Here is a 57,454-nt window from a genome sequence, read left to right on the forward strand (position 1 = left end):
CAAAAAAGTGTCTTGCACGGAAAATCTGAATTTACAGCTGAACGCCAATCGGTGCAGCGACTATGGCAGCAATTGATGTTACTGCCTAAATAGTGGCTTGGTTCTGGTGCGCTTGGCTTTCCTGTCCACTGTGACGCTTTTGAAGATTGTGGCGAGTAAAATGAGGGTTTGTAACAGGATAGCGCTAGCCTTGACGGCGGATGCTTTGCCTTTATATTTCCTTAGTTGATAACGAGCTTAATGACTGAATGGCGTTGGTTTTGCGCTGCAGTCACTCTAGATTAGTTTGAGGTTTCAGATGGCCGCGTTTGGTACAGTTTTCATGCCGCAAATGGCACTTTCTCGCTTTGATGGTTCTCGCTGGAGTGAGGCCGAAATGGTCGCTAGCGATAGCATTTCTTTGCATCCCGGCGCCCATGTCTTGCACTATTCGAGCACCTGTTTTGAAGGTTTAAAGGCCTTTAAGCAGCCTGACGGCTCAATCAAGCTTTTCCGTATGGATAAGAATGTAGAGCGTTTCGCCCAAAGTAGCGAGCTGCTGTCATTGCCGTCAATCGATAAGCAGGCCACGGCAAAGATGATCACGGATATCGTTGCATTGTATGCCGATGAAGTCCCTGCTCCACCGGGCTCTATGTATGTTCGCCCAACGCATTTTGGTATCGATCCTGCGATTGGCAAGGCGGCGGCCCCCTCCGAGACCTCATTGCAATATGTTCTATTGTCACCTGTAGGTGAGTACTTCAGCAGCGATGGTGGCGGTTTGCGCTTGTTACTGGATGAAACCGGTATGCGCTGTGCGCCGCATAATGGCATGATCAAAAGTGGCGGCAACTATGCCAGTGCCTTACGCCCAATCATGCAGGCCCGTGATAAGTACAAGGCCGACCAGGTGCTTTTCTGTCCAGGTGGCTTTGCCCAGGAAACCGGTGCTGCGAACTTCTTGTTGATCGACGATGGTGAGGTGATCACCAAGGCACTCGATGAGAGCTTCTTGCACGGTGTTACTCGTGACTCCATTCTTACTCTGGCCAAAGATATGGGGATGAAAGTCTCTGAGCGTGAGCTGTCAGTAGAAGAAATTCTGGAGCGCGCGGCGAAACCAAGCTGTGAGGCGGCCCTTTCTGGTACTGCTGCCGTACTTGCCCCAGTAGGAACCTTTATTCACAACGATAAAGAGTATCAGGTTGCTGATGGCAATGAGGGCCCAGTAACTAAGCAGCTGCGCCAAGCGATGAATGATCTGCAGTGGGGATTGGCTGAAGATAAGCACGGCTGGTTGTTTGACGTATAAGTGCAAATAAGCGCCCGCTGGCATTCTGATTGGGAGCATCTGGCGTCGTAAACCGCCATTCCAGTACGCTTCTTTATGGCCAGAAAGAGCTTGCCGTATAGACGCCGATCACTTTAGTGGTCGGCGTTTTGCCTTTAGGGCTGTTATAATCCGCGCTTTGATGAAGACAAGGCAAATTATCGTGTGGCCCAACTCGGCTAAAAAGAACAGTGAAGGCTATATTGAGGCCCAATTCCGCCAGCAGTTTCGCCCGGCGCATTTGCTTAATTTCCACGCCCTGTGGGAAATGCAGTTTCTTGATATCCACAAAATCTCCTTTCCAGAGACCGGTCAAAGCCTGATCGACCGCTTTGAACTTGATGGTCTAGGTGCCTTTTACATTAAGCGCCAATTGGATCGCAGTGTACGCACTTGGCGTCGTCCCTTTGGCGAGCCAACCTTTGCCCAAGAGCTGCGTAATATTCGCCTGTGCGAACAGTACCATATTCCTACACTAGAGCCGGTTTATTATGGTGAGCGTCAGATGGAGCCAGGGCCGGCGGCAATTCTTATTGTTAGGGCCCTAGATGGCTATCAGTCGCTGCAAGATATTTTGGCAAAATGGTATGGCCTTGAGCGCCATATTCGAGAGTCTATCTTGCTGACGACTGGCAAGGCTTTGGGGCGTATTCATGGTGCAGGTTTAAGCCACCGCCGCCTGCAGGCCGACGATATCATTATCGATCTTACCCAAATTCCCCAGTGGCGTTTGGCAAGCCCGCAATATATAGCGCCTGCTAAAAGCCGTGATCTATTGCTGGAGCTGCAAGGTTTTCTGGCGAGTATTTCCGTAGTTGGTGAAACTGAATTGGATTTCCTGCTAAAAGCCTATATCGAAACTTGCCCGCAGTGGACTGATGTAGGGGCGCTGAAGCAGGCGCTTTTCCCAAGCCGGCAGGCAAGCTAGCTCAGTATTAATTCGAGAATGGTTTATGACAGATCATAGCGCTTCAGAGTCTGGGCAAAAGGCCAGCGGAGCACAAACTTATCGCCGTTTGTTAAGTTATCTTTTACCCCATAAATTTATGCTGACCATGGGTTTGATTGGCTTCGCCATTTTTGCAGCCTCCCAGCCAGCATTGACTAAATTATTTGGTATCTTGGTGGATTCTATCAACGGCGGAGAAAGTGATTATAAAATCATGATCCCGCTTGCCGTTGTGGGTATCTTTTTTATTCGTGGCGTTGGCACTTTTATTGGTAGCTATGCCTTATCAAAAGTCTCTCTGGGGATTGTGCACAATCTACGTGTGCAACTATTTGATCAGTTAACTTTAGCACCCGGAGAGTACTTCGACAGTAATAATTCTGGGCACTTGGTTTCTCGTATTACCTACAACGTTACCCAAGTAACTGATGCCTGTACGGAAGCGATTAAAGTTCTGATTCGCGAAGGTCTAACGGTTATTGTCTTATTGGGATATTTAATCTGGGAAGACTGGAAGCTCACTTTGGTGTTTGTCGCCATCGCTCCTATTCTTGGTTTTATTGTTTCAAAAGTCGGTAAACGTCTACGTCGCCTGTCCAGCAATATCCAGCTGACCATGGGTGATGTTACCCAATCAGCATCTGAAATGATCAATGGTTACAAAGTCATGCGTAGTTTTGGTGGTGAAGACTATGAGCGTGGCCGTTTTGAAAAAGCCAGTGTTGCCAACTTTAAACAGAATTTAAAAATGGTCACGACGGCGGCTATTAATACACCGGTTTTGCAGTTGATCGTCGCTATTGCTTTGGGGGTGCTAATGTACATCGCCCTAAGTTTTATGGGCTCTTCCACCCCGGGTGATTTTATTGCCTACCTAGGTGCGGCGGCCTTGATCCCTAAACCGGTACGCCAGCTCAGCGAAGTTAACTCGAAAATTCAAAAGGGTATCGCCGCGGCCGAAGATATTTTTGCTCAATTAGATGTTGAGCCAGAGCCTGATTATGGCAGCCATACTAGTGAGCGTGTTGCTGGTAATATCGCTATTAAAGATTTAGATTTTGCCTACAATGCCAGTGAAGGAAATGTTCTTAAAAATATCAATTTGAACATTAATGCCGGGCAAACCGTTGCCCTAGTGGGGCGTTCCGGCAGTGGCAAAACGACCTTGGCCAGTTTGATTCCGCGTTTTTATCATCACGAGCAAGGCAGTATTTGCATTGATGATGTTCCACTGAATGACTATCGGCTAGCAAGCCTGCGACAGCAAATTGCTTTGGTGAATCAAGACGTAACTCTATTCAACGATAGCTTGCGCAATAATATTGCCTACGGTGGCCTAGCCGATGTTGGCGAAGAGAAACTTCGCCAAGCGGCTGAGGCGGCACATTGTTGCGAGTTTATTGATCAGTTTAGTGATGGCTTTGATACCTTGGTGGGTGAAGATGGTACACGCCTAAGCGGTGGTCAGCGTCAGCGAATTGCTTTAGCCAGAGCCTTGCTAAAAGATGCGCCGATTTTAATTCTGGATGAAGCCACCTCGGCTTTAGATACTGAATCGGAGCGCAAGATTCAGTCAGCGCTGGATCGCCTGATGGAAAATCGCACTACCATCGTAATTGCGCATCGCTTATCCACCATCGAAAATGCCGATGTTATCGTGGTGATGGAAAAGGGCGAGATTGTAGAGCAGGGTAGCCACCAAGAGCTGCTGGAAAAAAATGGCGCCTATGCCAAGTTGCATGCCATGCAGTTTGGTGAAGAAAATGTAGTGGATTAGAAAGTGCAGTAGAAAGTACAGTAGAATAGGTTTTATAGAGAGTGCGGCGGAATAAAGCACTTACAGCAGTTTTTAGTGCATTTATTAAAGCGCTAAAAACGGCCAGCAATCTATATTTGAGTTGTTTTTGAGGAGAGAATCATGCAGTTAAGCATGCCCCGTTTTGACCAAGGCAATGTGCTGGTGGTTGGCGATGTAATGCTTGATCGTTACTGGCAAGGTGATACCGCCAGAGTATCTCCTGAAGCCCCGGTACCTGTTGTCAATGTAAAGGCGACAGATGATCGTCCAGGTGGTGCCAGTAATGTTGCCATGAATATTGCCGCGCTGGGTGCCGCTGCAAACCTTGCTGGTTTGGTCGGGCGAGATGAAGCAGCTGATAGTCTGCGTGAATCTTTAACTTCTGTTGGTGTGAATTGTCTTTTTAGTGAGGTCGGTGATAAACCGACTATTACCAAGCTACGCGTAGTGAGTCGTCAGCAGCAGCTTTTGCGAATGGATTTCGAAGAGAACTTTGCGCAACAAGACAGTGAATTATTAAGCAATAGTGTTTCGCTGGAAAATGTTCAGGTGCTGTTATTATCGGACTACGCTAAAGGCAGCTTACAGCACTGCCAAGCATTAATTGCCAAAGCTCGCCAAAAAAATATCCCCGTTTTGGTAGACCCTAAAGGGCATGACTTTAAGCGTTATCGCGGCGCTACTTTATTAACGCCAAACTTATCTGAATTTGAAGCCGTTGTTGGGCATTGTGCTAACGAGGCTGAGCTACTGAGTAAAGGTCAGCAGCTTTTGCAAGATTTAGACTTGCAGGCCTTATTAATTACTCGTGGCGAGCAGGGCATGACCTTGCTACAGGCCAATGTTGAAGGTGAATTTCACCTGCCAGCCAAAGCCCGAGAAGTCTTTGATGTAACCGGTGCAGGCGATACGGTTATCGCTGTATTGGCAGCGAGCCTAGCGGCTGGCAGCGAGTTGCCGATGGCGGTGGCCCTAGCGAATGTTGCCGCCGGCATGGTAGTGGCCAAGTTGGGCACGGCTACAATCTCCGCTCCTGAATTGCGCCAGGCAATCAGCGAAGGCCAAGAGGTGGAATGCGGTGTTGTCAATGAAGAGCAGCTAATATTGGCGTTACGCGAAGCCAAAGCGCGGGGTGAAAAAGTTGTTTTTACCAATGGCTGCTTTGATATTTTGCACGCCGGCCACGTTGGTTACCTAGCCGATGCTCGCGACCTAGGTGATCGTTTAGTTGTGGCTATTAATAGTGATGAATCGGTCTCACGCTTAAAAGGTCCTTCAAGACCAATTAATCCGGTTGATCGTCGCATGGCGGTCTTGGCGGGCTTATCGGCTGTTGATTGGGTGCTGTCGTTTGCTGACGATACTCCAGAGCGTTTACTAGAACTAATCCAGCCCGACGTGCTAGTAAAGGGCGGCGACTACAGTGAAGAGCAAGTCGTAGGCTGGGAAATTGTTAAAGCCAATGGTGGTGAAGTTAAAGTGCTAAGCTTTTTCGACAACTGCTCAACCACAGCCATCGTAGAAAAAGTCATCGCTGACGCCGATAAATAAACAGCCGCTACACAACGGGGTCAGATCCCAAGGGATCTGACCCCGCTCGAAGCCGAGATCTTTAAGGCCCACCTTTCCCATCTTAAAAACCACCAATTCTTAACTCAGCCTTTCTCGTGGTCAATATAAATTTACCGCCAGCAAAGTCGGCTTATAGTAAACAAAATCGCAAACGCCCAAACAGCATGCTTCTACCTAACGAACGGGGTCAGATCCCAAGGGATCTGACCCCAAATCGAAGCCACGTTCCTAACCACTCTAAATCCGCCGCCAAAGCACTTAAACCCATAAACCTCTCACTTAAACGGCTTTTGCTGTGCTCTCATCGCTATATAAACTCGAACTGTTATAGTATAACGTTTTGCTATACCCCTAAAAAACCAATAAGTAGGAACTTGCTATGAACAACACAGGGCTATTGCGCTCTTTGAAGCTCATGCTGCTTGGTACGGCTTGTGCTATTAGCGTCCCGAGTTTTGCTGAAGAGAAAGAGGATCAGGCGCCACTTTCCAGTGCGACCTTTAAAGGCTTAGAACTGCGCAACATTGGGCCGGGCTTTATGTCGGGTCGTATCGCTGATATTGCTATCGATCCAAAAGATACCAGCACCTGGTATGTTGGCGTTGGCTCTGGCGGTGTTTGGAAAACCAAAAACGCGGGCATTAGCTGGAAGCCTATTTTTGATGGGCAGCCGGTTTATTCAATCGGTGCGGTGGTTCTAGATCCAAGCAACAGTAACACTGTGTGGGTAGGCAGTGGTGAGAACGTAGGCGGTCGCCATATCAGTTTCGGTGACGGCGTTTATGTTAGTCACAATGGCGGTGCTAAGTGGACCAATGTGGGGTTGAAAGACTCTGGCCATATCTCCGAAATTATTGTTCACCCGAAAGACCCAAACACCGTATGGGTTGCTGCTCAAGGCCCGCTTTGGAAAAAGGGCGGTCAGCGCGGTTTATTTAAAACCACAGATGGCGGTAAAAACTGGAAGCAGGTTTTGGGTGATAAAGAATGGGTTGGTGTAACCGATCTTGTGATCGATCCTCGAAACCCCGATGTGCTTTATGCAGCTACCTGGCAGCGTCATCGTACCGTAGCGGCCTATTATGGCGGCGGCCCAGGCTCTGGTCTGCACAAATCTAGTGATGGTGGTGAAACTTGGCAAAAGCTCGAACAAGGTTTGCCTAAAGAGGAAATGGGGAAAATTGGTCTAGCTATTTCACCAATTGATCCTGATGTTGTTTATGCGGCTATTGAATTGAAGCAGCGCACTGGCGCCGTATTTCGTTCAGCAGATCGCGGAGCTTCTTGGGTTAAAGGTGCTGATGCGGTAGCGGGTGGTACTGGCCCTCACTATTATCAGGAGCTTTATGCTAGCCCCCATTACTTTGATCATATTTATCTTGCAGGTGTTCGCATGCAGGAGTCAAAAGATGGCGGCAAAACGTTCGCGGCAATGAAAGAAGCCCATAAACACAGTGATAACCACGCCATGGAATTTATCGCCGGCGATAAAGACTACATGATGGTGGGCTCTGATGGTGGCTTATATGAGAGCTTTGATTTAGGCGAGCATTGGCGATTCCATAAAAACCTACCTATTACTCAATACTATAAAGTGGCCTTAGATGATGCTAAGCCGTTTTATAATATTTATGGTGGTACTCAAGATAATAACTCCCAAGGTGGCCCTTCGCGTACCGATAGCGAGCACGGCATTCTAAATTCTGATTGGGAGGTCATTCTATTTGGTGATGGTCATCAGCCGGCGACTGAGCCGGGTAACCCCGATATTGTTTATGCTGAATGGCAGCAGGGCAATTTGACACGCTATGATCGCACTACTGGTGAAATGGTTTATATCCAGCCGCAGCCTGGAAAAGGCGAAGGTCCAGAGCGTTATAATTGGGATGCGCCCATTTTAGTGAGCCCCCATAAGCCAACGCGTTTGTACTTTGCATCGCACCGTGTTTGGAAATCTGAAGATCGCGGTGATACTTGGACAGCGATTTCGGGCGATCTCACTAAAAATCTAAAGCGTATAGAACAGCCAATTATGGGCAGCACTCAAGGTTGGGATGGTGCTTGGGATATTTATGCGATGTCCCAGTACAGCACCATCACTTCTTTAGCGGAATCACCTGTGCAAGAAGGCTTGATCTATGCCGGCACAGACGATGGTCGCATTCAAGTGACCGATAATGGTGGTGAAAATTGGCGTAAGATCGACATCAACAAACTGCCGGGCGTGCCTAAGACGGCCTTTGTTAATGACATCAAGGCCGATATGTTTGATGCCGATACAGTTTATGTAGCCTTAGACAATCATAAGTTTGGTGATTACAAACCTTATCTCTATAAAAGTAGCAACCGCGGTAAATCTTGGAAGTCCATGGCCGGCGATCTGCCTGCTAAGCACCTGGTATGGCGTTTAGTACAAGATCATGTTGATGCGAATTTGTTCTTCTTGGGCACCGAGTTCGGACTGTTCTTCAGCATCGACGCTGGTGAAAAATGGGTTAAATTGCAGGGCAATGTTCCAACAATTTCTTTCCGTGATTTGGCAATTCAACGTCGTGAAAATGATTTGGTAGGCGCAAGCTTTGGTCGCGGCTTCTTTGTGCTGGATGACTATAGCGCTCTGCGTAATCTAACTGAGCAGCAGTTAGAGCAAGAGTCTTTATTATTCCCGGCGCGTGATGCACTTTGGTACATAGAGCGTAGCCCATTAGGGGGTGATGAAATTGGCTCCCAAGGCGAAAATACCTATCGTGCCCCCAACCCTGAGTTTGGTGCGACATTCACCTATTACTTAAAAGACGATATTAAGAGCTTAAAGGAAATTCGTCAGGCCAAAGAAAAGGCCCAGAAGAAAGCGAAGAAAGCCCTTAAAGTACCGTCTTGGGATTCCTTAGCCGCCGAAGAGCGTCAGCAGCAACCTAGCTTGTGGTTCACCATTCGTGATGAGCGGGGCAATGTTGTACGCAAGATGCAAGGCAAGGCGAAAAAAGGTATTCAGCGTGTAACTTGGGATCTTCGTTGGCCTGGCCATCAGGCGGTAGGTTTGCAGGGCGATTATTTTGATCCTGTACCTAGAGGCCCCATGGTCGCGCCAGGTAATTACACCGTGAGCATGAGCAAGGAAGTTGATGGCGTAATTACTGAGCTTCAAGCGGCCCAGTCATTTAAAGTCGTTCAAATGCATAAGCGTGGCGCACTAAAAGATGTCGATGGTGCAAAAGTGGCGGCCTTCTGGAAAGAACTGGCTTCTGTGCAGCGTGTCTCTACCGCCACCGCTAAGGCACTTGCCGATTCGGTGAAACGTTTAGATTTGCTTGAGCAGTCCCTGGATCGCACGGTAGTCGCGCTAGGTGAGCATGATGCTAAGTTCGCCGCCCTGCGTGCCGAATTGTTAGCCTTGGACAGCCGTTTGAATGGCAATCCAGCTAAGAACAAGGTCGGAGCTTGGAATGGCGTGGGCATCAATGACCGTTTATTTCATGCTCAAATCGGCACCTTCCGTTCAACCTATGGCCCAACTCCAGCGATTGAGCAGAGTGTTGCTATTGCTAAGGGAGAGCTGGGTGAGTTGCGTGATGCTTTGGAAGAGCTGCGCAATACTAAGATTCCAGCTTTTGAGCAGCAGCTGCAAGCGCTAGGTGCCCCTTGGGTTCCTGGGCAGCCACTGCCTAAGTTGTAATCACTCGGCTTTAATATCGGGGTCAGAACCCATAGGGTTCTGACCCCATCCTTCCTTCGTATTCAGCCTAATACCAAAAATCACGCCCTTCGACCGAAATTCACTTTTTCTCTCTAATCGAAGCTCAGCCCTTCTAAGATACAAACTCAACAAACACATTGAGTACTGAAGGAGCACCACCATGTTAGAGCGTTTTTCACAGTTTGATAGCACAGCCTTATGGACCGAACACGGGGCTTTCTTGTTGATCTTTATTCCCTTGTTTTTGGCGATCTACTTTTTACCGAGTTTAGTTGCCTTTGTATTGCGGCGCGAAAGCAAGAAAAAGATTTTACTGGCGAATATTCCAGCAGGCTTATCTTGGATTGCCTGGTTTGGCGTCTTAGCTTGGGCAGTGAGTGGTAAGCAGGAAGAGGAAAAATGTTAATTGCCGTTTACCTAGGGGCCTGGGCATTGCTATGCTGCCTAGAAGAAATTAATCAGCAACAATGGTTATCATGGATATGTCACAGCGCCTTAGCGTTTGGCTGGCTGAATGTCGCCAGCCAAGCACTGCCTATAAAATTGCCTGCTTTATTATTGTATTAGTTCATGTCAGCAGTGGCTTTATTCTTATGGAGCTTTTCCTAGAGGACATTGCTAGGGATCGTTTAATGCTGCTGCTTCGTCTTCTGGGCGAGTCTCTAATGATCGTGGTAATCTGCCATGTTTGTATGCGGCCTTTTCTTCGATTAGGAATCCTGCGTTCAGGGCTAAATGGAACTTCATTTGCGGGCCTATTCCTCTATTGTGTTCCAGTTGCGGGTGCTATGTCATTGTTAATGTATGGCATCGCCAGTGTTTCGGATTTTTCGGATTTTGATATCGATAGTATCCAGTTTACTAATAAAGCCGGTGAGACCTCTAGCCACAATCGATCTACTTCAGCCTATGTGATTTATGCGGGGCAGCAATATGCATTTCTTCTCTTTTGGGCTGCGGTATATCTATCTTGGCATTTCTATCGCAAGCGTGTTGAATTATCTCGTGAGCTTGAAATCGCACGTTTACAGCAATTAGCAAACCAGATAAACCCCCATTTTCTATTCAATACGCTCAATAGTATTCGAGCCTTGGTTTACTCTGATCAAGATAAAGCGGCCGAAACCATTACCCAGCTTTCAGAGCTAATGCGAGTTCATATGCACGCCGAGGTTGCAACGCTTAGCCGTTTTGAGCAAGAGTGCGAACTAGCTGAGAGTTACTTAAAAATTGAACTGCTGAGGTTGCAGGAGCGCTTAACCGTTAGATGGGATGTAGCGCCCAATATCGGTACGGTGCAGATACCAAGCTTGGTATTGCTTACCCTATTAGAAAACGCCGTTAAATATGGTATCGCGCCTTCAAGTAAAGCTGGCGTAATCGATATTGAAGCGAAGCTAGTTGACGAAGGTCGCTTCCGTTTAACGGTTAGCAATAGCTTGCCCGAAAAGAGTGCCGAAAAAGGTAATGGTATTGGATTAAAAAATATCGAGAAACGTCTGCAGCTACTCTATGCTGATCAAGCTACACTATCCATCAAACATGCACAGCAGTTTACTGCTGTAGTGGAGATTCCAATACCATGAAGTTATTGATTGTTGATGATGAGCCGCTCGCTCGCCAAGAGCTAGAGCGCCTACTGGGTCGCTATGATGATATAAGCTCGCTTAAACAGGCTGCCAATGGCAAAGAGGCACTGGAGATCCTACAGCAAGAGAGTTTCGATACCGTCTTTGTTGATATACGTATGCCCGAAATGGACGGTATCGAGTTGGTAGCCAGTGCCGGAAACAAAAGCTTGTTTGTGTTCTGTACCGCATACAGTCAACACGCGCTTGAAGCCTTCGACTTAAATGCCTTTGATTATCTGTTAAAGCCTGTTAATCCTAGTCGCTTAGACCAGGTCATTGCTAAGGTACGCTTGGCATTAGCTGACAAGTCTTATCACGGCCAGCAAGAAAAGGCGGCCTCAGTAGAACAGCTACCAGAAAGCCATGGTTTTCTCCTAAAATTTGGGCACGACTACCGAATAGTGCGTTTGCAAGATGTTCAGCGATTTGAAGCGGTTGGCAATCATGTGGCCGTTCACCTGGAAAGTGAAAAATCTTTTATACAAAGCTCTTTAAGTCGTCTAGAAGAAAAGTTAGATAGTAATGTGTTTTTCAAGGCGAGTCGCAGCGACATTGTCCGTGTAGATGCAATTGCTCAGGTGGAAGAAGGTATGAGCACGGGCAGCTTGATGTTGATGCTCAAAAACGGGCAGGAAATAGAGGTGAGTCGAAGACAGGTACAGGCTCTAAAAAAACAATTTAGTCTGTAACTTAATATAAGTCTAATTAACAGCAGCTGAGTCTTTCTCGGTGGATTCGCGGTATCTTTCAAGCGCTGGCTGAATGTGGTTTTCTACCCTTTCTTGTACGATGTGCTGTAACTCTTTAGGGTAGGCATTTAGAATGAAATCCTGTACATATTTCGGGTCCTTTAATAATCTGTAGATTACCCTATTACTATCCTTAATAATTTGCCTACCCAGTTCAGTATTGCTGCACGTAATGTAGCCTATTGGTATTAACTCCTCGAGCTCTTTAATGGGAAGGCTTATCAAGCCTTTGGCCTGAAGGTTGGTTTCCCAACTTCTCTTTGCACTTGGGTAATCAATGGTGAAGTCAATTCGATTCTTTTGAAGTAGTGTCAATAACTCCTTTCCTACTTGTGAGCTACTGCGGGTTAATAGGTTTTCCTCAGTTCCGTGTTCTCGAAAAATCTCATCTAGTATTTTTCCCATTGTGCGCGAGGGAACCCCAAGTCTAGAGTCTCCATCTTTTAAGATTTTATGGAGTGGAACTGGAACACCGTATTTACTGAGCTTTTGGGCATTTTTTTCAAATGTAATAATAACGTCTGAAAAACCAGTGAAATGGGGTATGGATTGAATCGCAATTTTATTGAATGCGTCTGTACGCCGCATCGTTGAATGACAGTAATCACCGGTAGATAACAACCGAAAAAAACGCTGCTGATTTACCAAGGTGGGTGAGCTATGACGGTATTGAGGTAATTCTTTTATGAAACGGTTTCGTATCCGATCTACATACCCTTTGCCTTTGTTGGGGCCATAGGAAATTTCAAACGGTGGAATGTCGAGCGCCACCCAATTAATAACGGGTTTGTCTTCATAGGCATAAGAGTAAGACGAGAGGACTAGGGTGCCAAGTAGTGATAGCTGCACCATCAAATAGATTGATTGTACATCGGAAAAAATACAGTTTTTAATGCGCAAAAGTCTACTCCTGTTTATAGATTCACTGTAGTACGTGATCTATAAACAGGCAAATAATAAGTTCACTGTATCTTAGGTCTAGCTGGAAAAATGTTCTTTAACTACCGGTTAGCGGCAAGAATCATATCCGATGCCTTTTCAGCTATCATCATGGTCGGCGCGTTAGTATTGCCGCTAACTACAGTTGGCATAATCGAGGCGTCGATAACTCGCAAGCCTTCTACGCCATGAACGCAAAGGTTGTCATCAACTACCGCCATTTCATCATTACCCATTTTGCAAGTACCTACAGGGTGGTAGATGTGGCTGGCATTTTCACGAATATAAGCTTCAATCTCTTCATCGCTTTGGCGGGCAGATCCCGGGGTGATTTCAGCACCGCTGACTTTGCGCAAGGCTTCCCCTTGTAATAATTCGCGACCACGTTTTACGGCGGCGACTAGCAAGTTCATATCTTCAGCTTCGCTGAGAAGATTCAAATCGATAACAGGATCATCAGTCGCATTTTTACTGGCCAAGGTAACGCTGCCACGACTCTTCGGGCGCAATACACAGACATGTAAGCTATGACCATAAATACTGTAAAAGCTGGTGTCACGTCCATGGTCGCCCATCGCGGCAGGCGAGAAATGTAACTGAATATCGGGTCGTTCAGCGCTTTCTCCAACTTTGATAAAGCCACCGGCTTCAGCCACAGTAGAAGTTAAATTGCCGCGACGAGCAAAAATAAATTGGAAAAAAGCTTTGGTAGAATTCCATAGTGCTTTAGGGCGAGTGAGCGCCAAGCTAGTACCGGTATTTTCCTTGGTGGTGATCAATACATCGGCATGCTCTTGTAAGTTTTGCCCGACGCCCGGCAATTCATGCACAGTTTCAATGCCATGCTTATCAAGCTCAACTTTGTCGCCAATACCTGATAGCTGCAATAACTGTGGAGAGCCAAAGGCACCCGAGCTAATTAGAACTTCTTTATTGGCCTTTAATATGCGGCGCTGATTCCCTTCAATAATCTCAACACCAACTGCGCATTTCCCCTCAAAGATAATCTTGCTGGCATGTACCTTACTGATCAGTGTTAAATTACTGCGTTCTTTAAGTACTGGGTGAAGATAGGCCGCTGCAGCACTATGGCGCAAGCCGTTTTTCTGAGTAGCTTGAAACCAACCAACACCTTCTTGTTCGGCACCATTAAAATCCTGAGTCGCTTTTTCACCTTGCTCTACGGCAGAATCGATAAAGGCCTGGCTCAAGGCATGCTGACTGCGCGAATCGGCCACATTTAGTGGGCCGCCAGTACCATGCAATTCATTAGCACCACGCTCTTGGTGTTGCGAACGCTTAAAATAGGGCAGTACTTCTTCAAAACTCCAGCCCTTATTCCCAGCGGCCGCCCAGCTATCGTAATCTTCCTTCTGACCGCGCACATAAAGCATGGCATTGATCGAGCTACTACCACCCAGCACCTTACCCCTTGGGCAATAAATCTCTCTGCCATTAAGGGTTTTCTGTGCACTGGAGTTATAACACCAGTTAAACAAGCCGCCCGCTAAACTGGCCAAAACCCCGAGCGGGGTATAAACCAATGGATTGCGATCACTACCGCCGGCTTCAATCAAACAAACGCGATTTTTAGGATCGGCCGATAGGCGATTGGCCAAAACACAGCCCGCCGAACCGGCGCCAACGATAATGTAATCGTACATAGGGGGAGCTCACTCTTTATATTTATCTCATGGGCTATGGTAATGAAAGTGGTTCGCAATTGAATGTATTGTTTTGACACTTGGTGCCAGATTTTGAGTTCTAGTAATGGGTTGACCGGGCCGGTCTCTAAGGTGGTGTAGATTGGTGGCATATTGAAGATTGTTGCGCAGTAGATTTTAGTTCTTGTGGGAGTAGATTTGAAACCGTAGAGAGGTATGACCAATTTTCCCGGAGAAAATTTGGGCTTGGCCGAAGGCTGAGCACCCGGATGGTGCGAATCCACGCCTCGAAGTCGAGCGCCCGCGGATGGTTTAAGCGTGTTTCAAATCTGCTTCCACAAGGACTGAAATCGGGCAGTCTCAGCCATTGTTCATAGTCTGCATATAACTCTCAACATTCCCCACCAAATGCTGCAAATTAATCGTCCCAATAATCGCCGCCGTCGCGCCAGGATGCGAAAAAACAAACTTCATACTTTCCGCAACACCACTAGCTTGATTGTTATGGGCAATGTGCCCACTGGCTAATGCTTTTTTGATAAGAGCTGTTTTATGATTAGCGGCACAAAAATCCAATACCTCAGCCTCAGCTGTTTCATTCAAATTGTAAGTAATCATCACACAGTCTGATTGCTTTGCAGCAGCAATGCCACCGGCAACCGTTTTGGTAGACATGCCCGTGGCACGAATTAGACCAGCTTGTTTTAGCTCAGCGAGTGCTTCCAAACCACCCTGAGAAATAACATCTAAATCATTGCCATCAGAATGTAGCAGAAGCATATCAATATAATCCGTATTCAAACGCCTTAAACTACGCTCAACACTTTTACGAATATGCTCAGGTCGAAAGTCAAAACTGGATTCACCATTATCGAACTCTTCACCTGCCTTACTAACAATCACCCAATCTTCACGTTGCCCCTTTAAAAGCTTACCTAAACGCTCCTCGCTACTGCCATAAGCTGGCGCAGTATCGATAAGATTTATCCCGCAGGATTTTGCAGTGGCTAATAACTCTTTCGCCTCGGCATCACTCGGTAACTCGAAAGCACTTGGATATTTTACCCCCTGATTCCGGCCAAGCTTCACCGTGCCAAGTCCCAGAGGACTGATATTAAAGTCTAAGCCTGGGGCGTTTTTTTGAGGAAGCAGAACATGGCTCATGAGCTAAGGTCTTCTTTGGATGGAAAAAGTTTATCCCAAGGTGCTTTAGAAATTTTAGCTTCGGGTAAATTGGGTAGAGTAGATTGTTGGCTTAGAGTTTGATCCGCCGCTTTAAGTTGCTCGATAGCTTGATCGGCAAAGTTCGGGCTAAGCGCCAGTTTAGTAGGCCAGCCGACGATAACATTATTAATGCCTGCGGCACATTCGGCAAAGGCCTTGTCTGGTCTTACCAAACCCTTCTGCCTAGGCTCAGCGCGATTAATGGGAAGGCTGCACCATTGGGCCTTACTAAAATCCAGCCAAGGGAATAATTCAGCCAGCTCTTGCTTGGCCTGGTCAATGAGTTCTTCAGGGCTTTGCTTAGCGCCAGCTTCTGCCAGGCTGCCGCCCAAATACCATACCTGCTCGCCATCTTCGCAAGAGTGACTAGAGATGGTTAAGCGTGGAGTGCTCTCAGCACCCATACAATGGCCATAAAAACGAAAAGGTAAGTTATGTTTTACGCAGACCTGCTGCAATGGCCTTAGCTGCATGGTGGGTTTTTTCAGGCCTAGGTTTTCCAGTAAAGTGGCATTAGCTTCGCCAGCGCAAAATACAAAATTATTGGCTTGAATAATCTGTTCTTCACCATCTTCATCGGTGAGGCAAAGCTGTGCGTTATCAGCTTCTTTAAGCCAGTGGTGCTTGCTTGGTAGTTTAAAAATTCTCTCCCGATAAGGCTCGCTAAGTGCCTTAAGTAATGAAGGCGTATCTACAACGATATCCAAAAGTTTATAGACTTGTGCACTACTTTGGCCTTGGAAGAGCGCGGGTAAATCCGCGCCTTTCACTTGCTCCACGCGCCCGCGTGTAAGTTTGCTGGCAAAGAAAGTACTGATCTTAGAGCTGCTCAGCTGGCTAGAAAACATATAGAAGTCTTCGCTCAGCAGCTTGGCAGATTGTAAGTTGATTTCGCCCGTGCCAGCAAAGCACTCACCCCAGCGGCGGGGCATATCAGCAATCGCCTCGGAGGCACCGCTAAGTGCGCCAGCTAGGGTGTACTTGATGCCGCCATGAATCATTCCTTGTGAAGCTAAGGTTTGCCCAGCGCCAAGAGCCTCTCGCTCAAATAATGCACAGTGCCTGCCCTGTTGCTGCAGGCGGTTTAGTAGCCATAAGCCAGCAATGCCGCCGCCGATAATGGCGGTATCCAGTTTGATGGGGGCTGATGCCATAGGTCTTTGAGCCTCGAGTGCTGAGCTGCGTGCAGCTACTGTATGGTATTGGCAGATTGCTTTATTATAACGTGAATTAATTAAGAGTCTGCTTTAGCCCGATGCGTTTTTTCTACAGCCTAATCTTTTACCTTGCCCTGCCGGCCGTTTTACTGCGCTTGCTGTGGCGTGCCATCAAGGCGCCGGCCTACGCTAAGCGATGGCAGGAGCGTTTTGGGCTGTTTCCAAAGCTTACAGATTCGCGCCCAGTGATATGTTTGCACTCGGTATCGGTAGGCGAGACGATCGCGGCCAGCCCGCTGATAAAGCGCCTGTTAGAGGACTACCCTGATCATCAGCTAATGGTGACTACAACTACACCGACTGGCTCGGCTTTACTGCAGGATCGTTTTGCAGGCCAACTGGCGCATGTGTACTTGCCTTATGATCTGCCCGATGCTGTCGCACGCTTTTTAAATAAACTAGAGCCAGAGCTTATGTTGGTAATGGAGACCGAGCTGTGGCCTAACTTATTGGCGGCTTGTAAAAAGCGAGGCATACCCAGTTTGCTACTAAATGGGCGTTTATCAGAGCGCTCGGCGAAGGGCTATCAGCGGGTTTCCGCCTTAAGTGCTCCAATGTTCGCTGCCTTAAGCGGGGTGTATGCCCAAAGTGAAGCAGATCGGCAGCGCTTTATTAGTACAGGTGCAAAGGCTGAAAGCACGGTTGTCAGTGGCAATATCAAATTTGATTTGCAATTAAATAATGAGCTGCGTGAGCAGGCCAAAAAACTAAAGCAGCAGTGGCGCGAATGCTCAGCGGGTAAAGAAAAATTCCTCATTGCCGCCGCTTCCACTCATCCGGGCGAAGATGAAATTATCCTTGAAGCGTTTGGCCAGCTGCTACAGCAGGAGCCACAGGCCCGTTTGTTGCTGGTTCCTCGTCACCCCGAGCGTTTTAATGAGGTTGCTCGCTTAATTGAAGAGCAAGGCCTGAACATGCAGCGCCGCAGTGAAACTAAAAGCAGCAAGGCCCTAGAAGATAACTGCCAAGTTATCTTGGGGGACACCATGGGGGAAATGTTGTGTTTCTTTGGCGCTGTTGATGCTGCATTTATTGGTGGCAGTTTGGTGGATCGCGGCGGTCACAATATGATTGAGGCCGCAGCATGGGGCTTACCCATCGTTACCGGTAAAAGCTGTTTTAACTTTGTAGAGGCGAATAGTCTTTTGCAAACAGCTGGTGCATTGCTGCAAGTGGAAAATGCTGCAGAGTTGGCCGATCACTGGAAGCGATTAATGAATGAGCCCGAGCAGGTAAAAACTATGTCGACGGCTGCCCTAGAGGTTGCTGAAAATAATCGCGGAGCTTTAGATAAAATGATGATGGGCATTGCTGCCCATCTAAAATAAGCACTTACTGTGGCGCAGGGCAGTCTATGCCTCCAGCAGATTGAACTCGCTCTTCAGTGCCTGGATGGGTGCTGAGGTAGTTTAAGGCGTCTCTAAGGTCAAACTCTTCGTCCCAGCCCATTTGTTTTTTCAGCTTCTCTTTCCAATCGAGTTCTTTTTCTTCCTTGTTATCTTTTTCTGCCTTGTCGCTGTTAGGTCCTGTCGTGCTGGTATTGTTTTTTGGATCGTCACTTTCCAATTTTTCTAAAAGCTCGGCAGCATCAATTGGCTCTTGCTCTTTCGGTTTTGCATCTTCAATAACGATATCGCCGACATTGTTTGTATCGAGCGTAATATCATGAGCCGCCATAAGATGAGTTAGGCCAGCGCCGAGGCAGCTGCTGGGCACATTGATTTGCTCTAGCATCTCAATGGAGAAATGATCCGCTTCTCGTTCAAGGTCGCGGCTATAAGAGAGTTGCTGGAAAATAACGGGGCCGGAAACAAGCACTGTCTCCGCTAAAACGCTGACATCACCTACAATAACTGAGAGCAATGCGACGGTACCCAAAGATTGAATGATATTGCGGATACCGTGATATTGCTCTACATGGCCGGCTTCATGAGCTAATACCGCCAATATCTCATTTTCATTATTGAGTGCCGTTACCAATTCATCGGTTACCAGTATGTGGCCACCTGGCAAGGCGAAGGCATTAGCACCGATGCCGGGACTGCTTTTGCTTAATAGGGTATAGCGCTGTTGATTGGGTAGGCGCTGCCAAGCGTTTTCTAGCAGGCGCTTGCCATCCTCATCGAGTTTGCTTTCGTTGAAATATCCTTGAAGCTGCTGCAAGGCCTGATTATCTAAAGCCAGCAAGGCCTCTTTGGGTATTTGAGGGGCTAGCACTTTCGCTGCCAGCGGCATGCCCACTTTAATATACAGTAGGGCAATGACGGGGAGCATTACCATAGCGGCCAGTGCAAAGCCGCGGCTTTTTTCCCAATAGTGAACTAGCCGCGAAGCGCTGGGTTTTGCAAAAATTACTTCAATAGCCTGGTGATCTTCACACTCAAAGCAATCACCATTTGGCAATTCAATGCGATAGGGCATGCGGCCAATTGGGGCCGAAAGCTGGCACTGCTCAATAGACAGCTCTTGCAGTATTTCGCCACTGCTCTGAAAGCGTAAACGTTGCCCTTCGTTGAAAAGCTTCGCTGAAACTTGCTCAGAGCTATGGGCTCGATAATATTTCCCGGTTAGGCTCATGTTGTATTAAAACCCGAAGTCAAAATCAAAGGCTTCGCCAACTTCATCGCCTACAGCATTGGTGTGTTGCTGATTGTGGGCAATAAATTGATCGCTATCACCGCAGTATTCAATGGCTTCAATTTGCATTTTTAAGATGCGAATTTTAATCCATGGGTAAGCAAAGCCCAGTGTAATCACCATCAATACCGTATTGATCACCCAGAGCTTGGCATAGGCATAAATGCTGAGGTTTGAGCGAAACTTGATATCGGCCAAGGTGAGAGTGTCAAAGGTGTCATTAAAAATACGACCGCGCCAATAGGCATACGCCGCCATATAAGATGCGATCATCAATCCATAAACAAAGACAATGGCAAGGGTGATCAGTATCGCCATGCTGGCGCCGCCTTCGAACTCGATGCCAAAACCAAAAATAATTGCTGCTGCGATTCCGGCAATAATGCCGCCAATGAGCATAACGGCCATACCCGCGGCAATGGATATACCGAAGGCTATCCAAAAATGCTCAGAAAAACGGCCGCGCTTTAAGTCGACATTGAATGTGCTCTGGCCATACTGACTATGGCGGGTATTAAAGTTGCGAACATCGCAAATAAACAGTGGAAAGATAAAACACATGGCCATTACGATAAGACCATAGAAGCCCATTAAGCGGGTAAAGTCTTCCATGCCTTCAAATGGATCGATGTCTTCACCGCTTTGGGCGTCATCTTGAATATCGTCTGCAGAGAATTCAGGACTTATGCTGCCATCTTCTTCATTATAGTTGTACTCAGTGACGGCTGACTCGCTCTCCTCAAGTAGCTCTTGTTCAGCCTGCTCTTCATAGCGCTGCTCGGCGCGCTGTTCCATATCCTCGCTCCAGGCCAGGATTTCATTACTGATGTGGATAATTCCGGCTGCAGCAATTAATAGGGCAACCAAATAAGGCCAAAGCGCTTTGTAGGCATCACTGATTTTTCCGTTGAACCCAAAGCGAATATTACGCAAGCTGGTGTGGCGTAAACGAAAGCCTAAAGCGCGCACCATAAACATAGGCAACAGGCCAAGAACAATAGCGGCCGATATAAAGGGGATGGCGTTATGGAGTAATGCACCTTGGGACCAGCCGATTAAAAGCACAATAGCAATAATTCGACCTAGCAGAATCTGCAGCGGCTTGCCGTGAAAGTCCAATCGTCCGCCGGCAACTTCGGTATGGCCATAAAAATAGCGGCGCTCACGCACTGTAGCCCAAGCTGAGTAGATGCCGAGGGTCAACAAGGTTAATACTAAATTGACAATCCAAATGCGAAAATACTCGCCGCCATTGCCGTGAAATTTTATCAGTTGCCACTGTGGCTCGGGAGAGCTCGCTGCCGGCGTGCTAATTGGCTCGTCCGTGGAGGGTGATTGGGAATCTGACATGGGCATTCCTTATGTTTACAGTCTATTCCTTGCGCAAAACTGTATCATCTGAGTACTGTTTTCTGCATTTGGTGCCCAAGTGTACGTTAAAAGCGCAGCACCAAGCCATACCGCCAGTGAAAATCAGCGTTTTGCACTATACCCATGAATATGTCCATGGATATATCCATGTAAAGGCCCTTATAAAAGCTCATCCCAGCACCTAAAATCCAGTACAATAAACAACTTATACCGCCTGATTTAGAAGAGAGCCCCATGACGGAAGCATTGTCATCCAATATCGAAGAAAACTTCGACCGATTTATCGTAGAAGCCTTAGAAACTGGCTGCGTTTGGGGCTTGGAAGGCCCAGAAGGCTGGGCTTTATGCCCATCGGAGCAATATGGTGAAACGGACGTTATGCCATTTTGGAGCCAGCCCGAATTTGCCAAGGCCCACTGTGTAGAGGATTGGTCGGCTTATCAGCCCGTCGCAGTATCGGTAGAAGAGTTTATGGATAAATGGCTGCCTGGTATGCATGAAGACGTTTATCTAGTGGGTATCAATTGGGATAGTGAAATGGAAGGCATGGAGATAGAGCCGCTGGACTTATTAGAAGAATTCGAAAACGAAATCAGCTGATATGTATCCTCTAAACTATATCGAGCCGGTTTTTCGGCCCCCTAGCGAGTGGAAGTCCCTTATTCTGCAAGTAGCCAATGGCTGCTCATACAATAAGTGCACCTTTTGCGAAATGTACACCATGGAGCAAAAGCGTTTTAAACCTAAGAAGCCCGATGTGATCGAGGCGGAGTTACGTCAGATCGCCGAGGCTGGCTACCCTGTTCAGCGAATCTTTTTAGCCGATGGTGATGCGATGACCTTATCGGTTCGCCGCCTCAAAGAAATCCTGCTGTTAATTAAGCAGTACTTTCCCCACATCAGCCGAGTGTCTAGTTATTGCTTGCCTCGCAATTTAAAGAATAAATCTGTCGACGACTTACAAGAGCTCAGAGAGTTGGGTCTTAGCCTAATGTACGTCGGCTGCGAATCTGGTGATGACGAGGTTTTGGCTCGGGTTCGTAAAGGCGAGAGCTTTGATAGCTCCCTAGATGCGCTGCATAAAATTAAAGCGGCCGGCATGAAAAGCTCGGTGATGATACTTAATGGTTTGGGTGGCCCGACCTTGAGTGAGCAGCACGCTATTAGCTCTGCAAAATTAATGAACGCCGCCCAGCCCGATTACCTATCAACATTAGTTGTCGAGTTTCCAAGGGGCAGTGAGGACTTTGAAGAGGCCTTTGAGATTCCTTGGCGCAAATTAGAGCAGCTGGAATTATTCCGTGAGATGGAGCTGTTGTTGGATAATCTAGAATTAGACAAAACGATTTTCCGCAGCGACCATGCATCCAATTACCTAGTGTTAAAAGGTGTGCTAGGCAAGGATAAAGGCAAGCTATTAGATACGGTGCGCACCGCTATCAATAAACCTGGAATGATTCCATTGCGACAGGAATGGCAGCGGGGTTTATAAGGATTTTTCATGACTGACATTGAATGGGATTTCCCGAGCCCTCACACGGTTGATATAACAGTTGTTGAAGACGATATTGACGGCCTCAATCACGCCAATAATACTGTCTATGTGAAATGGTGCGAAATGGCCGGCTGGGGACATTCTTGCCATTTGGGTTTAGATATTGAAGCTTATCGTCAGTTAGATAGAGCGATGGCGATTCAAAAAGCCGAATACGAGTATATGCAAGCCGCTTTATTAGGTGATGAATTGCGAATAGCCACCTGGCTAACGGAAAGTGACGGCAAGCTCAGCATGACACGTCGCTTTCAAATCGTGCGCTTAAGTGATGGCGCAACTATGTTACGTGGCCAATGGAAAGTGGTTTGTATTGAAATGAGCAGCGGTCGACCGCGTCGCATGCCGCCAGAGTTCAAGGATGGCTATGGTGCGGCACTGGTAAGCGAAGTAAGTTAATACAGGCAAAGCAATGAGTGACGACGAAGATTTTTTTCGCCAGAGCATGGCCGATGTTCAGCCTATTAAGCAGCCTAAGCGCGTAAATCTAAAGGCCGAGAGCGCCAGCAATCCGGGTTTAGAGCATCGTAAAAAAGCGGCAGTAGAAGAAATGCCCAGCCACCAAGGTGATCCGCTGTCCGATGAGTGCATTGAACCGGTTGATCCGCTAGAGATTATTGGCTACCAGCGTCCAGGTGTGCAGCATGGGGTGTATAAGAACCTACGCTTAGGTAAATACCAAATTGAGGCTCGCTTAGATCTACATCACAAAACGGTAGAACAGGCTCGCCGCTCGGTCTATCAATTTATTAAAGACTGTATTGAGCATGATATCCGCTGCGCCCTGATAACCCACGGCAAAGGTGAAGGCCGTAAAGATTCTGGCTTAATTAAAAGTGCGGTGGCCCATTGGCTGCCCCAGATAGATGCCGTCTTAGCATTTCATTCCGCACAAAAGCACCACGGCGGGGCCGGTGCAACTTATGTTATGCTGAAAAAGAGTGATAAGAAGCGCCAGGAAAATATGGAGCGGTTTTCTAAGCGTTAGTTTTTTGCGGAGCAGAGTTTACGGCTCTGCCTCTACACACGCTGGCTGAAACTTTATTCTTCTGGCAATGTTAACAAGGATTGTTTGTGTTTAATTTAAAGAAAAATAAAGCTATCTCATTGGCAATATTCTTGTTGCTTGCCGCGATAGGCTTGTTCTTTTTTGGTGGCCATGAAAATGCGACTGTAGATGATCTGGCCTCACCGCAATCAAATCAAAAGCCCAATCCTAGCCTGCGCGATACCCTGAAAGTAGAAACGCCTGACGAGCCCGAGAAGGTAGAAAGGAAAAAATCAGACGCTAAGCAAGCAGAAAGAGATTCTGTTAGCACTGCATCCCGTACCTTCGTATACACACAGGAGCACTGGAAAGCTCTACAAGAAAAAGCGAATAATCAATTATCCTTGTTTAGCTCGGAACTTTGGTCTGATGCGGAATTTGATTCCTATGTTCAGCTGCTAGAGAAAGGGGATAGTTCGGCTATTGTTAATTTTCTACATATTCACGCCAATTGCCGTACCAAATTTAGGGAGATGATCGAGGGAAATTGCGCCAAGATCAATCGCTGGCGATTGGATAAGAAACTCGAAGACCCTAATTTTAGCTTATTTGATGAATATGAGAAGTTAGTGCTTTCAGGAGACGAATTAGCCAGCTATTTGTATTACGCAGTTCTCGAAGATGCCATTGAGTCCGAAGATGTAAATATCCGGGCTTTCCCAGAAAAGTGGATTGCTAGGCGTGATCGCGTTAGGGCTCACCTTATGGAGCAAACAATTCAGGGCAGCCCTGGAGCTGGAATGAGTTTAATGTTTGATGCTCTTTTTGGTATAAATGGACCTGTAGATTTGGTGCGGGCTGCGGCCATTGGACGTTATTTGCATGAGCAAAGCCCTGAACTGTTGTTTGAATTTGATAATATCACGGATGATTTTGTTCTAAGGCACGGTATAGATGCGGCAGAGGTAGAGGTGGTTTACGAATATCTATTCGGGCATCTTTAAATGCCAGTGATACGAATTGCCATATAGTTGAAGTGTGTGCGAGGTCAACTTTAAAGCAGGCTAATATGGAAGGTTTATGCTTAGGAAATTAGCATTTGTTGTTATAATCATAATTGTTTCGTACACCACTTATCATTATTTTGTAGGTGCCACACAGTCTGCGGCTCATAAAGGCGTTACGCATGTATCTAATGGCCGCTTAACTAAAACCAACTCGCCTCAACAAAACTCAATGCCCTCCGAGTCGGTTGATGTTGTAAAACTATTTAATGCTTCAAGCAATAACTTTTCATCCCGCTCTTCTATTACCCTTAAAGACAGCGAGCACTCAATTAATAATCAACTAAAGCTGCTGGCTCAAGCATATAAGCCAAATGCGGAAGTGATAGCAAATGTCGAGCGCTTTGAGAATTTTCAATTTGAACTAATAGAAGAAATTGGTGAAATCATCACAATGAAAGAGGGTGATGCTCCCCAAGAAGGAGACCCCGATGAAAACCCTACCTATGCTGAAAATAAGGCCCATAAAAGTGATGATGTGTATGAGTTGGCTTTATTTACACAATTTATAGGTGAATGCTTTAGGAGTGGGTTTAAAGATAAGCCCGCCTGTACAGGAACTTATGGTACAGACATTAATAGGCTATCCATTCGGACGCCAAGAGCAATCGATAAGCTAGACCAATTGGCTTTGCAGGGTGATCTACAAGCGCAGTCTCTCTATCACGCCTCTTTACTAAGTGCCGTTGACAGCTTTGATATGAATACCGCCAGGGATACCGAGTTGTGGTTGCAGCGCCGCCTAAGAATGATTGGCTATAGCTTAAAGTTCGCAAGGGCCGGGTCAGCGCTCGCGACCAAACAGCTAGCGAAGCTATTTGACAGTAGTGATTATATTGAAGCGCAGCCTTTTTGGGCCGCAGTGTTCTACAGTCAGCTGTCGACTTTAGACAATAGTGGTAGCTTTGATATTCAGCGCTTGATTTCGAAAAACGGATTGGATGAAGGTGAAATAGAGCAAGCAAGATATGACTTGTTTGAAGGTGATAACCAATAGGTCTCTATGAGAATCTTAATAGGAAAAGTAAAACTTGCCTTGCTGTGCGCTTGTCTCATAGTTGGAATACTATTGCTTTGGCTGAAGGCTGGTGTCGATTCAGAATCCGCTATTCAGGATGTAAATGAGGTTGGCACCGCAAGTAGTGGCAACAGCAAGGCTCATGGTGGAGGTGAATTAAACCAAGGCCCCCCTCAAAGTGCCCCGACTCAACGAGTCACGGACAGTGATAACTTTGCCGACACAAGAATTCCTTCGAAGCCAAGAATGTTGGAGTTGGCAGTTTCAGCTTCTCAAGATGAAGTGCAGCAATTGGCAATCACTTGGCCTGAATTGAAGGAGCAAATGCAAGAGCTCAGGGATGCATTTGCTATCCGGGCTAATAAAGATGAAGACATAGCCATAGAGGCAGTCACTCATCTTTTAAAAGGTGTAGAAGATAACAATGCATTTGCTGTCGATAAGCTTAGGAATGTAATTTTTCGCTGTGAAGTCGGCTTTGTTGAAAAAATTGATTGTGAGCAAATAAATCGCTGGGTTTCTAAACAAAAAGAAAGTAGAAGCCCATCTCTATTCGAGAGACTAGAAAAGCAGGCTGTAAATGGTGATATATATGCCCAGTATTTATATACACCAAACTTACAATTTGCAGTCGGGAGTCGTGAAGTCAACACGGCTCGAGACGTACAGCTGTGGATGGGGCGCCGGCAGCGCATGCTTGAGTATCTAGTTAAATTTGCTAAGGCGGGTGATGTTGGAATGCAGTTTTATCTGGCGGCTACGTTTGAGGGTAATTATTTAATTAAATCTAACCCATTTTGGTCCGCCGTTTTCTTCAAGCAAGTTAAGCTGCACTATGGGGAATATCACCCATATGAAAATTTGGTCGAACTTCACAAACTAGATGAGGCCTTAATCGAAGAAGCTCGCGAAGATTTTTTCGACGACTGAGTGTGATTTCTTCGCTGCAGAGTAATAGGGTCAGAGCTCATTGAATTTATCTACTCGGTTCTGCCCCTATGTTTAGCATTGAGCGTGCAGCCCTTTAGTTTAACTCGGGGGCGCATGCCCCTCACATTCATGCTCATGCTCTTCATCTAGGTGTTTCTCGCCACACTGCAAACAATACTGATTAAAGCTGATTTGCAATGTCTTACAAGATCCGCATTCGCGTTTAATACACAAGCCACAATACACACAGTACTTATTATCCGGGCTGGCGAATTTACGATCACATGACGGGCAAATACCTTTGTGAATTTTCTCGAAAGAGTTTTCTAGGTTGCGCTCGTTGTTTTGTAAACTATTGCGACGGCTCTCTTCGTCACGCTGCTCCATTTCGCGTTTCTTTTCTAAATAATCCTGCAGTTTGTTAATTAAGAAACGCCCCACCAAGAAACAAGCCACGATACCTACGATGGAGCGTACATAACCGCCGTAGTTAGGGAAGTAAGGCACTAATTCAATAAAGAAGGCGTACAGCGAAAAGTAGCCCCAGCCGTAAACAAATGGCCAGTAGCTGGACTCGCGATAGCGTTTGAATAGAAACACTGCAAGGGCTAGTAGGGGCAACACAAAGGCAAGGCGGATTAAAAATGCCTTTAGGGTATTGCTGCGTTCATCTTCGAGCATCAATTGGCGGGCATCCGATTTTAGCTCTCGGATTTCTTTGCGTAGCTTTTCGCTATCTTGGCGTAATAACAGCAACTGTTTTTCCAGTTGGTTTTCGCTTTGGGTTGCCGTACTAATTGCCACTCGCCCCTGCTCGATCTTTTTACGTATAGCTTCTACTTGTTGGTTGCTTTGGCTGTCTTCTGTGACATAGCGCGAGGCCAGCATTTCTTTATAGTTTTGTTGTTGTATGCCCAATACTTCTTTTAAACCGCTCAGCTCGGTTTGTACGCTCTGGCGCTGAAAACCCAAGGTTTCCTGTTTTAGGCTGATGTCGCCCTGCTGCTGCTCAAATTGCGAGAGTTGCGCCTTGTCCAAATAGTCTTCTAGTTGAATGTTGGTATGCCGGCTTGGCAGGTTTTTAATGATGAGTGAGCCGCCTTGTAGTAGAAAGTAGGTGAATACCAAGGCGATGATATGGAGGAATATATTAACGACTTTACTAAGTTGGCGACTGGATTTCATGATAAGGCTCTAAAGCTCGGGTAGTGGTCGTGGATAGTTGTGCTCATAGTAGAGACTTGAACTATAGGGTCAATAGCTCTGTAAAAAGTATCACATATTGATACCTTGTGGCTTATTGCTGAGTGCTTTTTTCGGGGCGCACACCCGGGGTCAGACCCCGTTTTTAAAAAATAACCGAGCTCAATAACCCGCTATGTTTTCTTAGATGTGGGGTCTGACCCCTTGTCTGTTGAGAAATTCGAGCTTTATGTGGCAAGAACGGGGTCAGACCCCGCTTTTAAAAAATAACTGGGCTCAATAACCCGCTATGTTTTCTTAGGTGTGGGGTCTGACCCCTTCACTTATCTAGATAAAAAAAGGGCCCCTTCGAATAAATCTTAGGAGCCCTACGTACGGAAATCTGACTTACTGCTAAATTCTTTCTTTTTAAAACCGGGGTCAGACCCCGTTCTTAAAAAATAACTGAGCTTAATGAGCTGCAGCGCTTTCTTAAGTATGGGGTCAGACCCCTTACTTACGTGGAAATCTTACTTAAGATGCGCCTTATACATTCATCTCAGGAACGTTATCTGGCACTACTAGCTTGCCACCGGTTTTGCTAACAATCTCTTCTACGCTCACGCCAGGGGCACGCTCTTTTAGAATAAACTGGCCATCTTCGATTTCTAGGTAGGCTAGATCGGTAACTACTTTCTTAATGCAGCCAGCGCCAGTAAGTGGCAGGGTACATTCGTTAAGCAGCTTAGAGTTGCCGTGCTTATCAGCGTGGGTCATGGTTACGATAATATTGTCCGCGCCCGCTACTAAATCCATGGCGCCGCCCATACCTTTAATCAGCTTGCCTGGAATCATCCAAGAAGCGATATTGCCTTGCACATCAACTTCAAAGGCGCCCAGAACGGTAAGGTCTACGTGACCACCGCGAATCATGGCGAATGATTCGGCCGAGCTAAAAATAGAGGCGCCGGTAATGGTGGTGACAGTTTGTTTGCCGGCATTAATCATATCGGCGTCTACTTCCTCTTCGGTAGGGAAGGGGCCCATACCCAGCAAGCCGTTTTCAGATTGCAGCATGACTTCCATACCTTCAGGTACATAGTTGGCCACCAAAGTTGGAATGCCGATACCTAGGTTTACGTAGAAGCCGTCTTGTAATTCTTGCGCTACGCGCATTGCCAGTTGTTCACGTGATAAAGCCATGATCAATCTCCTTATGCGCGTACGGTGCGTTGTTCGATACGTTTTTCGAAAGTGCCTTGAATCAGGCGATCCACATAAATACCTGGGGTGTGGATCTGGGTCGGATCTAGCTCGCCCGGTTCAACAATCTCTTCAACCTCTACAATGGTAATCTTGCCAGCGGTGGCTGCCATTGGGTTAAAGTTCTGGGCGGTGTGGCGGTAGATTACATTGCCGTAGGTATCTGCCTTCCAGCCTTTCACAATGGCAAAGTCACCAGTGATGGCTTCTTCCATAATGTATTTGCGGCCATCGAATTCGCGAACTTCTTTACCATCACCCACTGGGGTGCCGTAACCGGTAGCGGTATAGAAAGCAGGGATGCCCGCGCCGCCAGCGCGCATTTTTTCAGCCAGAGTGCCTTGAGGTGTTAGCTCAACTTCCAGTTCGCCACCTAAAAGCTGATCTTCGAATAGCTTGTTCTCGCCAACATAAGAGGAGACCATCTTCTTAATTTGCTTGTCTTCCAGCAAAATACCTAGGCCAAAGCCATCTACACCACAGTTATTGGAAACAATGGTTAGCTCTTTGGTGCCCATCTTCTTGATTTGAGCAATACAGCCTTCTGGAATGCCGCATAGGCCAAAGCCACCGGCAATTACCGTCATGCCATCTTCTAGGCCGGCCATGGCTTCTTCGTAGCTGCCGACAACCTTATTGAAACCGGACATCATCCACCTCTTTTTTGTTATGTCAGAGTCACGCTCATTAGCGCTTAGGTGGCCTAGCTTGGTGGAATTCGCTATATTTAGCAAATATAAAAAAATTCATAATTGATAAATATTTTAAATATATTGAATGTATTCAATAGACGGAGAATGGCGACTTTATGAGCCAGCGCCCATCATTTACCCATAAGCAGCTGCGAGCCTTTGTAGCGGTAGCAAAACATCGAAGCTTTGCCGAAGCCTGTGGTGAGCTGCACCTTTCTCAGCCAGCCTTAAGTATCACTATCCGCAATCTGGAAGAGCAGTTGGGCGGGCCCTTAATAAATCGCAGCACTCGCAGTGTATCGCTCACCCCAGAGGGCGAGGCCTTTTACCCAATCGCCCAGCGCATATTGCAAGACTGGGAAAGTGCCTTTGACGAAATGCATAACCGCTTCGCGTTGCGCCGTGGTCGCTTGGCGATGGCCTGTATGCCATCGCTAGCGGCTAGCGTATTTCCTGCGTTAATGGCGCGCTTTCACGAGCAGTACCCTGAGATCGATCTAAGCCTAGAGGACATAGTTATGGAGGATGTGCTTTCTGCCGTGCATTCCGGCCGAGTAGAGCTCGGTATTGCTTTTGAGCAAGAAATACCCGAAGACATTGAGCAGCAACAGCTCTTCAGTGATAGGGCTGTGGTAGCACTTCCCCCTAGCCATGTCTTGGCTAAGAAAAAGCAACTCAACTGGCAAGATCTATCGCGCTACCCTTTTATTAGCCTAAACGCCCGCTCGGGCTTTAGGCGCAGTATCGATACTATTATGCAAGAGCAAAACGCCGTGCCTGAGCGTATCTATGAAGCGAACCAGCTAACCACTGCAGGCCGAATGGCCGCCGAAGGTTTAGGCTTGTGCCTGGTACCGGGTTTTTGTCAGGCGCAAATGGAGCAGATGGGTTTGCGGTGTAAGCCGCTCGTGGGGCCGGTGTTTAAAAGGGCGGTAGTTATTCTAAGTAGGCGGCGGCATGGGCTATCAGCTCCCGCTGGCGCTATGACTGAATTGCTCATGTCTAGTTTTGATTTTGTCGATTAAATTGTACAAATGTCCAATTCGGTAAAGAAGGGTTAAACAAGACGCTGATTGACGGGGCTTCAATTAGACTGCAAGTCTATAAAAACTCTGGGCCACCGAGCCTGGAACACAATAAGCCTTTAGGCAGGATTAGCTCATGATCGAATTTCAGCTCAATGGCGAGCCCGTGTCCGTGGATTTGCCAGCCGATACCCCTTTGTTATGGATTATTCGAGAACATTTTCAGCTCACTGGAAGTAAGTTTGGCTGTGGTATGGGCTTGTGTGGCGCCTGCACCATGCATGTGGACGGTGTCGCCAGTCGTACTTGTATCACGCCTATTGCCGCTGTAGCAGGGAAGGCTGTTACAACGATTGAGGGTTTGGGCTCAGACGAGAATTTGCACCCTGTTCAAGAGGCTTGGCTAGAGCATAATGTGCCGCAATGTGGCTACTGTCAGCCAGGGCAGATTATGTCGGCCTCGGCCTTATTGGCCAATAACCCCAAGCCCGATGATGCCGCTATTGATGCTGCCATGAGTGGAAATATTTGTCGCTGTGGCACTTATCCACGAATTAAAAAAGCCATTAAAAGTGTGGCGGCCGTGCAGCATTTTGATCCGGCGACAGTGTCTGAGCCTCAAGTGGCTGGAGGTGAGTCATGAGTCGTTCTGTCAGTTCTTTACCACGTCGTTCATTTCTAAAATTATTGGGTGCTGGCGGCTTAATGTTAAGTATGCCGACTTTGGCCAGTGATATGCCTTTGTTGTACAGCCAAGGTGATGCCTTGATGAGTGATGGCGTGTTGCAAATTACCCCGAGCGGAGAAATAGTTTTTTTAATGCCCCGCGCTGAAATGGGGCAGGGTACCAATACCGGCCTTACTATGCTGATCGCTGAAGAGCTGGATACTCCACCAGAGATGATCACAGTATTGCATGCGGGTGTTGGGGAAGAGTACAAGAATCCATTGTTTGGTATGCAAATGACGGGCGGCAGTACCAGCATTATGGCGCACTTTGAGCCGCTTCGAAAAACCGCCGCGACTGCTCGTGAAATGATACTGCAGGCCGCCTCCGAGCAGCTCAATATGGATCCGGGTAGCTTAAGTATTCGTGATGGTAAATTATGGTTCGCCGAGAAGTCTTACGGTCTAGGTGATTTTGTTACGCGAGCTAGCCAATTACAGCCACCTGAAAATGTTGTGTTAAAAGCCAATGGCAATTTACGTTTTATCGGCAAAAAACAAAAACGTATTGATGCGCTAGCCAAGGTTACTGGCAAGGCCCGCTTTGGTATTGATGTGGGCAGCCCTAGTGGCGACACAGTCATTAATGCCTCTGATCAAAATATTCCTAATTTAAAACGCGCTGCCTTATTACGTTGTCCGGTAATTGGTGGCACGGTAAAAAGTGTGAATGCCGATGCTGTTAAAAATCTAGAAGGTGTACAGCAAGTCGTCCCCATTTTTAATGGCGTGGCCGTCGTTGCCGAGCACTACTGGCAGGCCAAAAAAGCCTTGGCTGAATTGCAGGTAGAGTGGGATCTGCCTGAGCTGGCAAAGCATAGCTCGGCTGATATACGTAAAACCTTTGAAGCGGCTCTAAGCGAAGAAGGTCAAACCGCCTTTGAACAAGGTGATAGCAAGGCGGCCATCGCCAGCGCCAATAAAAAACACAGCGCCGATTATCATGTGCCATATTTGGCCCACGCGACCATGGAACCCATGAACTGTACCGTTTGGTTACAAGATGATGTGGCTGATATTTGGGTGCCGACTCAAGGCCCTGATGCTAGCCAGTCGGTCGCTTCGGAATATTGTGATGTGCCGCGCGATAATATTCGAGTGCACAGCACCTTTTTAGGTGGCGGTTTCGGTCGCCGTGTAAATCAGGATTATGTGGCTGAAGCTGTTGCTATTGCCCATGCTTCTGGATTACCCATTCAGCTGGTTTGGAGTCGTGAAGATGATATGCGTAACGACTTCTATCGCCCTGCGGCCTCGGCACGCATGAGCGCGGCGATTAATGATGCGGGTAAAATTGATGCTTGGGATGTCACCCGAGTAGGCCCGAATATTACCGGTTATACCATTGATGAAATGGCTGGCATGTTTTTACCGGAATTTTTACCCGGTGGTTTTGTCGATTGGATCAGTAAGCGTGGCCATGGCGTTTTTGAAAACTGGACGGTTGATCACAGCAGTATTGAGGGGCTATGGGAAGAATACAGTATTGCCAACAAAACCGTGCGGCAGGTTACGGTTGATCCTGGCTTACGCTTAGGTTTCTGGCGTTCAGTGGGACATTCTTTTAGTGGCTTTTTCAAAGAAGGTTTCTTCGATGAATTGGCGATTGTGGCAGAAGAAGATCCACTGGCCTATCGCCTGAGTCACTGTGATGATATGCCAAGACTGGCTGCGGTTTTGAAAAAAGCTGCGGAAATGTCCAATTGGCAAGACCGTGAAAAATTAGCAGTCAAAGGGCGCTTCCTCGGAATTGCTGGGGTTTTCAGCTTTAACTCTTATGTAGCGCAGGTTGCGGAAGTTTCTGTAGAAGCCGGTCAAATTAAAGTGCATAAAGTGTATTGTGCGGCTGATTGCGGGCGTGTGATTAATCCCGATGGTGTCGCTGCGCAGTTAGAAGGGGGTATTATTTTTGGTTTGTCGGCGGCACTCAGTGGCTCTATTACTTTGAAAGATGGTGCTGTTGAACAGGGTAATTTCCACGATTATCCAGTTGTGCGAATGCCTGAAGCTCCGGAAATTGATTTGCATATTATGCCAAGCACGCAAGCGCCTACCGGCGCAGGTGAACCAGGCGTGCCGCCAATTGCCCCTGCCGTAGCCAATGCTGTATTTGCAGCGACGGGACAGCGTCTGCGCGAACTGCCTTTGCGTTTGGCTTAATTTTTACAGAGGCTTATTGTGCAAGCAGAACACGAAGATATTTTACACAGCGCCTTACTTGCTACTCAGGCGGGAAAGTCGTTGTGTTTGATTTCCGTTATGGAGACCTTTGGTAGCTCGCCTAGGCCGGTAGGGTCTTTGTTAGCTGTTGCGCAAAGTGGTGAGTTTTGGGGTTCAGTTTCTGGTGGTTGCATTGAAGAAGAGCTGTTGGAAAGCCTAAAAGAAAACTGGCCGCAATCGGCCGAAGTTCGCCTGTATGGCGAAAGCGAAGAAGAGCGCGCACGCTTGCAATTGCCCTGCGGTGGTTGCATGCGCTTATACGTGCAGCCAGTGACGGAAAGCTTATTAGGCGATGCTCTGCAGGCTTTAAAGCAGCGCCAAACAGTAGCCTTGCTTAGCCAGCTCGATAGCGGACAATGTGAAATACAAGATTGTGATATCTGGCAAGAGCATCAGTGGGACGGTGAGCGTTGGCTCAATGTTTTAGGGCCGCGTTGGCAGTTGTATATCGTTGGCGCTGGGCCCATTTCGCAATATCTAGTTCAGTTAGCCGAGCTGCTTAATATTCGCTGCGTAGTCATTGATCCACGCCCTGAATATGCCGAGCAGTGGCAAGAATCTTGGGCGCCTATTTATCGCCAATATCCCGATGATGTGTTGGCTGAACTGGGGGTGGACAGCCATAGCTTTATTGCCACAGTAAGCCATGACCCTAAGATCGATGATCTCGCCGTGATGTATGCACTGCGCTCAAAGGCAGCCTATATCGGTGCCATGGGCTCAGTAAGAACCAGCGCCAAACGTCGCGAACGTCTGCAGGAGCACTTTGGTTTTAGCGATCGCGAGCTGAAAAAGCTAAAAGCCCCAATTGGCTTAGATATACACAGCAAAACCCCAGCAGAAATTGCGGTATCAATTCTGGCCGACCTCATCGCCGTAAAAAATGCATAGTTCCATATCCAATTTAAATGAGCGCTTGCAAGTTTGCTTTTTAGCCGCCGGTTTTTCCCGCCGCTTCGGTAGCTCTAAACTACTCGCTCCAATGCCAGATGGCCGCAAACTAATTGAGCACAGTTTGCAACCATACCTAGAGCTGGGTTTATCTCCTACAGTTTTTTTAAGGGCGGATGATCAAGCGCTTATAACAAAGCTAGAGCAATACTCCTTACCGACGATTTTATTAGAAGATGTGAGCGAAGGCCTATCGGTTTCCGTTCGTGCTGCTGCGGGATATGCTCAAAGTAAAGAGCATCCATTTACCTTGTTCGCATTAGCCGATATGCCATATCTTAGGGCCCGAGCTTTGGAAATTTTCTTGAGCGCAATAGATTGGCAAGAAAATTCAATCTTCGCACCGTTCAGTCAAGAGCTAGGCAGGCTAGGTAATCCCGCGATATTCCATCGCAATTTTTTAACTGAATTTAATAACCTGCACGGCGATCAAGGGGCAAGGCCGATACTAAGCGCAAATCCAAATGATATGAGAAAAATAGATTGCCCAGATACTGGCTTCTACAAAGATGTTGATACAAGAGAAGATCTAACAAGTGGCAGCCCAGCGGGGTCAGAACCCTAAAGGTTCTGACCCCACTTCGAAGCCGTAATATCTTTTCATTAATCGCGTTTTTGATTAACAACTGACAGGAATGAAAGCGGCCTAGCACATTACCCTTTGCTTCAGGTGCTAGTTATCAATGAGCATTAGCAACCTGGCCACCATCAAGCACAATCGTATGCCCATTCACAAAAGCCGAAGCTCGCGAGCTTAAATAAATCGCGGTGCCCGCAGCATCTTCCGGAGTGCCCACGCGCCCCGCCGGAACCGAAGCTGCCGCCGCTTGCTCATCGTGATCCAAAATAAAGGCCGTCATCTTGCTTGGGAAAAACCCAGGCGCAATACCATTAACCAACACATTATCTTTAATCAAACGTGCCGCCATATGAGTGGTTAAATGAATCACCGCCGCCTTACTGGCCGAGTAGGAATAGTTTTCCATGTTAGGGTTGGTTAAACCGTTAATGGAAGCGATATTAATAATGCGGCTGCGATCTTCAGCACTCGCGCCCTTTCTCAAAAGAGGTAGCAACTTCTGACTTAAAAAGAAAATAGACTTGGTGTTCAAATCCATCACCCGATCCCAGCCTTGCTCAGTAAACTCATCGATAGGCTGCCCCCAAGTCGCACCAGCGTTGTTAACCAAAATGTCTACTTGTGATTCACGGGCCTGAATCTCAGCGACAAAGTTTTCAATGCCTTCCATTGTGCTCAGGTCAGAGCTAATGGCAATACACTCGCCTTGCTTGCTTAACTCAGCAGCAGTGGCTTCCAGTTCAGCTTGCTTACGAGCCGTGATATAGGTCCGAGCGCCAGCGGCCACAAAGCCTTGGGCAATCATAGCGCCAATACCACGAGAGCCGCCGGTGACGATAGCGACCTTACCTTGTAAATCAAATAGTGCTTGCATGGTTAACTCCTCAAAATGTTTTGTCCCATTGTAAGATTCAAATGTAATAGCGCAAAGGGTGAATATTGACAGGATGTCGCACATAGATTGTGTGCTGGTGCGCGCCCAAAATGTCTACTGGTGCAATGATTGCAAAACTAGGCTCAGCTTTACTTTTGTATCATGCAAACTGCCGATTCATTCACGTTTATATGGCGCAGATGGGCGTAGCATTGCCAGCCATCATTGGGGATAGATTCAAGTCAGCGGCAGCAACGGCCGATAACAACAATAATGAACCATGCATAAAAGGATGATGCATACCATGATTAGTTCACAGCGCGTTAAAAGGGTTGAAATTGAAGAGTATCAAGGGATACTGCCGCATCTTGTAGTTGTCGCCCTTGGGCACTGCTGTCAGCAGCCTGATAGCGCCATTTTGCGCCTTGCGAAGCTGCAGCCCAATGCAGACGAGGGCATTTATGACTTCGACTTCTGCATGGACCCACATCAATGTGAGTGCTCTGCTCACAATCAAAAGAAAAACCTTAACAGCTATCGCTTGATGCACCCGCAAACGGCCAGCTTCACATGGGTAGATTTCCCTAAAAACTTAAAAGCTGTTCGAGTCAATTCAGCAAACAATAGCTTGTTAGAGTGCCTTAGCCAGCCAGAGGTCGCCCAGGCGATCTAATAGTACTGGGGAATAGTATCGGGGCGGCCCGCCAGACTTTGCGGTTGAATTCGCCCCCAGCCCTCACTATCCTGAACGATTCCGAAAACTATTGTATGGCGTCGTTATGGATAAGCCTCAATTAGAAAAGCTGTTATTAGATTCTTTATCAGATAATCGACTGGATAATCAGGAAAGGCGAGAGCTGCGAGATTTTGTACAGGCCTTGAGTGGGCCTGAGAGAAATTTTGTGCGCAATCGAGCTTTTGATGTGGCCAAAGATGCCATGTCGAAAGACGATGGTAATCCAGCCGCTATTCTTGAATGGCTGCAGAAAGTGGTCAAAGTTTGTAAGCAAGATAGTGGCTTCTACAAGGCAGACCAAGCTTACTTTAGCCCTGGTAATACCTGTCGCCAAGCCATTATTCAGCAGATTAACAATGCCCGCGAGCAGATCGATATCTGTGTGTTCACGATTTCAGATGACAAAATTAGCGAAGCTATCTTAGCGGTGCACCGCAAAGGTATCGATGTCCGAATAATCAGTGATAATGATAAATCCCACGATATGGGCAGCGATATAGATCGCTTAGAGGCTGCAGGTGTCGAGCTGAGGCTAGACGACAGTCCTTACCATATGCACCATAAATTCGCTTTGTTCGACCGTCGCCTGCTAATCAATGGCAGCTTTAACTGGACCCGTAGTGCGACCACCAAGAACCAAGAGAACATTGTACTGACTTACGAACGCGATTTGTTACGACAGTTTTCTGCGCTCTTTGAAGAGCTGTGGCAGGCTTATAAATAATAGCCTGCCTTTAGCACAGCCTGCTGGAGAGCATTTAGTTGGAATGCTGATCAACAAAATCAACAATAGTCTTAATAAAACGCTCAGGCTCAAAATAAAAGGCGGCAACATGGGTGCCCCAGGCGCCATGGTCTTCATAAATCCAGTGATCGCTAGCTGGGTCGGCAAAGTTAGCATAATTAATTGCTGGTCTAGCCTGGTGTAGGGTTTGGGCATGTTCTAGGCGGGTTACTGGGTCGCCAACATCTTGCAGTAGTAAAGTGGGTAGATTTTGCTTAAGGGCAATTTCTAAAGCATTTGCGTGAAAATCGCGCTGCTGCAAGGTACTCCACACAACCATATCGGCCAACCAGCCGGGAATACCTGTGCTGGCTTGAGCGCCTAGTTCTAGCGCATCTTCGGTGTGAAGCATCGGATCAAACAAAATTAAGCCGCGGCTGCGTTTATCGATATCAGCTAGGTGGATTACAGCAGCGCCACCCATCGATAATCCAAAGCTAAAAATCGGTAATTGTTCAGGGTTGCGTTGTTCAATCTGGTCGAGCGCAGCGATAAGGTCGGGGCGCTCGGCAATGCCCATCCCTAGCTCGCCTAGCTCACTTCTTCCTGAGGTGCCATGGTTGCGCATATCAATTGCTAGTAGGGAATAGCCTTCGGCAAGTAATGCTTTATACATAGCCAGCGAGTTGGGAAAGCGACCTTCCTTGCTGCCATTGGCCCCGTGTACCATCAGTAAAATAGCTTTCGCTTCGGTCGCGGGCATCCACCAGGCGTGCAGTTTGATGTTTTCGTCCTTCGGCTCGAAATATAAGTCTTCATACGCTAAGCCGATGTCGCTAGGATTTTGCTTTGGTACTTGGTTTTTGGCCTCTAGCATATAAGCGGGCAGTACCAAGCCGATCAAAACAGCGGCTATTGTGGCGAAAATGGCCAAGCCGACAGCGAGCTTTTTCATATAAATTCCTTTGTCTCTATTATTGTTTGTTTATGCAGGTCAATGTATTGTAAAAATAAGCCCCTGTGGGCGATGCCCAGTTTAGGCATAATGACAGCATAGAGTTAGTCCTAGGAGTTAGCCCTAGAGTGTCACAGCCAATACCAACAATGTTACAACAGTTAGGGCACCATTTTTAAGAGTTGCTCAGCGCCTGATAAGAGAAGAATTGTGAAATTTCAAGTTATCCCCGTTACCCCTTACCAGCAAAACTGCAGTTTACTGTGGTGTGAAAAAACCATGGAGGCTGTCATTGTTGATCCGGGTGGCGATCTTGATCGTATCAAACAGGCTGTGCAGCAACTGGGTGTAAAGCTGGTTAAGATTATCAACACTCATGCGCACTTGGATCATGTGGGTGGTGTGGCAGCTTTGGCCGAAGATTTGTCGCTTCCAATCGAAGGGCCGCATTTAGAAGATGATTTTTGGATTCAATCTCTTCCTAATCAGGCGCAAATGATGGGCTTTCCTGAGGCAAATACTTTTGTCCCCAATCGTTGGTTACAGCAAGGCGATGAAATTCAATTTGGCGAAGAAACGCTCGAGGTTCGCCACTGTCCAGGCCATACTCCTGGGCACGTTATCTTCTTTCATCGTGCTTCAAAGTTAGCCGTTGTTGGCGATGTATTGTTTCAGGGGTCTATTGGTCGCACAGACTTTCCTCGTGGCGATTTTGATACCCTAGTGAAATCAATTCGTGAACAACTATGGACCTTGGGTGACGATGTCAGTTTTATTCCGGGTCACGGCCCTATGTCCACCTTTGGGCAAGAGCGCAAAACGAACCCTTTTGTTTCCGATAAAAACTTTGGCTAACTACACAGGCCAAAAAAAGTTAATACAGCAGTAGCAAAGAAGTAGAGAAAGATATGACAGAAAGAATTTGGTTTACAGAGCCTGATATTGCAGAGTTTTCTAAAGGGCATAAAGGCACCGCCGTTGAGGCGATGGGTATAGAAATTACTGAAATTGGTGATGATTATATTCGCGGCACTATGCCCGCTGACCATCGTACTTTTCAGCCTTTTGGTTTGATTCATGGTGGCGCCAATGTTGTGTTGGCTGAAACCTTGGGCAGTATTGGCGCCAATCTAGTGATAGATCCCAGTCGCGAGTTTAGTGTTGGTCAGGAAGTTAATGCCAACCATGTGCGCGGCGTACGAGAGGGCTTGGTGACAGGTACTGCAAAGCTTGCCCATAAGGGAAGAAGCTCTCAGGTATGGGAAATTCACATTGTGGATGATCAGGGTCGCCTAAGTTGTATCTCGCGTTTGACTATGGCAGTTGTTCCCCACAAAAAGTAGTCCCTCATAAAAAGTAGCTCCCCATAAAAAGTAGTCCCTCACAGAACTAGCTTCGCGTAGAAAATGGAGCTTAGAGTTGATGACTTAAAAGCGCCTTATAATAAGGCGCTAATCATTTTTACGTAAAACCGACTCCATGGCTTGGCGAAGTGCTGTCGGAATTTCTACCGCGTCGCGACTCTCACGATCGATCCACACATGGGTGAAGTGTCCTTGTGCGGCGGCTTCTGTGTCGCCCTCAGCAAACAAGGCCGCGGCATATTGCACTGAGCTTCGGCCAATCTTATTGACACGCACGCCGATATCAATATTTTGATGTTCCGGCCAGCCCAGCTCCTTAAAGTAATCACAGCCTGAGTTGACAATAAGCCCAATTATTGGGCCGTTGGCCATATCTAAGCCGCCTTCTTGATGCAGAAAAAGATTGACAGCATTGTCGATAAACTGGCTATGGACATTGTTGTTGAGGTGGCCATAAATATCGTTATCTTGAAATTTAGTGCTCATTTGAGTGAACCAATAATAGTCACTGCGGCTATCGGCTGATGGTTTCATAGTTCGATCTTTATCGTTTTATCTATGCTGAATAATCTTTAATACTGAGTAGAAGCTTTGAGATGGCTGATCGCTCTGCTTCTGTCAGCTCAGGGCGCCAAATTTCAAAAATGAGTACTACTCTCTCTGAATCGGAATTGTTCCAAGCTTCATGCTCTATGGAATCATCAAATATCATTATTTTACCTTCTTGCCATGATCGAGCTTCGTTGCCACAACGTAGTGCGCCGCAATTTTCTGGAATGATCAGCGGTAAATGGCAGATAAGGCGAGTATTTAGAAAACCGTGGTGAGGCTCAATCTTGGTGTTAGGGCGCAGACGAGAGAAAAGTACATTGGGAGAGCTGCCTGGAATCTTGGCAAAAGGAATTTTTTCTAGTGCAGCGACGGTATTGGGGAAATGATTCTCGGCGCTGCTTTGACGTTCGCCGCTTTTCCAAAGGTAAAAAGCACCCCAGTCATCATTGTCCCAGTTTGTGCTGCCACTCAACGTTGGGACATCTTCACTGCTTTGTAGATAGGGTTCGAAGCTCACCCCTTTTTCTAAAGCAGCTTTGAGTTCTTGTATGATAATGGGTGTTTGTGCTTCTAGCTCTGTAACCCAGTCAAACTGATCGGTGTCAAAAAACTGTATGTGGGGAAGCTGGGGAAAAAAGAATTTCGACGGTTGCTGTGGGTAAAATTGTTTTTTGCCCATGCTTATGTCCAGAGCTTCTTGAAAGCGTACTCCGGTTTTTTCGGCATCGAGCCCGAGCTCATCCATTTGTGCTTGTAAATAATTTAACTGCTCAGCGGCAACGCTGTCGTGGTTTGCTTGAGCTCTGGCTACCTGGGCCTGTAAATCCGGTGCTAGCTTGTCGCTTTGCTGAGCTTGAAAAAGAAAGCCTTGGTAAAATTCTGCAGCCGCGTCTTTGTCGCCCTGATGCCATAAATGATCGGCCTTAAACAATAGGGCTTGAGGGTTTTGTGGTTGGATTTGCAGGGCCGTATTAACGGCCTCTAATGCACCCTGAGGATCTTGTGCGTTGCCGCAAGCAAAGGCTAGACCCAGCCAGATACCGGCATTGGATTGGGCTTGCGGTGTTTTTAATACCGCTTGGAAAAGTTGTTTGGCCTGGGCGGCTTGCCCATTACGCAGTGCTAGGGAAGCTTGGTTTAGTTGTTCTTGAATGGCTTGCATGGCTTCTATTCTGTGGTAATCAATAAACGCTTAAGAGTAGAGCCTTGGGCAAAGCGGCACAAGCTTTTTCAGGCTTATGCCGCCGAGTGTTTGCTTGTCTGTGTGCTTAGTGCGGTTTTAACTCAATGCGGGCGCTAACACTGGTAATCATTACGTCAGCGGAACCACCGTTTAGGCTCATCTCCAAGGAGCTGCCAGGGCCATACTTGGGGCGCTTGGCTTCATGGTCGGAAAGTTTGTTCTTAATGCGGCCTCCGGCATGGTTCTGTAGGCTGAAGTCGGCTGAGACCTTAGGGTCTAAGCTGAGTGTGATATGTCCGCTCACAGAATCGATTCGAATATCGCCATTATCAGCTAGGCGATTTACATTAATGTCCGCCGATGCGTTGGCCACTTGAATGCTTAGCTCCTGCAATTGTTCGGCCATCGCGGCTAATTCAATATCCGAGTTTACCGATTGCAGCTCGATGTATTCGGCCTCGGTGGTGCTATTGATCGGGCCGTTAACAGTTTGGAATTCTAGCTGCCCTCTAGAATTTCGATCTTCGATGCCGCCATTGATACTCTGAATTTCAATCTGTCCCTGTAGGTTTTCGGTGCGAATATGACCATTAATGGTTTCTAGCTGAACTTCCGAGCTTAATGAGCTGGCGGTGATATCGCCGTTTACAGTTTCAATGCTGCTGCCACCATGAATGCCGCTGACCTCGAAATTAACCAGCACGCCTTCGCTAAACAGTTTACTGTTTTTGGGAATGTGAAAGGTTAGATCAGAGCCCTTAGAGCGATCGCGATAATTGCCTCGTGGCATATCCACTTCAAAGATGACTCGGTTGCCATGGCGTTTGAACTCATAGCCATCGGCTTCATCATCAAGCTCGCCACTGACTTTAACTTGCTCTTTGTCCCAGCCGATAATTCTAACGTCGCCGCGCATGTTATCGATAAGTACACGACCGTTCGCTGCCGCATCTAAGGTTTGTTCTATGGTTTGGCCAGCAAAACTTACGCTGGAAAGTAGTGCCAGGCCGAGAGTTAACATTGTTTTGTTCATTTCGTTCACCTTAAATTTGCTGCCACTTTGGTGTGTGGACCTTATTAATAAGGTCTAATTGCTGCTGGTATACATTGCCTAACATATGAATTAAAACCGCATTGTCAGGGTCATCTTCCAGAGCGTTTTTTAGGCTTTTGGCGGCCTCTTCCAAGTCATTGAGTTGCTGCTGCCAGTTGCTAACCAATGCTTCTTGGCCTTGGTACCTCACTAGCATCTGCTGCTTTTCTTGTTCGTACGTATCAACCAGTGCGGTAATGCCGCTGTCTATTGTCGGTTCTTGGCTCGGAAGCAGATCCGGGCCTTTTATTAACAATACTGCGGCCAATACTGAGGCAGCGCTGCTGAATGCAATCTTACTGTTAATGGATAAACCATTCGGGGTTTTCTGCTGCTCTTGGTTAATGGCTTTTTCGATGCCTGGCCAGAGATCGCGCTTGGGGCTTATCTCTTCGGGGCATTGGCGCTCGTCGGCCAAAAGCTCATCTAAACTTTTACTGTGCTTCATGGTTCAACCACTCCTGCAATAAATTGCGTGCGCGATGGTATTGGGCGCGGCTAGCACCAGATGAAATCCCGAGCATCTCGGCAATTTCAACATGGCGATACCCTTCCACCCCGTGCAAGGTAAAAATAATTCTCGCTCGCTCTGGTAGCCTGCAAAGCAATTTGTCTAGGCTAGAAAGCTCGATATTGTCTTGTTCCAAGCTGGCGCTTTGGGGCTCTGGCACGGCTTCGTCTTCTTGGCTAAAGACCAGTTTTAGCCAAGATTTATGCTTACGCAGATAATCTAAAGTGGTCCGGCTCGCCAAAGTGTGTAACCAAGTGCTAAATCGACTTTGCTTGTTAAAGCTGTCGAGCTTGCGCCAGGCTTTGATAAAAGCCTCTTGGGTACACTCTTCGGCAGATTCCGAGTTGGCGGTCATGCGCAGGCACAGGGCGTAAACCCGTCTATAGTGCCTTTCGTACAATTGCTTAAATGCCTGACTATCGCCATCGGCGGCCAGATCCACCAAGGAGCTATCTGGGTCTTCGCCAGCGTAGGCTTGTACAACAGCCGACATATGCTCTCCTCGTGAATATGATCGTTGGTTTGTAAATTATGACGTGAGTCGGTCCAAAAACGTTTGTTTGGATTGCAGTTTTTAACAAAATCTTGGTTGAGCTCAATAAATGCGCCAAAACCCCCGTTCAGCTTATGGTATAGTGCGGCCCAATTTTGCACAGTTTAAAGGTAGTGGATTCACCCATGTCCCAAGCGTTTCCCGAGTTAAAGAATGATCGCTTTTTGCGCGCTCTATTACGTCAACCTGTAGATCTTACCCCAGTATGGATGATGCGCCAGGCTGGGCGCTATCTGCCGGAATATCGGGCTACTAGGGCCCAAGCCGGTGATTTCTTGTCGCTATGTAAGAACACTGAGCTCGCTTGTGAGGTTACCCTGCAGCCTCTTCGTCGCTACCAGCTAGATGCCTCAATTCTATTTTCAGACATCTTAACCGTGCCAGATGCGATGGGCCTAGGCCTATACTTTGAAGCGGGTGAGGGGCCTAAATTTAAAAAGCCGCTGCGTAGCGCTGCCGATATTGAGAATCTGCCAGTGGTGAACACGGCTCAGGATCTTAGCTATGTGACCGATGCAGTCTCTATGATTCGCCGTGAGCTTAATGGCATGGTGCCCTTAATTGGCTTTACTGGCAGTCCTTGGACCTTAGCGACCTATATGATTGAAGGTGGTTCCAGTAAGGACTACCGCCGTACCAAGGCGATGATGTATGACCAGCCTGAGCTGTTTCAGATTCTGCTAGATAAGCTAGTAGACTCGATTATCGACTACCTGAATTCGCAGATTAAAGCAGGTGCTCAAGCGGTACAGATCTTTGATTCATGGGGTGGTGCTCTGGCCCATGATGCTTATCTGACCTACTCATTGCTGCCCATGAAGCGCATTATCGATGGTTTGATTAAAGAGCATGATGGTCGCCAGGTACCGGTGATTTTGTTCACTAAGGGTGGCGGTCAATGGCTTGAGCCAATGGCGAATAGTGGTGCCCAGGCCTTGGGGCTGGATTGGACGACCAATATCGCCGATGCCCGTGCGCGTGTGGGTAGTAAGGTGGCTTTGCAAGGCAATATGGACCCAAGCATCCTTTACGCCTCGCCTGATCGAATCCGACAGGAGGTAGGCACCATCCTTAAGGCTTTTGGAAAGGCTGAGGGGCACATCTTTAATTTGGGGCATGGAATTACCCCAGAAGTGGACCCAGATCACGCTGGAGCCTTTATTTCGGCCGTTCACGAGCTGTCTGCAGACTATCACTAATTGGTTGATTAGACTAAAATACCACCAAGGTAATTGTTTTTAGCCCAGCTATAAGCTGGGCTTATAGAGAGACACGTTGGTTATTTGATCCCAAGCGGCTTCAAGGAGAGGACATTGGGCTTAAAGCAGGTAAAGGTAGGCGTTAACGATTTGGTGCTGGGTATGTTTGTATCCGGTCTAGATCGCCCGTGGACGCAAACCCCTTTCCCGCTACAAGGCTTTTACCTTCGCGACCTAGAAGAGATCAACCAGCTTAAGCGCTACTGTAAGCATGTCTATATTGACGTGCAAAAAGGCAAGGGGCCCGCCAACCGGCCCCATTCGCTCGCACCTATTCCCCGTAAAAAGACAGAAGCCCCCGAAAGAAGCCCCAGCAATCAGCCGCTGGATGTGAAGGTGTCACCTTTGAAGGTGCGCCACAATGTCTATAGCCATTACACCCCCCTGAAGAATGAAGTTGAAGCGGCGCGAGCCTTGAATCAGCGTGTTGCTAAGGCGATTTCTGAGATTGATGAGGGCTTGGCCAGTCTTGATACCCAGGTGCTGTCGAATACTCGCAAAGTAGCGGGCGAAATGGTCGACAGTGTGTTGCGAAATCCAGACGCTTTAAGCTGGTTAAACCGAGTTCGCGATGCTGATGAGCACAGCTATAGCCACTCCGTTCGTAGTGCAATTTGGGCCATCTTGTTTGGTCGCTATATTGGCTTGTCAAAAAAAGATTTGGATGTCCTCACCTTTGGTGTCTTGCTTAAAGACGTGGGCAAGGTCAAATTAGACGCTGCCTTGTTGCGCAAAGATAATCGAAGCGATGAAGAAGAGCTAGAGTACGAAAAGTTTGTGCTTTATGGTGTCGAAATTCTTCGTAAAAGCAGACAGGTTGAGCCTCGTGCTGTTGCTGTTGTGCATAGCCACTGTGAGCGCATTAATGGAAGCGGTTTCCCGCAGCATTTAAAAGGCGACAAAATCCCTGTGCTGGGCCGTATTGCCGGCCTGGTTAGCTTTTACGATGAAATCAGTAATCCGCGCAATAACAGCAAGGCTCTGTCGCCTTCCCGTGCGGTAGCGCGCCTGTACGAGTTGCGTAATGTCGCCTTCCAAGAAGATTTAACGGTAGAGTTTATTCGAGCCATCGGCTTGTACCCTACTGGCACTTTAGTGGAGCTGAGCAGTGGCGAAGTTGCTGTGGTGGTAGAGCAAAACTTTGAGCGTCGCCTAAAGCCCAAAGTTATGCTTGTGCTTGATAAGGATAAACAGCCCCTTAAAAAGCAAGTCGTGGTTGATTTGGCTAAAAAAGATATTCGTCTGCAAAAGCAGATCGATAAAGGCAAAAAGCGATTGCAGGATGTCGATCGAATTGAAATCTCTCACGATCTAGAGCCCTCTAGCTATCCAGTGGATATCGCGAAGGTGAGAGATGACTACTTGTTCAGTACCCAGCGAAAGGGCATTTTGGGGCGCATAAAACATTCTCTTATGGGATAGAAAAAGCTGTGCCCCAACAGCTTTTTCCAATTATTTCGTTTCTCTTACTCTTCAGGGCTGCTAGTTTCTTGCCCCATAACTTGCCCCATTACAGTTGGGTTGCCAGCGCTTAATTCTTCTTGCCAGTTCATTGTATCTTTGGCAAATAGAACAATCGCTGTAGAGCCTAGTTTAAAGCGGCCCATTTCTTCACCTTTGTCGAGCGTGATGTCATCGATAATTTGGTCGTAGTCATGGCGAACAATTTGTTTTAGCTGTGGTGTGATTTGGCCGGCCCAAACGGTTTCGATGCTGGCGACAATCATGGCCCCAACGAGTACTACGGCCATTGGTCCTATATCGGTGTCGAAAACACAAACGACTCGTTCATTTCGGGCAAACAAACGCGGAACATTTTCAGCGGTGGTTTCGTTAACTGAAAATAAATCGCCGGGCACGTGAATCATGCTGCGCAGCTTGCCGGCGCGAGGCATGTGAACGCGATGATAATCTTTAGGTGATAAATACACCGTGGCAAATTTTCCGTCATTAAATTCAGCGGCTAAATCGTTAGCGCCACCCAGTAATTCTAAGGTGCTATAACTTTGACCTTTGGCTTGAAAAACTCGGCCGTGCTGAATCTCGCCAAGCTGACTGATCGCCCCATCGGCTGGAAAAACAATACTGTTTTCACTGTTGTCAATCGGGCGGGCGCCTTCTTTTAGGGCGCGCGTAAAAAAGTCGTTAAAGCTGGCATAAGCGCAAGGATCTTCTTCGGCGGCTTCGCTCATGTCAATATCAAAGCGATCGACAAACCAGCGAGTGAAAGGATCTTTTAACCATTTGCTTTGGCTATTAGCGATCTTGCCCATTAGACGAGACAGCAAATGCTGGGGCACCAAGTATTGAAAGGCGATAAATAACTTGTCCATGAATAATGTTTACCTATGAAGAAATTTCTGTATCGCTAAGGTTGCCCCACTCTGACCAGGAGCCTGGGTAGGCCCTGACATCGTAGTCTAATGCCTTAGCGATTAAGTAAGTTAAGCCTGAGCGGTGGTGGGTTTGGCAATGGGTAACGATAGGGCGGCTGCCATCGATTCCTAGAGCCTTTAAGTAATCACGCGCATCAGTGCGAATTTTTAAATGTTTGTCTCGATCCATAAAATCGAGCCAGTTGCCATTAATGGCTCCTGGAATGTGTCCGCCACGTTCGGTAAGTACTTTTTCAGCGCGGAATTCTTCGGGGCTACGGGCATCCCAAATATCGATGCTGCCAGGGGCACCCAATAAAAACTCAATTTCCTTGTGCTCAACGCTCGGGGCTTCGCTAATGCTAAATGGGTAACTGGCGGCTTGTTGCGCCTCAGATTCACCAGCCTCAAGTGTACCTGCTATAGCCTGCCAAGCGGTCAGGCCGCCATTAAGATAGCTGTAGTTGTGAAAGCCAATGCAGTCGAGCAGCCAAATAAAGCGTCCGGCCCAGCCGCCACCTTCATTGTCGTAGATCAGCAAGTGGCTGTCGGCTTGCAGGCCTAGTTTATCGACAATGCTTTGCAGTTGCTCTTGCTCGGGTAATAGGCCCGGTGGTTTACCGCCGCGAGTCGTGGCCTTGGGTTCTATATGGATGGCGCCAGGCAGGTGGCCCTTGAGATAACTTTCGCGATCACAAAGATCAGCAATAATAAGTTGAGCTGGAGCCTCTAGGGTTTGGAAGTCCTCTGGCTCAACAATTAGGGGCAACAATGTGGAAGCTCCTGGCATAGCAGTTCCTTATTCTTTTCTAAAGCATTTTTCGGGCGCGTAGGGGCTTATTGTATGCCAAGCTAGAAGCTCGCGCTAACGCTATAGCAAAGCATAAGGCAGCTCTGAATAATACAGGTTTTGCTCAGCGCAGCCCTGAAGCCTGAGCTAATCTGCATTATTCAGAGGTTCCTTAACGATTAGGGCATACGGCTAAGCTTTTAGCTGCTGTAATAAGGCTTGATGAAAGCCATGACCTAGCTGCTTGAAGAATCTTAGATGCTCATCATCGAGCTTTTCATCTTGTACTAGCATCAATAAAGCTGCGGGCTTATTGGCCACTAAGATCGACATTAAAGCGATTTCTTGCCCTGGGTGAAGGAGTGCCTTTAGCTCAGCAGGGAGGCTTGGGTGCTTGGCATCGAGGCGCACGCAAGCGGATTTTTGCATGAGGCGATGGCATATATCGCTGCGGCTGTTGCTGGGGGTGAATGGATTGGGGCTGATACCTTCCTCAAGGCCATAGTGGTGCCGGCTTTTGAGTTCCCCGCGGTTGTTCACCCAAATTAAGCCAGCCTTGCTGGCCAGGCCTCGTCTTAAGCTTTGCAGGGTAAACTCCAGCAGATGTTTGCTGCTTTTAAAGGCTTGCTTGCTTAATAGTCGCTTTAGGCTGCTTTTAAGTATTTCGCCATTGATATTCGACGGTTTAGTCCCGCTTTGGGAAGCCTTGTTCGTGGTTTCCTCGGACGGGGCGGCGACAAACTTCGGCAGCCAGTTGCTAAGCTGCCATTGGCAATGTTGCCAGCGCATTGGATGGTAATCTAAGGAGAGGCTAGAGTGCCAAGGCATGCTTAGCATGCTGCTTTGCAAATGGTCGTTAAGTTGCTTGCGGCTTAAACCGCTGACGCCGCTTAGTAAGCGCAAATGTTTTGCAAAGCCAGTTGGATTCCACAGTTGTTCAATAAGCCCATGGCAAGTGACCAGCAACATCTCTGGTTGAAATGGCATCGAGCTAGGACGGCCTTTTTTACGCTGTTGAAAGCTACGCAGTGCTTGGCGAAATTCTTGCTGGCTGTCTTTGTTAAGATATTGCCAGCTACGGTTGAGCTTATTTAAAGTGGCGCAGTACTGACTAAATTCCGCCATGACCTCACTGTATTGGCAATCCAGCAAGCTATGTTGAGCTTGTCGTAAGCTGGCGCCATTGTGCTGCAAAAACTCCAGTTGAACTTGCATATGGGGCATGTCGATGGCAATTCCCCATTCTGGCAATCTAAAAAATAAGCTGCTCAGTTCGAATTGTTTGGCGGTGTCGCTATTGTTGACTGAGGCAATACGACGGAAAAATTCACTGGCTAGATTGCTGTTGATGAGGCTTCGACTTAGTACCGCGAAATGTTGCTGCAAATCTTCTGGTTCGAGTTCTTCGCAGCTGCGTATAGTTTCGATAACTTGCGGGATGCCGATTAAACTAATGAGCTGTTCAAGTTGTTCTGGCCATTTTGAACGATCACTAATGAGCTGGTTTGCACGGCGGCTGAGTTGCCAGCATAGCAAAGGGTCTTGCCGGCATAGGCTGGCGATAGAGGCGGCAGTTGCGCTGGGTTTTTGGCAAGCGTTCAGGGTGAGTTGCCGACTGCCTGGCAGTACTTTCCAGTGTAGTTCACTTAGTTTTTTGGACCAGTAGTGAAAACCCTCTGCCTGAGGCCGGATTACCAGCTTGGCTGCTGCAGACATGCATACCCCTTAATTATTCAACGCCAGATGCTTTGAAGTGGGTAGCTTGTCTTTGGCTGGGCTACTCCTCAAAACTCCTTAGGATATGATAGTAGCTGTTTATCCTTTCCGCTCGAATTCTTCCTTCAGCGGCGGCTTTTTGCAGGGCGCAGCCGGGCTCTTTTTCATGTTGGCAATCTCTGAAGCGACACTGGCCAATAAACTCTTTTAATTCCCTAAAGCCCGCCATCAGCTCATTGACCTCTAGGGGCCAAAGGCCAAACTCTCGAATACCCGGGGAATCAATCAGATGTCCGCCGCCAGGGAAGTGCAGCAGCAGGGCTGTGGTGGTGGTGTGGGTGCCTTTTTGTCGTGCGGCAGATAAGGCTCCGGTGCGCAGCTCTAGGCCTGGCATGAGGCTATTTATCAGCGAGGATTTGCCTACCCCAGATTGACCTACAAAGACACTGGTGCCTTGTTTTAATAACTCGGTCAGCTCATCCACGCCTTCCCCCGTAGCGGCGGATAGCTGCAGAGTTTGGTAGCCTAAGTCTTGGTAGAGCTCGGCCAGTTTTAATACTTTTGCTGATTCAGAGCCACCGTCGAGCTGGTCGCATTTGTTGATCAGTAGCAGTGGTTCAAAGCCAAGCAGCTCAGCGACAACTAGATAGCGATCGATAAGATTGCCAAAAGGCTCAGGGTAGGGGGCTACCACAATGACCAGTCGATCAATGTTTGCCGCAATGGTTTTAATATTTCCATGGCTATCAGGGCGGGTTAGTACGCTGCGGCGCTCCAATACGGCTTCAATCACACCAATAGTCTGCCCTTGACGCCATACTACTCGGTCACCGGTAACGATGGAACCAAGGTTGGCACGTAGGTGGCAGCGTTGGCTGATTGCCTCATCTTGATCCAAGCTTTCGACCTCAACTTGGGTGCCGTAGTGGGCGATGACTAGGCCATTTTGTTCGTCGCCTAAGCTGTCGGCTTCTAGGCTTTCTAGCTCCTTGTTGCGCTTTTTACTGGCCCGTTCAGCCCTTTCGGCTTGGATCTTTTCAATACGCCAAGCTTGGCGGCGGCTGAGTTTGCGCTTCGACATACAATATGAGTGCTAAAATTAAGTTAGAAAGATCGCCATGGTGCCAGTACAATGCTCTGGCAACAAGTCTTTCAGTCGCTGCGCTTAATAAAGAGGACACTCAATGCCAGTATCGGATACTCATTTAATTTGGATCGATCTCGAGATGACAGGTCTGATCCCAGAGAGTGATGTGATTATTGAAATCGCCACTATCGTGACCGATGCGGATTTGAATATTCTTGCCGAAGGCCCTGTGCAAGCGATTAAGCAGCCCAAAGGGCGAATGGAAAAAATGGACGCTTGGAATACCAAGACCCATGGTGAGTCAGGTTTGACTGAGCGAGTATTGAGCAGTCAGGTAAATTTAGGACAAGCCGAGCAGGAGACCTTGAGCTTTTTACGTCAGTGGTTGCCCCCGGCTGTGTCGCCCATGTGTGGTAACTCGATTTGTCAGGATCGACGCTTTATGGCTCGCTATATGCCGGAGCTGGAGGCTTTTTTCCATTATCGAAATCTTGATGTCAGTACTATTAAAGAGTTAGCCAAACGCTGGCGACCCAGTGCTTTAGAGGGTTTTAGCAAGCAGGGCTCTCACCTAGCCCTTGACGATATCCGTGAATCGATTGCTGAATTAAAGCACTATCGAGGACAATTTATCGACCCTGAATTTGGCTAGTCCTTAGAGCCTTCAGCGAATTTACAAAGCCTTCAGCGAATTTACAAAGCCTTCAGCGAATCTACAAAGTCTTCAGCGAATCTACAAAGCCTCAGCGAGCTTATGAAATCTCAGTAAAAAATAACACTACTGACGTTTTATCTTGCGCTTACGCCGACGCCCGGGCTGTTTTTGCTGGGCTATCGCCCAACTAAAGTGCTCGTGCAATACTGCATCAGCTTCGGGTAATTTTTCTTCTAATGCTTTAATGATTAAGGCATCGCTGCCGGCATTGGCCAGACCAATACTTAAGTTTCTTTGCCAGCGTTGAAAACCGATCCGGCGTAGAGGCGAGCCGGCAGTGCGCTGTAAAAACTCTTCCTCTGTCCAGCTGAATAATTCTAAAAGATCGCTGTCATGAAGTTTGTGGCGCGGCAAAAAATCTTGCTCTACGGTGTTATGGGCATATTTATTCCAGGGGCAAATGGCTTGGCAGTCATCGCAGCCAAATACGCGATTGCCCATGGGGTCGCGAAATTCTTCGGGAATGATTCCATCAAACTCAATTGTTAAATAGGAAATGCAGCGTCTTGCATCTAATACATAAGGCTCAGGGAAGGCATCAGTAGGGCAGACTTGCAAACAAGCCTTGCAGTCTCCGCAATGCTCCTCACTGGGTTTTTTATTAATGGGGAGTTCTAGGTTGGTGAATATTTCACCAAGAAAAAACCAGCTACCCACCTCCCTGTCGATCAATAAGGTATGTTTTCCTGTCCAACCAAGCCCTGCTTTTTCAGCCAGTGGCCGCTCCATTACGGGGGCGCTATCTACAAAGGCTCGAGCGCCGTGTTCGTGCCCGATAAAATCTTCAATTTGTTTGGCGAGTAGACTTAAGCGTTTACGTATTAATTTATGATAGTCACGCCCTAAGGCATAACGAGAAACATAGGCTTTGTTAGAGTCTTTCAGCACTCGAATGGGCTCGGTAGAGGGCGGCAGATAGTTCATTCTTGCGCTGATCACCCGCCGGGTGCCCGGCAGTAACTCTTCAGGGCGGCTGCGTTTATTGCCGTGCTCACCCATCCATTGCATATCGCCTTGGTAGCCTTTATCCAACCACTGTTTTAGTTTGCCTTCTTGCTCTTGCAGATCTATATCGCTGATGCCGACTTCCTGAAAACCCAGCTCTCGCCCCCAAATAGGGATCATTTGCGCGAGTTGCTCAAGTTTATCTGGCTTAGTCATAGAGTGTGCCTATCGCCTGCAGCTGTGGCTTGGGTATAATTCGATAACAACATTGGTGAGTCTTGGGCTATTAATGAATCCGCAGGCTCAATAGATAGAGAAAACCATGCAAAACCATACGCAAAGCCCCGCTCTTCCGAGCGCATTATATACTGCTGAACAAGTAAAAGCCTTGGATCAAGAGGCGATTAATCGTCTTGCTGTGCCCGGTATAAAATTAATGAAAAGAGCTGGCCGAGCCGCTTTTGAAAAATTATTAGAGCATTGGCCAGATCTCGATAGTCTGACGGTTTTTTGTGGCGCTGGAAACAATGCCGGAGATGGCTATGTGGTGGCGGCGCTAGCGGCTCAAAAACGAATTGCTGTTGATATCGTGCAATTGGCCGATCCAGAAAATTTGCCAGCTGATGCCCATAAGGCTTATCAGTTTGCACGACAGGAAGGTGTGATAATGGCGCCTTTCCAAGAGCATGGTGGCATCGCTGGTGAGGTGGTGGTTGATGCCCTGTTGGGGATCGGAAGCCGTGGCGCGCCACGCGGCGACTATGCTGCAGCTGTTGCCCAGATTAATGAAGCTAATAAGCCTGTAGTTGCGCTGGATATTCCATCGGGCTTATGTGCCGATACAGGTCACGCTGAAGCCGCGGTAAATGCTGATATCACAGTCTGCTTTATTGGTTTAAAGCGCGGCCTGTTGACTGCCCGAGGCCCTAAACATTGTGGCCAGCTTTATTTTGATGGCTTGGGGGTGGCTGACGACTGCAATTCTCAAGTCGCTGAAGTGGAAAGGATGAGCAGCGCTCAACTATTGGAGCGCTTACCGGCCCGTGAGGCCGATGCCCATAAAGGTCGCTTTGGTCATGTTTTGGTGATTGGTGGTGACCATGGCTATGCCGGTGCGGCTTTACTATCTGCAGAGTCGGCCGCGCGCTGTGGCGCAGGTTTGGTTAGTGTGGCTACTCGAGCCGAACATATTGCCGCAATTGTCAGTCGACGCCCTGAGTTAATGGCGCAGGCGGTGGTTTCAGGTCAAGAGCTTATGCCATTGTTGGAAAAAGCCTCTGTCGTGGTTATCGGTCCGGGCTTGGGGCGCAGCCCTTGGTCTGAGCAACTTTTACAGCAAGCTTCGGATTACTGTGCTGAACAAAATGTGCCGATGGTGATGGATGCTGATGCCTTGAATATGTTGGCTGAGGCTCGTGTTATCGAGGGTGCCAGAGACAACTGGGTATTAACTCCACATCCTGGAGAAGCGGCCCGCTTATTGGCCTGTGAAATCAGCGATATAGAACAGGATCGCTTTGCCAGTGTTGCTAAGCTGCAGCAAAAATATGGCGGCGCGGTGCTGCTAAAAGGCGCGGGCAGTCTAATTTGTTGTCATCAAGCGGCGATTGGCCTAGCCAGTGTGGGTAACCCAGGCATGGCAAGCGCAGGCATGGGTGATGTCTTAAGTGGCGTTATTGCGGCCCTGATCGCGCAAGGTATGTCCCCTGGTGATGCTTGCCGCTTGGCAGTGTGCTTACATGGTGACGCCGGTGATTTGGCGGCCGATGAGTTTGGTCAACGAGGCATGCTTGCCGCGGATTTGATCCCCTACTTATCTGAGTTATTGGCGCAAGTTTGATGGTGAGACTTTGATGGTGAAAATTGTTAAAGAGTTGGCAGATGAGACTGCCAGCCTTGAGTTGGCTGCTGAGTTTTCAAATGCCTTGCAAGAGCAGTTAAGTACAACAAAGGAAGAGCTTTCGCTGAATTTTCCAGATGGCTTGGTGGTTTTTCTTTTGGGTGATTTAGGCGCCGGAAAAACGACCTTTAGTCGCGGTATTCTGCGTGGCTTTGGCCATCAAGGCGCCGTTAAAAGCCCCACTTATACGCTAGTTGAACCTTATGATTTAACTGTGCCGGTGTTTCACTTTGACCTGTATCGCTTAGCGGATCCAGAAGAGTTGGAATATATGGGGATACGAGATTACTTTGCTCCAGGGCATCTATGTTTGATCGAGTGGCCGAGTCGAGGGGAAGGCTTTTTACCAGAGGCGGATATTGTTATTGAGATAACGGTTCAGGGAACGGGCAGGAGCATAGAGTTACAGGCACAGAATCCCGCTAGTGAACGAATTTTGAAAAAGCTGGCCTAATAAAAAACGGCTTTCTAGTAGGGTGTTAACAGCACATAAAAAAAGCGGCTATACTAGAGCTATTAGTTCACCTTTAAAGACTAGCAGCATAAGCTAGCTATAAGGCCATTTAACTGCCATAAGTAGCAGTGAATTAATTATAAAAGAGCGTGTGCATCTGCGGTTTTCTCGCAGTTGTGTTTGACCATAATCGGGGGAAGCGATGGGCTTTCGAGCAAGTAAAATTTTGCTGCCTAAATCATTGGGTTTAGGGCTTCTCCTATTGTCTTTACTACATACTTCCTTCCTGCAGGCCAAAGCTCAAATTGAAGGTGTGCGTTTGTGGCGTGCGCCAGATCATACCCGGGTTGTATTTGACCTATCGGGTCCTTTAGAGCATAAGTTGTTCAGCCTAGAGAATCCTCATCGCTTGGTTTTGGATATGGAGTCTGCTGGCAACCAATTTGCACTTGCTGACATCGATCTTAGCAAGACACCTATTCGACGCATTCGCAGTGGCGCGCGTGATAAGCATGATTTACGTGTGGTGCTGGATCTCAATGAGCAGGTGAAGCCGCGTAGCTTTTTATTGAAAAGCCACGGCGATAAACCTGACCGTTTGGTGCTGGATCTATTCGATAAAAATCTGCGCACTGAAAAAAAGTTGGAGCAGAGCCAGCCCAGCCAAAAGCGTGACATCATTATTGCAGTTGATGCAGGGCATGGTGGTGAAGACCCTGGCGCTATAGGGCCAGGCCGCCTGCGAGAGAAAAATGTAGTGATGGCTATCAGCAAAGAGCTGGTGCGCCAAATCAATCAGGTGAAGGGCTACAAAGGAAAGCTGGTTCGCACTGGCGATTACTATATCGGTTTACGAAAACGCCGGAACATTGCTCGCGATATGCGCGCCGATTTATTTATTTCAGTGCACGCGGATGCCTTCAAACACCCTAGTGCGAGTGGTGCCTCGGTGTTCGCCTTATCTAGACGTGGTGCAACCTCAGAAACAGCTCGCTTTCTCGCCCGCAAAGAAAACGAGGCCGACTTAATCGGTGGTGTGGGAGGCGTAAGTTTAGAAGATAAAGATGAGGTCTTAGCGGGTGTTTTAGTGGATCTTTCGATGACCGCTAGCTTAAGTTCAAGCTTGCAGGTGGGCGATAAAGTACTCAAATCGATGGGTAAGATTGCCAAGTTACATAAGCGCCGTGTTGAACAGGCTGGCTTTGCGGTGTTGAAGTCGCCGGATGTGCCTTCGATATTGGTGGAAACTGGCTTTATTTCCAATCCTAAAGAAGCTAAAAACTTAGGCAGCAGCCGTTATCGTAAAAAGATGGCCAGCCAGATCTTTAAGGGGGTTAGGACCTACTTTGATGATAAACCACCAGTAGGCACTTACTTGGCATGGGTGAAAAACGGTAAGCAAAATGGCCGCTCCAAAGAGTATATTATTGCCAGTGGCGATACACTGTCTGGCATTGCTGTGGAATACAAAACCTCGGTAGCGGCTATCAAAAAGGCTAACAAGTTAAGCAGTTCCCGTATTCGGGTTGGCCAGCGCTTAAAAATCCCGACTTCTTAAGCTCCGTCTTAGTCTCGCTTCTTGCTTCCTTCTAGCTTCCTTCCGAAAGGTTCAGCTCATATTCTTTGGGGGTGATAAACTCCTCGAACCTCGTTACACTTCCCGCCTTGTCTGTACGGATCTATTGCCCATGTCGAAAATCAAGCTACTTAGCCCCCGCCTTGCTAACCAGATTGCCGCTGGTGAGGTGGTCGAGCGGCCCGCTTCTGTGATTAAGGAACTGCTGGAAAACAGCCTAGATGCCGGTGCCACTAGAGTTGAAGTAGAGATTGAAGCTGGTGGTGTTAAATTGATGCGTGTTAGGGATAATGGCGGCGGTTTGGCAAAAGAGGATTTACCACTCGCGCTCTCTCGCCATGCCACCAGTAAAATCTATGAGCTAGATGACCTTGAGGCTGTGGGGACTTTGGGTTTTCGTGGTGAGGCTTTGGCGAGTATTAGCTCGGTTTCTCGTTTAACTCTCACCAGTAATTCTGGGGAGGCTGGACAAGCCTGGCAGGCCAGTGCCGAGGGGCGGGATATGGTCGCTGAGCTTAAGCCTGCTGCGCATCCACAGGGCACTACGGTCGAGGTGCGGGATTTGTTTTTCAATACTCCGGCTCGCCGAAAGTTTTTGCGTACAGAAAAAACTGAGATGAATCGCATCGACGATGTCATTAAGCGCTTAGCGATGTCACGTTTTGATGTCAATTTTGTGCTGCGTCACAATGGCAAAGCTATTCACAATCTCCCTGTTGCCAGCAATCAGCATGAAAAAGAACGTCGCCTAGCGCAGATCTGTGGCCCAGCGTTTATGGAAAATGCGGTGCACTTGGATATCGAACGCAGTGGCTTGCGTTTATGGGGTTGGGTCGCCTTGCCAAGCTTCTCCCGCAGCCAGGCGGATATGCAGCACTTTTATGTCAATGGGCGCGCCATTAGAGATAAGTTGGTAACCCACGCAGTAAGGCAGGCTTATCAAGATGTTTTGTATCATGGTCGCCACCCGGCGTATGTCTTATACCTTGAGCTAGATCCGGCTACTGTGGATGTCAATGTTCACCCTACCAAGCATGAAGTTCGCTTTCGCGATAACCGTATGGTGCATGACTTTTTGTTTCGAAGCTTGCATCGGGCTCTTGCCGAAGTTCGCCCAGATGATCAATTACCGAGTGCTGAT

General features: G+C 47.7%; 54 protein-coding genes (2 of these 54 only partly in view). 33 read left to right on the forward strand and 21 right to left on the reverse strand.

Translation table 11 applies throughout. The annotated features are described in order from the left end of the window. The 9 genes from glnE to Q1A08_RS17565 form a co-directional block, all read left to right on the forward strand. Positions 1-93: the 3' portion of a bifunctional [glutamate--ammonia ligase]-adenylyl-L-tyrosine phosphorylase/[glutamate--ammonia-ligase] adenylyltransferase gene (gene glnE / locus Q1A08_RS17525; protein ID WP_299775302.1), read on the forward strand. It extends 2,907 nt beyond the left edge of the window; only the last 93 of its 3,000 coding nucleotides appear in the window; its start codon lies off the left edge, out of view; the stop codon is at positions 91-93. Between the two features lie 205 nt (positions 94-298). Then, positions 299-1,294 carry a branched-chain amino acid aminotransferase gene (locus Q1A08_RS17530; protein WP_299775304.1) on the forward strand — a complete coding sequence of 332 codons (996 nt, stop codon included), beginning with the start codon at positions 299-301 and terminating at the stop codon, positions 1,292-1,294. Positions 1,295-1,475: 181 nt separating this feature from the next. Next, positions 1,476-2,240, forward strand: a complete 765-nt coding sequence (locus Q1A08_RS17535; protein WP_299775306.1) for a lipopolysaccharide kinase InaA family protein — start codon at positions 1,476-1,478, stop codon at positions 2,238-2,240. A gap of 25 nt (positions 2,241-2,265) precedes the next feature. After that, entirely contained in the window at positions 2,266-4,038 is a 1,773-nt protein-coding gene (gene msbA / locus Q1A08_RS17540; RefSeq protein ID WP_299775308.1) for a lipid A export permease/ATP-binding protein MsbA, read from the forward strand. Between the two features lie 141 nt (positions 4,039-4,179). Beyond that, positions 4,180-5,610 carry a bifunctional D-glycero-beta-D-manno-heptose-7-phosphate kinase/D-glycero-beta-D-manno-heptose 1-phosphate adenylyltransferase HldE gene (hldE, locus tag Q1A08_RS17545; protein WP_299775310.1) on the forward strand — a complete coding sequence of 477 codons (1,431 nt, stop codon included), beginning with the start codon at positions 4,180-4,182 and terminating at the stop codon, positions 5,608-5,610. Between the two features lie 400 nt (positions 5,611-6,010). Beyond that, positions 6,011-9,307, forward strand: a complete 3,297-nt coding sequence (locus Q1A08_RS17550; protein WP_299775312.1) for a glycosyl hydrolase — start codon at positions 6,011-6,013, stop codon at positions 9,305-9,307. 181 nt (positions 9,308-9,488) lie between these two features. Then, the gene (locus Q1A08_RS17555) at positions 9,489-9,734 is read left to right on the forward strand and encodes a superinfection immunity protein (protein ID WP_299775314.1); all 246 of its coding nucleotides are present in this window, start codon (positions 9,489-9,491) and stop codon (positions 9,732-9,734) included. A 76-nt stretch (positions 9,735-9,810) separates the two neighbouring features. After that, complete coding sequence (locus Q1A08_RS17560) at positions 9,811-10,914, forward strand: histidine kinase (RefSeq protein ID WP_299775316.1); 1,104 nt, start codon at positions 9,811-9,813, stop codon at positions 10,912-10,914. Beyond that, on the forward strand, positions 10,911-11,648 hold the full coding sequence (locus Q1A08_RS17565; RefSeq protein WP_299775318.1) for a LytTR family DNA-binding domain-containing protein: 738 nt from the start codon (positions 10,911-10,913) through the stop codon (positions 11,646-11,648). The genes Q1A08_RS17560 and Q1A08_RS17565 overlap by 4 nt, the downstream gene beginning before the upstream one ends. Positions 11,649-11,660: 12 nt before the next feature. Here the strand turns inward: Q1A08_RS17565 and Q1A08_RS17570 are convergent, their stop codons facing one another. The 4 genes from Q1A08_RS17570 to Q1A08_RS17585 form a co-directional block, all read right to left on the reverse strand. After that, a complete protein-coding gene (locus Q1A08_RS17570) occupies positions 11,661-12,608 on the reverse strand; it encodes a hypothetical protein (protein WP_299775320.1) in 948 nt (315 codons plus the stop codon). Between the two features lie 101 nt (positions 12,609-12,709). Beyond that, complete coding sequence (locus Q1A08_RS17575) at positions 12,710-14,311, reverse strand: choline dehydrogenase (protein WP_299775322.1); 1,602 nt, start codon at positions 14,309-14,311, stop codon at positions 12,710-12,712. A 360-nt stretch (positions 14,312-14,671) separates the two neighbouring features. Beyond that, positions 14,672-15,475, reverse strand: a complete 804-nt coding sequence (locus Q1A08_RS17580; protein ID WP_299775324.1) for an aldo/keto reductase — start codon at positions 15,473-15,475, stop codon at positions 14,672-14,674. Beyond that, positions 15,472-16,689, reverse strand: coding sequence for an FAD-dependent oxidoreductase (locus tag Q1A08_RS17585; RefSeq protein WP_299775326.1), 1,218 nt, complete (start codon positions 16,687-16,689; stop codon positions 15,472-15,474). The genes Q1A08_RS17580 and Q1A08_RS17585 overlap by 4 nt, the downstream gene beginning before the upstream one ends. A gap of 101 nt (positions 16,690-16,790) precedes the next feature. On the opposite strand from Q1A08_RS17585, the gene waaA reads away from it, so the two are divergent. Then, positions 16,791-18,080, forward strand: a complete 1,290-nt coding sequence (waaA, locus tag Q1A08_RS17590; RefSeq protein ID WP_299775327.1) for a lipid IV(A) 3-deoxy-D-manno-octulosonic acid transferase — start codon at positions 16,791-16,793, stop codon at positions 18,078-18,080. 4 nt (positions 18,081-18,084) lie between these two features. Here the strand turns inward: waaA and Q1A08_RS17595 are convergent, their stop codons facing one another. Together Q1A08_RS17595 and Q1A08_RS17600 are read right to left on the reverse strand one after the other, a co-directional pair. After that, entirely contained in the window at positions 18,085-19,329 is a 1,245-nt protein-coding gene (locus tag Q1A08_RS17595) for a M48 family metallopeptidase (RefSeq protein WP_299775328.1), read from the reverse strand. Between the two features lie 6 nt (positions 19,330-19,335). Beyond that, positions 19,336-20,739 carry a YjgN family protein gene (locus Q1A08_RS17600; protein ID WP_299775329.1) on the reverse strand — a complete coding sequence of 468 codons (1,404 nt, stop codon included), beginning with the start codon at positions 20,737-20,739 and terminating at the stop codon, positions 19,336-19,338. Positions 20,740-20,994: 255 nt separating this feature from the next. Here Q1A08_RS17600 and Q1A08_RS17605 point away from each other — a divergent pair, with 255 nt between their 5' ends. The 7 genes from Q1A08_RS17605 to Q1A08_RS17635 all read left to right on the forward strand — a co-directional run bounded on the left by Q1A08_RS17605 (position 20,995) and on the right by Q1A08_RS17635 (position 26,312). Continuing rightward, on the forward strand, positions 20,995-21,360 hold the full coding sequence (locus Q1A08_RS17605; RefSeq protein WP_299775330.1) for a DUF2750 domain-containing protein: 366 nt from the start codon (positions 20,995-20,997) through the stop codon (positions 21,358-21,360). Between the two features lies 1 nt (position 21,361). Next, a complete protein-coding gene (locus Q1A08_RS17610) occupies positions 21,362-22,252 on the forward strand; it encodes a radical SAM protein (protein ID WP_299775332.1) in 891 nt (296 codons plus the stop codon). 9 nt (positions 22,253-22,261) lie between these two features. After that, entirely contained in the window at positions 22,262-22,711 is a 450-nt protein-coding gene (locus Q1A08_RS17615; protein ID WP_299775334.1) for a thioesterase family protein, read from the forward strand. Positions 22,712-22,724: 13 nt separating this feature from the next. Next, on the forward strand, positions 22,725-23,300 hold the full coding sequence (gene smrA, locus Q1A08_RS17620) for a DNA endonuclease SmrA (protein ID WP_299775336.1): 576 nt from the start codon (positions 22,725-22,727) through the stop codon (positions 23,298-23,300). 86 nt (positions 23,301-23,386) lie between these two features. After that, a complete protein-coding gene (locus tag Q1A08_RS17625; protein WP_299775338.1) occupies positions 23,387-24,304 on the forward strand; it encodes a hypothetical protein in 918 nt (305 codons plus the stop codon). Between the two features lie 76 nt (positions 24,305-24,380). Then, positions 24,381-25,361: a hypothetical protein gene (locus tag Q1A08_RS17630; RefSeq protein WP_299775340.1), complete on the forward strand. Its 981-nt coding sequence runs from the start codon at positions 24,381-24,383 to the stop codon at positions 25,359-25,361. 72 nt (positions 25,362-25,433) lie between these two features. Then, positions 25,434-26,312: a hypothetical protein gene (locus tag Q1A08_RS17635; protein ID WP_299775342.1), complete on the forward strand. Its 879-nt coding sequence runs from the start codon at positions 25,434-25,436 to the stop codon at positions 26,310-26,312. Positions 26,313-26,411: 99 nt separating this feature from the next. On the opposite strand, the gene Q1A08_RS17640 is transcribed toward Q1A08_RS17635, so the two are convergent. From Q1A08_RS17640 to Q1A08_RS17650, 3 genes are all read right to left on the reverse strand, one after another. Beyond that, the gene (locus Q1A08_RS17640; RefSeq protein WP_299775344.1) at positions 26,412-27,497 is read right to left on the reverse strand and encodes a hypothetical protein; all 1,086 of its coding nucleotides are present in this window, start codon (positions 27,495-27,497) and stop codon (positions 26,412-26,414) included. A 543-nt stretch (positions 27,498-28,040) separates the two neighbouring features. Continuing rightward, the gene (locus Q1A08_RS17645) at positions 28,041-28,697 is read right to left on the reverse strand and encodes a CoA transferase subunit B (RefSeq protein ID WP_299775346.1); all 657 of its coding nucleotides are present in this window, start codon (positions 28,695-28,697) and stop codon (positions 28,041-28,043) included. Positions 28,698-28,708: 11 nt separating this feature from the next. Beyond that, the gene (locus Q1A08_RS17650; RefSeq protein ID WP_299775348.1) at positions 28,709-29,407 is read right to left on the reverse strand and encodes a CoA transferase subunit A; all 699 of its coding nucleotides are present in this window, start codon (positions 29,405-29,407) and stop codon (positions 28,709-28,711) included. A gap of 158 nt (positions 29,408-29,565) precedes the next feature. Here Q1A08_RS17650 and Q1A08_RS17655 point away from each other — a divergent pair, with 158 nt between their 5' ends. The 5 genes from Q1A08_RS17655 (at position 29,566) to Q1A08_RS17675 (ending at position 34,936) form a co-directional block, all read left to right on the forward strand. Next, entirely contained in the window at positions 29,566-30,474 is a 909-nt protein-coding gene (locus tag Q1A08_RS17655; RefSeq protein WP_299775350.1) for a LysR family transcriptional regulator, read from the forward strand. Positions 30,475-30,610: 136 nt separating this feature from the next. After that, on the forward strand, positions 30,611-31,117 hold the full coding sequence (locus tag Q1A08_RS17660) for a (2Fe-2S)-binding protein (protein ID WP_299775351.1): 507 nt from the start codon (positions 30,611-30,613) through the stop codon (positions 31,115-31,117). Continuing rightward, on the forward strand, positions 31,114-33,360 hold the full coding sequence (locus Q1A08_RS17665; RefSeq protein ID WP_299775353.1) for a molybdopterin cofactor-binding domain-containing protein: 2,247 nt from the start codon (positions 31,114-31,116) through the stop codon (positions 33,358-33,360). Before Q1A08_RS17660 ends, Q1A08_RS17665 begins: the two co-directional genes overlap by 4 nt. Positions 33,361-33,378: 18 nt before the next feature. After that, entirely contained in the window at positions 33,379-34,311 is a 933-nt protein-coding gene (locus Q1A08_RS17670) for an XdhC/CoxI family protein (RefSeq protein WP_299775355.1), read from the forward strand. Further along, complete coding sequence (locus tag Q1A08_RS17675) at positions 34,304-34,936, forward strand: nucleotidyltransferase family protein (RefSeq protein WP_299775357.1); 633 nt, start codon at positions 34,304-34,306, stop codon at positions 34,934-34,936. Before Q1A08_RS17670 ends, Q1A08_RS17675 begins: the two co-directional genes overlap by 8 nt. A gap of 115 nt (positions 34,937-35,051) precedes the next feature. Here the strand turns inward: Q1A08_RS17675 and Q1A08_RS17680 are convergent, their stop codons facing one another. Beyond that, positions 35,052-35,825 (reverse strand): SDR family NAD(P)-dependent oxidoreductase, encoded by a 774-nt coding sequence (locus tag Q1A08_RS17680; protein ID WP_299775359.1) that lies wholly within the window; start codon positions 35,823-35,825, stop codon positions 35,052-35,054. Positions 35,826-36,129: 304 nt separating this feature from the next. Between Q1A08_RS17680 and Q1A08_RS17685 the strand changes: the two genes are divergently transcribed. Then, positions 36,130-36,498 carry a hypothetical protein gene (locus Q1A08_RS17685; protein ID WP_299775361.1) on the forward strand — a complete coding sequence of 123 codons (369 nt, stop codon included), beginning with the start codon at positions 36,130-36,132 and terminating at the stop codon, positions 36,496-36,498. A 106-nt stretch (positions 36,499-36,604) separates the two neighbouring features. Next, on the forward strand, positions 36,605-37,285 hold the full coding sequence (locus tag Q1A08_RS17690; RefSeq protein WP_299775363.1) for a phospholipase D-like domain-containing protein: 681 nt from the start codon (positions 36,605-36,607) through the stop codon (positions 37,283-37,285). Positions 37,286-37,319: 34 nt separating this feature from the next. Here Q1A08_RS17690 and Q1A08_RS17695 read toward each other — a convergent pair whose 3' ends face one another. Further along, positions 37,320-38,240: an alpha/beta fold hydrolase gene (locus tag Q1A08_RS17695; RefSeq protein WP_299775365.1), complete on the reverse strand. Its 921-nt coding sequence runs from the start codon at positions 38,238-38,240 to the stop codon at positions 37,320-37,322. Positions 38,241-38,447: 207 nt separating this feature from the next. Between Q1A08_RS17695 and Q1A08_RS17700 the strand changes: the two genes are divergently transcribed. Together Q1A08_RS17700 and Q1A08_RS17705 are read left to right on the forward strand one after the other, a co-directional pair. Further along, positions 38,448-39,095 (forward strand): MBL fold metallo-hydrolase, encoded by a 648-nt coding sequence (locus tag Q1A08_RS17700; RefSeq protein WP_299775511.1) that lies wholly within the window; start codon positions 38,448-38,450, stop codon positions 39,093-39,095. A 53-nt stretch (positions 39,096-39,148) separates the two neighbouring features. Next, positions 39,149-39,583, forward strand: a complete 435-nt coding sequence (locus Q1A08_RS17705) for a hotdog fold thioesterase (protein ID WP_299775367.1) — start codon at positions 39,149-39,151, stop codon at positions 39,581-39,583. 108 nt (positions 39,584-39,691) lie between these two features. Here Q1A08_RS17705 and Q1A08_RS17710 read toward each other — a convergent pair whose 3' ends face one another. The 5 genes from Q1A08_RS17710 to Q1A08_RS17730 form a co-directional block, all read right to left on the reverse strand. Continuing rightward, entirely contained in the window at positions 39,692-40,138 is a 447-nt protein-coding gene (locus Q1A08_RS17710) for a thioesterase family protein (RefSeq protein ID WP_299775368.1), read from the reverse strand. A gap of 22 nt (positions 40,139-40,160) precedes the next feature. Then, complete coding sequence (locus Q1A08_RS17715) at positions 40,161-41,318, reverse strand: aspartyl/asparaginyl beta-hydroxylase domain-containing protein (protein WP_299775370.1); 1,158 nt, start codon at positions 41,316-41,318, stop codon at positions 40,161-40,163. Positions 41,319-41,424: 106 nt separating this feature from the next. Continuing rightward, a complete protein-coding gene (locus tag Q1A08_RS17720) occupies positions 41,425-42,372 on the reverse strand; it encodes a DUF4097 family beta strand repeat-containing protein (protein ID WP_299775372.1) in 948 nt (315 codons plus the stop codon). 10 nt (positions 42,373-42,382) lie between these two features. Beyond that, entirely contained in the window at positions 42,383-42,880 is a 498-nt protein-coding gene (locus Q1A08_RS17725; RefSeq protein ID WP_299775374.1) for a tetratricopeptide repeat protein, read from the reverse strand. Continuing rightward, positions 42,867-43,436, reverse strand: coding sequence for an RNA polymerase sigma factor (locus tag Q1A08_RS17730; RefSeq protein WP_299775376.1), 570 nt, complete (start codon positions 43,434-43,436; stop codon positions 42,867-42,869). Before Q1A08_RS17730 ends, Q1A08_RS17725 begins: the two co-directional genes overlap by 14 nt. A 185-nt stretch (positions 43,437-43,621) precedes the next feature. On the opposite strand from Q1A08_RS17730, the gene hemE reads away from it, so the two are divergent. Both hemE and Q1A08_RS17740 read left to right on the forward strand, forming a co-directional pair. Beyond that, entirely contained in the window at positions 43,622-44,695 is a 1,074-nt protein-coding gene (gene hemE, locus Q1A08_RS17735) for a uroporphyrinogen decarboxylase (RefSeq protein WP_299775378.1), read from the forward strand. 114 nt (positions 44,696-44,809) lie between these two features. Then, a complete protein-coding gene (locus Q1A08_RS17740; RefSeq protein WP_299775380.1) occupies positions 44,810-46,177 on the forward strand; it encodes a DUF3391 domain-containing protein in 1,368 nt (455 codons plus the stop codon). Positions 46,178-46,221: 44 nt separating this feature from the next. On the opposite strand, the gene asd is transcribed toward Q1A08_RS17740, so the two are convergent. The 4 genes from asd to rsgA all read right to left on the reverse strand — a co-directional run bounded on the left by asd (position 46,222) and on the right by rsgA (position 50,717). Next, on the reverse strand, positions 46,222-47,088 hold the full coding sequence (gene asd, locus Q1A08_RS17745) for an archaetidylserine decarboxylase (protein ID WP_299775382.1): 867 nt from the start codon (positions 47,086-47,088) through the stop codon (positions 46,222-46,224). 13 nt (positions 47,089-47,101) lie between these two features. Then, positions 47,102-47,920, reverse strand: a complete 819-nt coding sequence (locus Q1A08_RS17750; RefSeq protein WP_299775384.1) for a rhodanese-like domain-containing protein — start codon at positions 47,918-47,920, stop codon at positions 47,102-47,104. A 192-nt stretch (positions 47,921-48,112) separates the two neighbouring features. Further along, positions 48,113-49,636, reverse strand: a complete 1,524-nt coding sequence (locus Q1A08_RS17755) for a hypothetical protein (RefSeq protein ID WP_299775386.1) — start codon at positions 49,634-49,636, stop codon at positions 48,113-48,115. A 61-nt stretch (positions 49,637-49,697) separates the two neighbouring features. Next, a complete protein-coding gene (rsgA, locus tag Q1A08_RS17760) occupies positions 49,698-50,717 on the reverse strand; it encodes a small ribosomal subunit biogenesis GTPase RsgA (RefSeq protein ID WP_299775388.1) in 1,020 nt (339 codons plus the stop codon). Positions 50,718-50,820: 103 nt separating this feature from the next. On the opposite strand from rsgA, the gene orn reads away from it, so the two are divergent. Continuing rightward, a complete protein-coding gene (gene orn, locus Q1A08_RS17765; protein ID WP_299775390.1) occupies positions 50,821-51,375 on the forward strand; it encodes an oligoribonuclease in 555 nt (184 codons plus the stop codon). A gap of 126 nt (positions 51,376-51,501) precedes the next feature. On the opposite strand, the gene queG is transcribed toward orn, so the two are convergent. Continuing rightward, a complete protein-coding gene (queG, locus tag Q1A08_RS17770; protein WP_299775392.1) occupies positions 51,502-52,599 on the reverse strand; it encodes a tRNA epoxyqueuosine(34) reductase QueG in 1,098 nt (365 codons plus the stop codon). A gap of 106 nt (positions 52,600-52,705) precedes the next feature. On the opposite strand from queG, the gene Q1A08_RS17775 reads away from it, so the two are divergent. The 4 genes from Q1A08_RS17775 to mutL form a co-directional block, all read left to right on the forward strand. Further along, positions 52,706-54,223, forward strand: coding sequence for an NAD(P)H-hydrate dehydratase (locus Q1A08_RS17775; protein WP_299775394.1), 1,518 nt, complete (start codon positions 52,706-52,708; stop codon positions 54,221-54,223). 13 nt (positions 54,224-54,236) lie between these two features. Then, entirely contained in the window at positions 54,237-54,737 is a 501-nt protein-coding gene (gene tsaE, locus Q1A08_RS17780; RefSeq protein ID WP_299775395.1) for a tRNA (adenosine(37)-N6)-threonylcarbamoyltransferase complex ATPase subunit type 1 TsaE, read from the forward strand. Between the two features lie 202 nt (positions 54,738-54,939). Further along, positions 54,940-56,295 carry an N-acetylmuramoyl-L-alanine amidase gene (locus tag Q1A08_RS17785; protein ID WP_299775397.1) on the forward strand — a complete coding sequence of 452 codons (1,356 nt, stop codon included), beginning with the start codon at positions 54,940-54,942 and terminating at the stop codon, positions 56,293-56,295. A gap of 130 nt (positions 56,296-56,425) precedes the next feature. Next, a protein-coding gene (mutL, locus tag Q1A08_RS17790; RefSeq protein ID WP_299775399.1) for a DNA mismatch repair endonuclease MutL crosses the window boundary here: on the forward strand, positions 56,426-57,454 show its 5' portion. It continues 864 nt past the right edge of the window; 1,029 of the gene's 1,893 nt are visible here — the first part of the coding sequence; its start codon is at positions 56,426-56,428; its stop codon lies beyond the right edge, outside the window.

It is taken from the genome of uncultured Pseudoteredinibacter sp. (assembly GCF_947500695.1).
Taxonomy (GTDB): Bacteria; Pseudomonadota; Gammaproteobacteria; order Pseudomonadales; family Cellvibrionaceae; genus Pseudoteredinibacter.

Excerpts from the sequence above, each read along its gene's own strand:
- Q1A08_RS17530 (WP_299775304.1), top strand. The coding sequence starts at position 299 with ATGGCCGCGTTTGGTACAGTTTTCATGCCGCAAATGGCACTTTCTCGC.
- msbA (WP_299775308.1), top strand. The coding sequence starts at position 2,266 with ATGACAGATCATAGCGCTTCAGAGTCTGGGCAAAAGGCCAGCGGAGCA.
- hldE (WP_299775310.1), top strand. The coding sequence starts at position 4,180 with ATGCAGTTAAGCATGCCCCGTTTTGACCAAGGCAATGTGCTGGTGGTT.
- Q1A08_RS17550 (WP_299775312.1), top strand. The coding sequence starts at position 6,011 with ATGAACAACACAGGGCTATTGCGCTCTTTGAAGCTCATGCTGCTTGGT.
- Q1A08_RS17555 (WP_299775314.1), top strand. The coding sequence starts at position 9,489 with ATGTTAGAGCGTTTTTCACAGTTTGATAGCACAGCCTTATGGACCGAA.
- Q1A08_RS17560 (WP_299775316.1), top strand. The coding sequence starts at position 9,811 with ATGTCACAGCGCCTTAGCGTTTGGCTGGCTGAATGTCGCCAGCCAAGC.
- Q1A08_RS17565 (WP_299775318.1), top strand. The coding sequence starts at position 10,911 with ATGAAGTTATTGATTGTTGATGATGAGCCGCTCGCTCGCCAAGAGCTA.
- Q1A08_RS17575 (WP_299775322.1), bottom strand. The coding sequence starts at position 14,311 with ATGTACGATTACATTATCGTTGGCGCCGGTTCGGCGGGCTGTGTTTTG.
- Q1A08_RS17580 (WP_299775324.1), bottom strand. The coding sequence starts at position 15,475 with ATGAGCCATGTTCTGCTTCCTCAAAAAAACGCCCCAGGCTTAGACTTT.
- Q1A08_RS17585 (WP_299775326.1), bottom strand. The coding sequence starts at position 16,689 with ATGGCATCAGCCCCCATCAAACTGGATACCGCCATTATCGGCGGCGGC.
- waaA (WP_299775327.1), top strand. The coding sequence starts at position 16,791 with ATGCGTTTTTTCTACAGCCTAATCTTTTACCTTGCCCTGCCGGCCGTT.
- Q1A08_RS17595 (WP_299775328.1), bottom strand. The coding sequence starts at position 19,329 with ATGAGCCTAACCGGGAAATATTATCGAGCCCATAGCTCTGAGCAAGTT.
- Q1A08_RS17600 (WP_299775329.1), bottom strand. The coding sequence starts at position 20,739 with ATGTCAGATTCCCAATCACCCTCCACGGACGAGCCAATTAGCACGCCG.
- Q1A08_RS17605 (WP_299775330.1), top strand. The coding sequence starts at position 20,995 with ATGACGGAAGCATTGTCATCCAATATCGAAGAAAACTTCGACCGATTT.
- Q1A08_RS17610 (WP_299775332.1), top strand. The coding sequence starts at position 21,362 with ATGTATCCTCTAAACTATATCGAGCCGGTTTTTCGGCCCCCTAGCGAG.
- Q1A08_RS17615 (WP_299775334.1), top strand. The coding sequence starts at position 22,262 with ATGACTGACATTGAATGGGATTTCCCGAGCCCTCACACGGTTGATATA.
- smrA (WP_299775336.1), top strand. The coding sequence starts at position 22,725 with ATGAGTGACGACGAAGATTTTTTTCGCCAGAGCATGGCCGATGTTCAG.
- Q1A08_RS17630 (WP_299775340.1), top strand. The coding sequence starts at position 24,381 with ATGCTTAGGAAATTAGCATTTGTTGTTATAATCATAATTGTTTCGTAC.
- Q1A08_RS17640 (WP_299775344.1), bottom strand. The coding sequence starts at position 27,497 with ATGAAATCCAGTCGCCAACTTAGTAAAGTCGTTAATATATTCCTCCAT.
- Q1A08_RS17645 (WP_299775346.1), bottom strand. The coding sequence starts at position 28,697 with ATGGCTTTATCACGTGAACAACTGGCAATGCGCGTAGCGCAAGAATTA.
- Q1A08_RS17650 (WP_299775348.1), bottom strand. The coding sequence starts at position 29,407 with ATGTCCGGTTTCAATAAGGTTGTCGGCAGCTACGAAGAAGCCATGGCC.
- Q1A08_RS17655 (WP_299775350.1), top strand. The coding sequence starts at position 29,566 with ATGAGCCAGCGCCCATCATTTACCCATAAGCAGCTGCGAGCCTTTGTA.
- Q1A08_RS17660 (WP_299775351.1), top strand. The coding sequence starts at position 30,611 with ATGATCGAATTTCAGCTCAATGGCGAGCCCGTGTCCGTGGATTTGCCA.
- Q1A08_RS17665 (WP_299775353.1), top strand. The coding sequence starts at position 31,114 with ATGAGTCGTTCTGTCAGTTCTTTACCACGTCGTTCATTTCTAAAATTA.
- Q1A08_RS17675 (WP_299775357.1), top strand. The coding sequence starts at position 34,304 with ATGCATAGTTCCATATCCAATTTAAATGAGCGCTTGCAAGTTTGCTTT.
- Q1A08_RS17680 (WP_299775359.1), bottom strand. The coding sequence starts at position 35,825 with ATGCAAGCACTATTTGATTTACAAGGTAAGGTCGCTATCGTCACCGGC.
- Q1A08_RS17685 (WP_299775361.1), top strand. The coding sequence starts at position 36,130 with ATGATTAGTTCACAGCGCGTTAAAAGGGTTGAAATTGAAGAGTATCAA.
- Q1A08_RS17690 (WP_299775363.1), top strand. The coding sequence starts at position 36,605 with ATGGATAAGCCTCAATTAGAAAAGCTGTTATTAGATTCTTTATCAGAT.
- Q1A08_RS17695 (WP_299775365.1), bottom strand. The coding sequence starts at position 38,240 with ATGAAAAAGCTCGCTGTCGGCTTGGCCATTTTCGCCACAATAGCCGCT.
- Q1A08_RS17705 (WP_299775367.1), top strand. The coding sequence starts at position 39,149 with ATGACAGAAAGAATTTGGTTTACAGAGCCTGATATTGCAGAGTTTTCT.
- Q1A08_RS17710 (WP_299775368.1), bottom strand. The coding sequence starts at position 40,138 with ATGAAACCATCAGCCGATAGCCGCAGTGACTATTATTGGTTCACTCAA.
- Q1A08_RS17715 (WP_299775370.1), bottom strand. The coding sequence starts at position 41,318 with ATGCAAGCCATTCAAGAACAACTAAACCAAGCTTCCCTAGCACTGCGT.
- Q1A08_RS17720 (WP_299775372.1), bottom strand. The coding sequence starts at position 42,372 with ATGAACAAAACAATGTTAACTCTCGGCCTGGCACTACTTTCCAGCGTA.
- Q1A08_RS17725 (WP_299775374.1), bottom strand. The coding sequence starts at position 42,880 with ATGAAGCACAGTAAAAGTTTAGATGAGCTTTTGGCCGACGAGCGCCAA.
- Q1A08_RS17730 (WP_299775376.1), bottom strand. The coding sequence starts at position 43,436 with ATGTCGGCTGTTGTACAAGCCTACGCTGGCGAAGACCCAGATAGCTCC.
- hemE (WP_299775378.1), top strand. The coding sequence starts at position 43,622 with ATGTCCCAAGCGTTTCCCGAGTTAAAGAATGATCGCTTTTTGCGCGCT.
- asd (WP_299775382.1), bottom strand. The coding sequence starts at position 47,088 with ATGGACAAGTTATTTATCGCCTTTCAATACTTGGTGCCCCAGCATTTG.
- Q1A08_RS17750 (WP_299775384.1), bottom strand. The coding sequence starts at position 47,920 with ATGCCAGGAGCTTCCACATTGTTGCCCCTAATTGTTGAGCCAGAGGAC.
- Q1A08_RS17755 (WP_299775386.1), bottom strand. The coding sequence starts at position 49,636 with ATGTCTGCAGCAGCCAAGCTGGTAATCCGGCCTCAGGCAGAGGGTTTT.
- rsgA (WP_299775388.1), bottom strand. The coding sequence starts at position 50,717 with ATGTCGAAGCGCAAACTCAGCCGCCGCCAAGCTTGGCGTATTGAAAAG.
- orn (WP_299775390.1), top strand. The coding sequence starts at position 50,821 with ATGCCAGTATCGGATACTCATTTAATTTGGATCGATCTCGAGATGACA.
- queG (WP_299775392.1), bottom strand. The coding sequence starts at position 52,599 with ATGACTAAGCCAGATAAACTTGAGCAACTCGCGCAAATGATCCCTATT.
- Q1A08_RS17775 (WP_299775394.1), top strand. The coding sequence starts at position 52,706 with ATGCAAAACCATACGCAAAGCCCCGCTCTTCCGAGCGCATTATATACT.
- tsaE (WP_299775395.1), top strand. The coding sequence starts at position 54,237 with ATGGTGAAAATTGTTAAAGAGTTGGCAGATGAGACTGCCAGCCTTGAG.
- Q1A08_RS17785 (WP_299775397.1), top strand. The coding sequence starts at position 54,940 with ATGGGCTTTCGAGCAAGTAAAATTTTGCTGCCTAAATCATTGGGTTTA.